This window comes from Acinetobacter sp. 766875, from assembly GCF_000582055.1.
GTDB classification, from domain to species: domain Bacteria; phylum Pseudomonadota; class Gammaproteobacteria; order Pseudomonadales; family Moraxellaceae; genus Acinetobacter; species Acinetobacter nosocomialis.
Window position 1 is genome coordinate 1 of sequence record NZ_JEXX01000022.1, and the last position, 57,671, is coordinate 57,671.

The 57,671-nt window shown below is 38.1% G+C and carries 47 protein-coding genes and 1 pseudogene (1 of these 48 running past the window's edge); 33 read left to right on the top strand and 15 right to left on the bottom strand.

Translation table 11 applies throughout. From position 1 onward, the window contains the following. Positions 1-174: 174 nt before the first annotated feature. From J576_RS15640 to J576_RS15650, 3 genes are all read left to right on the top strand, one after another. Complete coding sequence (locus tag J576_RS15640; protein ID WP_002049969.1) at positions 175-1,596, top strand: GntP family permease; 1,422 nt, start codon at positions 175-177, stop codon at positions 1,594-1,596. A 33-nt stretch (positions 1,597-1,629) separates the two neighbouring features. Continuing rightward, entirely contained in the window at positions 1,630-2,415 is a 786-nt protein-coding gene (locus tag J576_RS15645) for a 3-hydroxybutyrate dehydrogenase (protein WP_002049919.1), read from the top strand. Positions 2,416-2,738: 323 nt separating this feature from the next. Further along, the gene (locus J576_RS15650; RefSeq protein ID WP_025467828.1) at positions 2,739-3,725 is read left to right on the top strand and encodes an AraC family transcriptional regulator; all 987 of its coding nucleotides are present in this window, start codon (positions 2,739-2,741) and stop codon (positions 3,723-3,725) included. A 68-nt stretch (positions 3,726-3,793) separates the two neighbouring features. Here the strand turns inward: J576_RS15650 and J576_RS15655 are convergent, their stop codons facing one another. Continuing rightward, positions 3,794-5,137: an MFS transporter gene (locus J576_RS15655; RefSeq protein WP_002050221.1), complete on the bottom strand. Its 1,344-nt coding sequence runs from the start codon at positions 5,135-5,137 to the stop codon at positions 3,794-3,796. Positions 5,138-5,467: 330 nt separating this feature from the next. Between J576_RS15655 and J576_RS15660 the strand changes: the two genes are divergently transcribed. The 5 genes from J576_RS15660 to J576_RS15680 are packed head-to-tail and all read left to right on the top strand — an operon-like array spanning position 5,468 to position 10,358. Then, the gene (locus tag J576_RS15660) at positions 5,468-6,718 is read left to right on the top strand and encodes a dienelactone hydrolase family protein (RefSeq protein WP_002049832.1); all 1,251 of its coding nucleotides are present in this window, start codon (positions 5,468-5,470) and stop codon (positions 6,716-6,718) included. Positions 6,719-6,730: 12 nt separating this feature from the next. Beyond that, positions 6,731-7,516 (top strand): SDR family oxidoreductase, encoded by a 786-nt coding sequence (locus J576_RS15665; protein WP_002049953.1) that lies wholly within the window; start codon positions 6,731-6,733, stop codon positions 7,514-7,516. A 43-nt stretch (positions 7,517-7,559) separates the two neighbouring features. Further along, on the top strand, positions 7,560-8,798 hold the full coding sequence (locus J576_RS15670; RefSeq protein ID WP_002050099.1) for a styrene monooxygenase/indole monooxygenase family protein: 1,239 nt from the start codon (positions 7,560-7,562) through the stop codon (positions 8,796-8,798). Between the two features lie 28 nt (positions 8,799-8,826). Beyond that, the gene (locus tag J576_RS15675; RefSeq protein WP_002049857.1) at positions 8,827-9,357 is read left to right on the top strand and encodes a flavin reductase family protein; all 531 of its coding nucleotides are present in this window, start codon (positions 8,827-8,829) and stop codon (positions 9,355-9,357) included. 53 nt (positions 9,358-9,410) lie between these two features. Continuing rightward, positions 9,411-10,358: a SphA family protein gene (locus tag J576_RS15680; protein WP_002049837.1), complete on the top strand. Its 948-nt coding sequence runs from the start codon at positions 9,411-9,413 to the stop codon at positions 10,356-10,358. Between the two features lie 57 nt (positions 10,359-10,415). On the opposite strand, the gene J576_RS15685 is transcribed toward J576_RS15680, so the two are convergent. The 4 genes from J576_RS15685 to antA form a co-directional block, all read right to left on the bottom strand. Continuing rightward, on the bottom strand, positions 10,416-11,474 hold the full coding sequence (locus J576_RS15685) for an AraC family transcriptional regulator (protein ID WP_002049973.1): 1,059 nt from the start codon (positions 11,472-11,474) through the stop codon (positions 10,416-10,418). Positions 11,475-11,924: 450 nt separating this feature from the next. After that, positions 11,925-12,959 carry an anthranilate 1,2-dioxygenase electron transfer component AntC gene (gene antC / locus J576_RS15690; RefSeq protein WP_081404075.1) on the bottom strand — a complete coding sequence of 345 codons (1,035 nt, stop codon included), beginning with the start codon at positions 12,957-12,959 and terminating at the stop codon, positions 11,925-11,927. A 5-nt stretch (positions 12,960-12,964) separates the two neighbouring features. Then, positions 12,965-13,456, bottom strand: coding sequence for an anthranilate 1,2-dioxygenase small subunit (gene antB / locus J576_RS15695; RefSeq protein WP_000076813.1), 492 nt, complete (start codon positions 13,454-13,456; stop codon positions 12,965-12,967). 2 nt (positions 13,457-13,458) lie between these two features. Continuing rightward, positions 13,459-14,874, bottom strand: a complete 1,416-nt coding sequence (gene antA, locus J576_RS15700) for an anthranilate 1,2-dioxygenase large subunit (protein ID WP_002049891.1) — start codon at positions 14,872-14,874, stop codon at positions 13,459-13,461. A 222-nt stretch (positions 14,875-15,096) separates the two neighbouring features. Between antA and J576_RS15705 the strand changes: the two genes are divergently transcribed. The 4 genes from J576_RS15705 (at position 15,097) to J576_RS15720 (ending at position 17,729) form a co-directional block, all read left to right on the top strand. Next, entirely contained in the window at positions 15,097-15,447 is a 351-nt protein-coding gene (locus J576_RS15705; RefSeq protein WP_002050018.1) for a winged helix-turn-helix domain-containing protein, read from the top strand. 182 nt (positions 15,448-15,629) lie between these two features. After that, a complete protein-coding gene (gene modA, locus J576_RS15710; protein WP_002050165.1) occupies positions 15,630-16,415 on the top strand; it encodes a molybdate ABC transporter substrate-binding protein in 786 nt (261 codons plus the stop codon). Beyond that, complete coding sequence (gene modB, locus J576_RS15715) at positions 16,412-17,104, top strand: molybdate ABC transporter permease subunit (protein ID WP_000971578.1); 693 nt, start codon at positions 16,412-16,414, stop codon at positions 17,102-17,104. The genes modA and modB overlap by 4 nt, the downstream gene beginning before the upstream one ends. Before the next feature lie 4 nt (positions 17,105-17,108). Continuing rightward, the gene (locus J576_RS15720; protein ID WP_002049964.1) at positions 17,109-17,729 is read left to right on the top strand and encodes an ATP-binding cassette domain-containing protein; all 621 of its coding nucleotides are present in this window, start codon (positions 17,109-17,111) and stop codon (positions 17,727-17,729) included. Positions 17,730-17,772: 43 nt separating this feature from the next. Here J576_RS15720 and J576_RS15725 read toward each other — a convergent pair whose 3' ends face one another. Both J576_RS15725 and J576_RS15730 read right to left on the bottom strand, forming a co-directional pair. Beyond that, positions 17,773-19,377, bottom strand: coding sequence for a PepSY-associated TM helix domain-containing protein (locus J576_RS15725; protein WP_002050063.1), 1,605 nt, complete (start codon positions 19,375-19,377; stop codon positions 17,773-17,775). A gap of 2 nt (positions 19,378-19,379) precedes the next feature. After that, the gene (locus J576_RS15730) at positions 19,380-19,670 is read right to left on the bottom strand and encodes a hypothetical protein (RefSeq protein ID WP_002049913.1); all 291 of its coding nucleotides are present in this window, start codon (positions 19,668-19,670) and stop codon (positions 19,380-19,382) included. A gap of 413 nt (positions 19,671-20,083) precedes the next feature. Between J576_RS15730 and J576_RS15735 the strand changes: the two genes are divergently transcribed. After that, positions 20,084-20,815 (top strand): 4'-phosphopantetheinyl transferase family protein, encoded by a 732-nt coding sequence (locus tag J576_RS15735; protein WP_025467829.1) that lies wholly within the window; start codon positions 20,084-20,086, stop codon positions 20,813-20,815. A 41-nt stretch (positions 20,816-20,856) separates the two neighbouring features. Here the strand turns inward: J576_RS15735 and entS are convergent, their stop codons facing one another. From entS to fes, 4 genes are read right to left on the bottom strand one after another with little or no spacing between them, the layout of a single operon-like run. After that, a complete protein-coding gene (entS, locus tag J576_RS15740) occupies positions 20,857-22,107 on the bottom strand; it encodes an enterobactin transporter EntS (RefSeq protein WP_002050059.1) in 1,251 nt (416 codons plus the stop codon). Beyond that, positions 22,104-29,255, bottom strand: coding sequence for a non-ribosomal peptide synthetase (locus tag J576_RS15745; protein WP_002049885.1), 7,152 nt, complete (start codon positions 29,253-29,255; stop codon positions 22,104-22,106). Before J576_RS15745 ends, entS begins: the two co-directional genes overlap by 4 nt. Positions 29,256-29,267: 12 nt before the next feature. After that, on the bottom strand, positions 29,268-29,483 hold the full coding sequence (locus J576_RS15750) for an MbtH family protein (RefSeq protein WP_002050039.1): 216 nt from the start codon (positions 29,481-29,483) through the stop codon (positions 29,268-29,270). 29 nt (positions 29,484-29,512) lie between these two features. Further along, positions 29,513-30,712, bottom strand: coding sequence for an enterochelin esterase (gene fes / locus J576_RS15755; protein WP_002050139.1), 1,200 nt, complete (start codon positions 30,710-30,712; stop codon positions 29,513-29,515). Between the two features lie 265 nt (positions 30,713-30,977). Here fes and J576_RS15760 point away from each other — a divergent pair, with 265 nt between their 5' ends. The 5 genes and pseudogenes from J576_RS15760 to J576_RS20475 all read left to right on the top strand — a co-directional run bounded on the left by J576_RS15760 (position 30,978) and on the right by J576_RS20475 (position 35,582). Then, on the top strand, positions 30,978-31,748 hold the full coding sequence (locus J576_RS15760) for an SDR family oxidoreductase (RefSeq protein WP_002049772.1): 771 nt from the start codon (positions 30,978-30,980) through the stop codon (positions 31,746-31,748). Positions 31,749-31,792: 44 nt separating this feature from the next. Beyond that, the gene (locus J576_RS15765) at positions 31,793-33,016 is read left to right on the top strand and encodes an isochorismate synthase (protein ID WP_002050011.1); all 1,224 of its coding nucleotides are present in this window, start codon (positions 31,793-31,795) and stop codon (positions 33,014-33,016) included. An 11-nt stretch (positions 33,017-33,027) separates the two neighbouring features. Continuing rightward, positions 33,028-34,692: a (2,3-dihydroxybenzoyl)adenylate synthase gene (locus tag J576_RS15770; RefSeq protein ID WP_002049939.1), complete on the top strand. Its 1,665-nt coding sequence runs from the start codon at positions 33,028-33,030 to the stop codon at positions 34,690-34,692. A 20-nt stretch (positions 34,693-34,712) separates the two neighbouring features. Next, positions 34,713-35,363 (top strand): annotated as a pseudogene (locus tag J576_RS15775) (isochorismatase family protein); the annotation flags it as partial. An 18-nt stretch (positions 35,364-35,381) separates the two neighbouring features. Further along, positions 35,382-35,582, top strand: coding sequence for a phosphopantetheine-binding protein (locus tag J576_RS20475; RefSeq protein WP_371508613.1), 201 nt, complete (start codon positions 35,382-35,384; stop codon positions 35,580-35,582). A 48-nt stretch (positions 35,583-35,630) separates the two neighbouring features. On the opposite strand, the gene J576_RS15780 is transcribed toward J576_RS20475, so the two are convergent. Beyond that, entirely contained in the window at positions 35,631-38,765 is a 3,135-nt protein-coding gene (locus J576_RS15780; protein ID WP_002050147.1) for a multidrug efflux RND transporter permease subunit, read from the bottom strand. A 217-nt stretch (positions 38,766-38,982) separates the two neighbouring features. Between J576_RS15780 and J576_RS15785 the strand changes: the two genes are divergently transcribed. Continuing rightward, complete coding sequence (locus tag J576_RS15785) at positions 38,983-40,944, top strand: TonB-dependent receptor plug domain-containing protein (protein ID WP_002050202.1); 1,962 nt, start codon at positions 38,983-38,985, stop codon at positions 40,942-40,944. A gap of 140 nt (positions 40,945-41,084) precedes the next feature. Then, the gene (locus tag J576_RS15790; RefSeq protein ID WP_002049876.1) at positions 41,085-41,486 is read left to right on the top strand and encodes a Fur family transcriptional regulator; all 402 of its coding nucleotides are present in this window, start codon (positions 41,085-41,087) and stop codon (positions 41,484-41,486) included. A 72-nt stretch (positions 41,487-41,558) separates the two neighbouring features. Here J576_RS15790 and J576_RS15795 read toward each other — a convergent pair whose 3' ends face one another. Then, positions 41,559-43,340 carry a bifunctional metallophosphatase/5'-nucleotidase gene (locus J576_RS15795; RefSeq protein WP_002049997.1) on the bottom strand — a complete coding sequence of 594 codons (1,782 nt, stop codon included), beginning with the start codon at positions 43,338-43,340 and terminating at the stop codon, positions 41,559-41,561. Between the two features lie 307 nt (positions 43,341-43,647). Between J576_RS15795 and ppk1 the strand changes: the two genes are divergently transcribed. The 10 genes from ppk1 (at position 43,648) to J576_RS15845 (ending at position 52,272) form a co-directional block, all read left to right on the top strand. Further along, entirely contained in the window at positions 43,648-45,723 is a 2,076-nt protein-coding gene (gene ppk1 / locus J576_RS15800) for a polyphosphate kinase 1 (protein WP_002049941.1), read from the top strand. A 223-nt stretch (positions 45,724-45,946) separates the two neighbouring features. Continuing rightward, the gene (gene pqqA / locus J576_RS15805; RefSeq protein ID WP_001982218.1) at positions 45,947-46,021 is read left to right on the top strand and encodes a pyrroloquinoline quinone precursor peptide PqqA; all 75 of its coding nucleotides are present in this window, start codon (positions 45,947-45,949) and stop codon (positions 46,019-46,021) included. Positions 46,022-46,096: 75 nt separating this feature from the next. Next, on the top strand, positions 46,097-47,008 hold the full coding sequence (gene pqqB / locus J576_RS15810; protein ID WP_002050235.1) for a pyrroloquinoline quinone biosynthesis protein PqqB: 912 nt from the start codon (positions 46,097-46,099) through the stop codon (positions 47,006-47,008). Between the two features lie 8 nt (positions 47,009-47,016). After that, positions 47,017-47,775, top strand: coding sequence for a pyrroloquinoline-quinone synthase PqqC (gene pqqC, locus J576_RS15815; protein ID WP_000195110.1), 759 nt, complete (start codon positions 47,017-47,019; stop codon positions 47,773-47,775). Further along, the gene (pqqD, locus tag J576_RS15820) at positions 47,772-48,056 is read left to right on the top strand and encodes a pyrroloquinoline quinone biosynthesis peptide chaperone PqqD (protein WP_002049970.1); all 285 of its coding nucleotides are present in this window, start codon (positions 47,772-47,774) and stop codon (positions 48,054-48,056) included. The genes pqqC and pqqD overlap by 4 nt, the downstream gene beginning before the upstream one ends. After that, the gene (gene pqqE / locus J576_RS15825; RefSeq protein WP_002050112.1) at positions 48,053-49,207 is read left to right on the top strand and encodes a pyrroloquinoline quinone biosynthesis protein PqqE; all 1,155 of its coding nucleotides are present in this window, start codon (positions 48,053-48,055) and stop codon (positions 49,205-49,207) included. Before pqqD ends, pqqE begins: the two co-directional genes overlap by 4 nt. A gap of 16 nt (positions 49,208-49,223) precedes the next feature. Continuing rightward, entirely contained in the window at positions 49,224-50,276 is a 1,053-nt protein-coding gene (locus J576_RS15830; RefSeq protein ID WP_002050252.1) for a dipeptidase, read from the top strand. Positions 50,277-50,855: 579 nt separating this feature from the next. After that, positions 50,856-51,032, top strand: coding sequence for a hypothetical protein (locus tag J576_RS19905; RefSeq protein WP_033855690.1), 177 nt, complete (start codon positions 50,856-50,858; stop codon positions 51,030-51,032). A gap of 252 nt (positions 51,033-51,284) precedes the next feature. Then, complete coding sequence (locus J576_RS15840; RefSeq protein ID WP_000044007.1) at positions 51,285-51,521, top strand: hypothetical protein; 237 nt, start codon at positions 51,285-51,287, stop codon at positions 51,519-51,521. Between the two features lie 163 nt (positions 51,522-51,684). Further along, on the top strand, positions 51,685-52,272 hold the full coding sequence (locus tag J576_RS15845) for a uracil-DNA glycosylase family protein (protein ID WP_002050129.1): 588 nt from the start codon (positions 51,685-51,687) through the stop codon (positions 52,270-52,272). A gap of 9 nt (positions 52,273-52,281) precedes the next feature. Here J576_RS15845 and J576_RS15850 read toward each other — a convergent pair whose 3' ends face one another. After that, positions 52,282-53,841, bottom strand: coding sequence for a phospholipase D family protein (locus J576_RS15850; protein ID WP_002084057.1), 1,560 nt, complete (start codon positions 53,839-53,841; stop codon positions 52,282-52,284). Between the two features lie 436 nt (positions 53,842-54,277). Between J576_RS15850 and J576_RS15855 the strand changes: the two genes are divergently transcribed. Both J576_RS15855 and J576_RS15860 read left to right on the top strand, forming a co-directional pair. Then, positions 54,278-54,745, top strand: coding sequence for a hypothetical protein (locus J576_RS15855; RefSeq protein WP_002049859.1), 468 nt, complete (start codon positions 54,278-54,280; stop codon positions 54,743-54,745). 726 nt (positions 54,746-55,471) lie between these two features. Beyond that, entirely contained in the window at positions 55,472-55,831 is a 360-nt protein-coding gene (locus J576_RS15860; protein ID WP_002049945.1) for a hypothetical protein, read from the top strand. Between the two features lie 25 nt (positions 55,832-55,856). Here the strand turns inward: J576_RS15860 and J576_RS15865 are convergent, their stop codons facing one another. Beyond that, positions 55,857-57,020: a catalase family protein gene (locus tag J576_RS15865; RefSeq protein ID WP_002049989.1), complete on the bottom strand. Its 1,164-nt coding sequence runs from the start codon at positions 57,018-57,020 to the stop codon at positions 55,857-55,859. 183 nt (positions 57,021-57,203) lie between these two features. On the opposite strand from J576_RS15865, the gene J576_RS15870 reads away from it, so the two are divergent. Continuing rightward, on the top strand, positions 57,204-57,671 hold the start of the coding sequence (locus J576_RS15870; protein WP_002050167.1) for a non-contractile tail sheath protein. 1,404 nt of this gene lie beyond the right edge of the window; the window shows 468 of its 1,872 coding nt (coding positions 1-468); it begins with the start codon at positions 57,204-57,206; its stop codon lies beyond the right edge, outside the window.

Genomic DNA, 57,671 nt, shown 5'->3' on the forward strand with positions numbered 1-57,671 from the left:
ATTTAAATAAATTACATTGTTTTTAAATATTTTAGTGATATTTTATTTTTAAGCTCATTTATCTATTACCAATCGTAGATATTGTGATTTTTATCATTTTAGGTTTGGGATAACCTAAATATCTTTTGGTAATTTTATTAAACCTAATATCTATTCTTTAGGGAGAAAGAATATATGTGGGAATTATTTGTAATTCTACTTTCGCTTGGGCTGTTAATGTATACAGCTTACAAGGGCTTTTCTGTCATTCTCATGGCACCAATTTGTGCCTTACTTGCAGTTTTACTCATTAACCCAGCCAATGTTTTACCGTTTTATTCGGGTGTCTTTATGCCCAAAATGGTGAACTTTATTAAAGATTACTTTCTTGTGTTTTTGCTCGGGGCAATTTTTGGTAAAGTCGTTGAAATGTCAGGGATTGCTGAGTCTATCGCTCGAACCATTGTGAGATGGATTGGCGCAAAAAAAGCAATTTTAACGGTTGTATTACTAGGTGCAATTTTAACCTATAGCGGCGTGAGTTTATTTGTGGCTGTATTCGCAATTTATCCATTTGCCAATCAGTTATTTAGACAAGCAAATATTCCAAAACGTTTAATTCCAGGAACCATCGCGCTGGGTGCATTTACATTCACTATGGATGCATTGCCAGGTACCCCACAAATCCAGAACGTAATTCCAACCACTTTTTTTGGTACCAATATTTATGCCGCACCATTTCTAGGAATTATTGGTGCTATTTTTGTTCTATGCATGGGTTTAAGTTACTTAGAATGGCGTCGCCGCGCTGCTGCAAAAGCGGGGGAAGGATTCTCTGGTTTTGGTATAGACAATACACCGTCTCAAGAAGTTGAAGCTGATATGAACTTGCAAAATAATGGAAGTTCGGCTCGTCAGTTTCTAGCATTTGTACCGCTCATTCTTGTTGCAGTAATGAACAAATATTTATCTAAAGCAATCAAAGAATGGTATCCAAATGGCTTTGATTTTGCCTCAGTTGGTCTAGCTGATTACACCGTAGATGTTGCGAAAACTGGTGCGATATGGGCGGTTGGACTTGCGCTCATTGTCGGGATTATTACTGCAATTTTGTTTGATTACCAACGTGTAGTAACGAACTTTAAAGAAGGTATTAATGCGAGTATCGGCGGCTCACTTTTAGCCGTGATGAATACGGCTTCTGAGTACGGTTTCGGTGCCATTATTGCGTCATTACCGGGCTTTGCCATGATTAGTCATGCAATGAGCAGTACTTTTACAAATCCTTTAGTAAATGGGGCGGTGACGACAACTGTTTTAGCAGGTATTACCGGTTCAGCTTCTGGTGGTATGAGTATCGCTTTAAGTGCGATGGCTGAACACTATAATGCGGCGATTTTAGCTGCGGGTATTCCACCAGAAGTTATGCACCGTGTAGTTGCGATGGCGTCAGGTGGTATGGATACCTTACCGCACAATGGTGCTGTCATTACTTTACTCGCTGTTACAGGTTTAACCCATAAACAATCGTATAAAGATATATTTGCAGTTACGGTAATTAAAACATTAGCAGTATTTGTGGTGATTACGGTCTTTACCGTAACGGGTATTGTTTAAATCAGCACGTTATAAGTATTAAGGAGTAAATAGATGACTAAACTTTTAGACGGTAAAGTTGCTTTTATTACAGGTTCTGCAAGTGGTATCGGTCTAGAGATTGCTAAGAAATTTGCTCAAGAAGGTGCCAAAGTTGTTATTTCTGATATGAATGCCGAAAAATGCCAAGAAACGGCGAACTCACTTAAAGAGCAAGGCTTTGAAGCACTATCTGCACCATGTGATGTAACTGATGAAGACGCTTATAAACAAGCAATTGAGCTTACTCAAAAGACCTTTGGTACGGTTGATATCTTAATTAATAATGCTGGTTTCCAACATGTTGCGCCTATTGAAGAGTTTCCAACGGCCGTTTTTCAAAAGTTAGTTCAAGTCATGTTAACGGGGGCATTTATTGGTATTAAACATGTTTTCCCAATCATGAAAGCTCAAAAATATGGTCGTATTATTAATATGGCTTCAATTAATGGCTTGATTGGTTTCGCTGGAAAGGCAGGCTATAACAGTGCTAAACACGGCGTAATTGGTCTAACAAAAGTTGCCGCATTAGAATGTGCACGTGACGGTATTACAGTAAATGCTTTATGTCCGGGGTATGTAGATACACCATTGGTTCGTGGGCAAATTGCAGATTTGGCTAAAACTCGTAATGTAAGTTTAGACAGTGCACTTGAAGATGTAATTTTGGCAATGGTTCCTCAAAAGCGTTTGCTATCTGTTGAAGAAATCGCTGACTATGCAATTTTCCTCGCAAGTGAAAAAGCAGGTGGGGTAACAGGTCAAGCTGTCGTGATGGATGGCGGTTATACGGCCCAATAATTTAATTGTTTTATAAAAACCGCTTATTTTATATAAGCGGTTTTTTATTCATTAAAAATTTACGATCATCTACTGTTCAAAATAATGCTTTATCTCTACTATAACTCGTTATAAAAAAACCAATAAAATAAGTTCGTTAAGGTATAAATTTATACTTTAAAGGTATTTAACTTATTTCCATTTTTAAAATTTAATAGAGTATGAGAAAGTAATATTTACGCATGTCCTGAATAAATACTTTCAGGAAAACTCGTCAATTAAAGGGTATTAATTGGCATACAAGTTGCTTTTTTAGCAATAAGTTTTAGCTAGGTGAAAAGGATATGATATCACTCAGCCAACAGATGGAACTCAATCATTATTCACGCAAAGCTGAGTTTGCGCAGAATCTGATGTCCACAATTTGTGGTGAACACCGTCTAGACACGATTTACAAAGACAATCTCGATTTCCATTATGACGGAATGCGTTTGCCTAATAAAAAAATGGCAATCGGCACAATTAGTTATGGTGCAAATGTCGCTATTAACATCTCAAATTTAAAAGCGTATAGTATTAGTCTACCTATACAGGGGCGACAAGCTCTCAATATTCGTGGTGCACATTATCAATCTGATGAAAACAGAGGCCTTATTGTTTCAAATAACGACCAGCAAGATCTGACTATCGATAAAGACTGTAGAAAATTTCAGGTGGTTATTCCTGAGCGGAGTATGCAAATTGTCCTTGCAGATCTACTCAATAAACCTATAGAAACGCCTGTCATTTTTAACCCTGAAATGCACTTAGACTCTGAGCAACTGATTGGAGCGTGGTGGAAGAATATTCAGAATTTTTTACAGCTAAAATCGCAATATAGCAATTTTTATGGTTTACAGATGTTATCTGAAGACTATGAAAATTTTGTAATTAAAGCCTTACTATTATCTCAAGAAAACAACTACTCTGAAGCTTTAAAGTCACTTTCACATCAAGATGAGCCAGCTTATATCCGTAAGGTTCGTAATTTTATTATTGAACATGCGCACGAAGAAATCTGTGCAGAAGATTTGCAACGTCTGGCTGGGGTTTCAAAATCAAAATTGTATGACGAATTTCAACAATACTACGGCACAAGCCCTATGTCGTATTTAAAAAAATATCGTCTCCAACAAATTTATAAAATCTTGAGCACCACAGGAGCAGATAGGAAGGTTTCTATTTCAAAGCTTGCGTATGATTGGGGCTTTAACCATTTAAGTCGTTTTTCTCAAGAATATCGCGAAGAATTTGGCGAAAATCCAAGTGAGACTAAAGGCAAAATTTTCTGATATTTAATTTTCCCAATAAAAAACTGATTTAGGCAACTAAATCAGTTTTTTTATTTATCGCTTAATATTTATAGACTTTCTTCGAGCTTTAACACTTGTTTATTTTTAGATTTCTCATAAACCACTTTCAGGCTAAGCGCAATAAATGAGATGAAGGTTGGTAATGCAAGAATAAAGAAAATACCGCTTAAGCTTAGGTTAAAAGTGAAAATGAGCGAGCCAAAGAAAGCACCTAAAATTGCGCCGATACGACCAATACCATGCATCCATGAAACGCCAACCGCACGACAGACCGCTGGATAGAATATAGCTGCAAGTGGCAGTAATGAAGACTGCGCACCAGCGAGTAGTGCACCAATTAAGAAGATAGTAAGACCTAATAAGAAAATATTTGAGCTCACCAGACCAGCAACAATGAATAGGGCGAAAGCAATTAGGTATGAATATTTAATCACTGTAGTTGGATTCAGTTTATCCATGTACCATCCCATAATGGTTGCACCAATCACACCACCAAAAGGGAAAATCGCGGCAATTAAACTAAACTGTTGGGTACTAAAACCAGCTGTTTTTAAAATCGTTGGCATCCAGCTTGTTAAAAGATAGAACACCAACAGACTGGTAAAGCAGCAGAGCCAAAGCATGCTTGAACCCCACAGGTATTTTCCTAAAACCACTTTAACCGGATTTTCATCTGAAGGATTTTCTGCTTGAGCTAAAATAAGTTTTACCGGTTCTTGGAAGGAATGGCCTTGAATATTTTCTAAAATACGCTGCGCTTTATCTTGTTGATGACGTGTAATTAAGTATTGAGTTGATTCAGGTAATTTAAGTAATAAAGCAACCACTAAAATGAGGGGAATACTTCCGCCAATAATAATCACTTTGGCCCAGCCATAGCTTTCTAACAGATAAGCTGATAACACACCGCCACAAGAAATACCCAGCATAAATCCACAGCCAGCAAGCCCTGTGAGAAATGCTTTACGTTTTACAGGCATATATTCAGAAACAATGGTACTAATGTTTGGCATAGCTGCGCCTAAACCTACGCCAGTAATAAAGCGATAAATCATTAAGTCTTGAGTTGAATTAGCAAAGCCACACAAAATCGTAAATATTGAGAACAAAAGGCTTGTAAAAACAATAACACCTTTACGGCCAAATTTATCGGCTAAGGGGCCCGAAATGATTGCACCAATTGACATACCGACTAAAGCAGCACTTAAAACGGGAGCAAGTTGAGGCTTGGTAATTCCCCAATCATCCAATAATGCCGGTGCAACAAAACCAATAATTCCTGTATCTAGACCATCACAGAAAAAGACAAAAAAGCCTAGGATAAAAACTATCCACTGTAGTGGAGACAGTTTTTCGCGATTGATAATCGTGTTTGCATCTATCGTTTTCATATGTATTCCTTCTTAAAATTATTTAATTCCCTGAGTAATTCAATGTATTCGTTACAAAACCTGAGTCTTTAATTGAATTATTTTTAACCAATATTCACTATCCAATAAGTCCGAATATTCATCCATTTTTTCCAAATGAGATAAAAAACATTCATTTCATTTTTTAATTTAATCGTTTGAAATATAGGTGTTTCTTATTTTTAATTTTTCTATCCAGTTTGATTGATTTTGATAATTGCGCAGAGATTGGATAGTGCTTGCAGCTTTTGGACAGTCTAAAAAAATTTTCAGATAGAAGATAAAGCCATAACAATGTCAGGAGTTGACACTATGGCTGGGCAAACCATTCAAATTCAAACTGCATCTGGAAAGCAGTTCGGTGCATATCTAGCGACACCAGAAACAGGAAAAGGACCCGGTGTGGTGCTTTGTCAGGAAATCTTTGGGGTGAATGCAGCAATGCGGGAAAAGGCAGATTTTCTTGCAGAAGAAGGCTATACCGTTTTGGTTCCTGATTTATTTTGGCGTGTAGCACCTAATATTGAACTGGGTTACACACCAGAAGATTTTCAAAAAGCTTTTGAACTTTATCAGCAATATGACGAAAACCTCGGTGTTGAAGATATTCAAGACAGCTTAGCTTTTTTAAAGACACGACCAGAATGTGATACCTCTACAGGTCTCGGCGTGGTTGGCTATTGTTTAGGTGGAAAGCTAGCTTATTTGGCAGGCTGCAGACTTTCGGAAGTGGCATGTGCCATAGGTTATTACGGTGTAGGCATTGAAAAAGCGTTAGATGAGTTAGCTAACGTAAAAGGGCGCTTGGTTTTACATATTGCTGAACTGGACCAATTTACACCGCCAGATGCGAGACAAGCGATTGTCGATGCAGCCAACCAATATTTAAATGTACAAGCCTATGTTTATGAAGGTGTTGATCATGCCTTTGCACGACCAAAAAGCAACCATTACCACAAACCTTCAGCACGCTTTGCTCACGAGCGTACAGTAACAGCTCTACATGAAACGATTGGGCCGAAATATGACTTAGTTGCCTTATGGGAAGAGCATATTCGTCATGAGTTCAATACGCGTGACGTCCCAGCAACCATGGCAACAATGGTTGCAGAACCTTATGTCAACCATATCCCAACCTTGACTGGCGGTGTAGGCCAAAGCCAGCTTGCTCGTTTTTATCAATATCACTTTGTTCATCAAAACCCAAAAGATATGAAGATTACTTCAATCTCTCGTACGGTTGGCTCAACGCAAGTGGTAGACGAATTCATTATGAGCTTTACCCACGACGCTGAAATTGACTGGTTATTACCGGGTGTAAAACCAACTGGTAAATATGTCGAAATACCAATGTTAGGTGTAATTCAGTTCAGAGGTTCAAAGCTGTGTCATGAGCATATTTACTGGGACCAAGCATCTGTACTTGTTCAAATTGGTTTATTAGACCCAACAGGCTTACCCGTTGCAGGTGTCGAGACAGCACGAAAACTTCTTGATGAAGATCTTCCTTCCAATACTTTGATGCCATCTTGGTCAAGTAGTGAAGGCAAGCCAGTTAGTTAAGGAGTATCTGCAATGAATATAAATTTAATAGGAAAAGTCGCTGTGGTGAGTGGCGGTGCAACACTCATTGGTAAAGCTGTTGTGCAAGCCTTAGTCAGTGCAGGTGCTCATGTCGCTATTTTAGATATTGATGCAAAAGGTAAGGCGATTGCCGAAAGCTTTAACCATGATGTGATGTTTATTCAAACCGATTTAACCAGCGATGCGGCTATTCAACAAGCTGTGGCGGATATTCACCAACATTTAGGTGAAGTGAGTTACTTGGTCAATCTGGCATGTACCTACTTAGATGACGGTTTTAAATCTTCACGTCAGGATTGGATACAAGCACTCGATCTTAATTTGGTCTCTACAATTGAGCTGAGCCGTGCTTTATACAATGACCTAAAAAAGCAGCAAGGTTCAATTGTTAACTTTACTTCCATTTCAGCCAAAGTGGCACAAACAGGGCGCTGGTTATATCCGGTTTCTAAGGCCGCGATACGTCAACTCACACAAAGCATGGCAATGGATTTTGCTGCCGATGGTATTCGCGTAAATTCGGTTTCTCCGGGTTGGACATGGTCTCGTGTCATTGCAGAAGTCAGCGGTAATAACCGTGAAAAAGCCGATAGCGTGGCAGCCGATTATCACTTACTAGGCCGATTGGGTCATCCAGAAGAAGTCGCCAATGTTGTTTTGTTTTTATTGTCACCCGCTGCGAGCTTTGTGACCGGAGCAGATTACGCAGTCGACGGTGGCTATTCAGTAATGGGCCCTGAAGGATCACAGCCCGCTATTCCGCGTTTAGCCGAATAGCACAGCGTTTTAAAAGCACATTTAGAAAATTATGGAGAAGATTATGCGCCGTATTGCAATTGTTGGAGCAGGACAGTCTGGTTTACAGCTTGGTTTGGGGTTATTAGATACAGGTTACGATGTAACCATGATCACCAACCGAACTGCCGATGAAATCCGTCAAGGTAAAGTCATGTCAAGCCAATGTATGTTTCATACCGCTTTACAAACTGAACGTGACTTGGGACTAAATTTTTGGGAAGAACAATGTCCAGCCGTAGAAGGCATTGGGCTAGCTTTAGTGAACCCTGAAAATGGTGGTAAAGCATTTGAATGGAGTGCTCGTCTTGAGCGCTACGCTCAATCGGTCGATCAACGCGTCAAAATGCCATATTGGATGGAAGAATTTGAACGCCGTGGCGGTCAATTGGTGATACAAGATGTTGGAATAGAAGAGTTAGAACAACTCGCAAACGACTACGAGCTTGTATTACTCGCGGCTGGTAAAGGTGAAGTTGTTAAACAGTTTGAACGTGATGATGCACGAAGTGTTTTCGATAAACCGCAGCGTGCTTTGGCTTTGACCTACGTCAAAAATATGAAGCCAATTTCACCTTATTCACGTGTGACTTTTAACATTATTCCTGAAGTCGGGGAATACTTTTCATTTCCGGCACTTACCGTGAATGGACCTTGCGACATTATGGTGTTCGAAGGTATTCCAAATGGACCGATGGACTGCTGGCAAGATGTCAAAACACCTGAACAGCACCTGCAATGCAGTCTGGACTTACTCAAGAAATTTGTACCTTGGGAATATGAACGCTGCGCAAATGTTGAGATAACCGATGCTGGCGGTTATTTAGCGGGGCGTTTCCCACCGACCGTACGCAAACCCGTTTTAACCTTACCGTCTGGTAAGAAAATTTTTGGTATGGCAGATGCCTTAGTGGTCAATGATCCAATTACCGGCCAAGGCTCAAATAATGCGGCTAAGTGTAGCAAGATCTATTTCGATGCCATTTTAGCCAATGATAATCAAAGCTTTAGCGAACAATGGATGGTTCAAACTTTTGAACGCTATTGGGCTTATGCAGAAAAAGTCGTGGCTTGGACCAATAGCTTGTTATTACCACCAGAGCCTCATGTCGTTGAACTCCTAGCAGCTGCAAGCCAAAACCAGAGCATTGCTTCAATTATGGCCAATAACTTTGATGACCCGCGCGCCTTTGCTCCGTGGTGGTTTGATGCAAATCAAGCTCAAGCATTCTTGGCTTCAAAAACCGCAGCAAAAGTCGCTTAAGGTCAAAATATCAAAGGGAGATTTAAAAATGGACACAATTGAAACTTTAGCTTTACAAGCGATTAATGCCGAAAACCCAAGAGAAATTCGTAATTTGCTTGGTCAGTTTGCAACTGGCGTTACCGTGATTACAACTCGTGGCAAAGATGGCCGGAAAATAGGAATGACCGCCAATTCATTTTCATCTCTGTCTTTAGATCCGCCATTAATTTTGTGGAGCCTTTCAAAAACGGCGCCAAGTTTGCCTGATTTTGTAGAAGCTGAATATTTTGCCATTCACATGTTGGCACAAGAGCATCATCAGCTTTCGGGGCATTTTGCTCGAGGTGCCGAAGACAAATTTGCAGGCATTGCTCATCAACAATGCAATGCTGGCGTTCCAATTTTGACTGATGCACTCGCAACCTTGGTTTGTCGCAATGTAAATCAGTATGAAGGCGGAGATCACCTGATTTTTATTGGTCAAATTGAACAATACCAACAACGCCAAGGTGAACCATTGGTATTTCACGCAGGAAAGTATCGGATTGCTGCTGAGCATCCAGAATTAGTCCATTAATTCACCACAATCACGATCAATCCGGTCGTGATTTTTTTATAGGAAACAAAAAGATGAAAAGCACTTTAATTAAACATGGCTTTTTAGCAGGGACATTGTTGGGTGTGCCTTTGGCTGCACATGCCTATGATTTACCGACCGTAAACTTAGGTATGACCAGCTTTCTCGATGGTGGATTACCAGCAGGGTCCGGTTGGTATGCTCAAACCTATTTTCAAAATTACGATAGTAATAAACTGGTCGATGTTAATGGACAAAAACTCGGTTTACCTAAAACAGATCTAAATTATCAAGTACTGGTTGAGCAGATTAGTTATTTATCGAATGTACGAGTAAAAGATAAAGCCAGTCTAGGCATGAATTTTCTGATTCCTTTTGTCAGTAAAATGGACATGGATGATGGCTTGAATAATGCGGCAATTAAAGCCCAAAGTGGCTTTGGGGACATTATGATTGGGCCTTTCATTCAGTTCGATCCAGTCATGGGCGCACAAGGACCGAAGTTTGTACATCGTTTTGAGTTTCAGGTGAATTTACCTACTGGCGAATACGACCAGCAAAAAGATATTAACCCAAGTAATAACGCTGTTTCATTTGACCCTTATTGGGCTGCCACATATTGGTTTAATCCAAAATGGACAGCTTCAACACGTATCCATTATCTCTATAACTTTAAGAATAATGACCCAAGCTATGCGTTTGCTGGAGCAAATGATATACAGGCAGGGCAAGCAATTCATGCAAACTTTGCAACGGACTATGCTATTACCGAACAGTTCCGTTTAGGGCTCAATGGCTATTGGCTAAAACAAGTTACAGATACCGAAGTCGATGGTGAAAAAGTCAAAGGTCGACGTGAACAAGTTTGGGCAATTGGTCCCGGTGCGATGTATAGTTTTTCTAAAAATGATCACTTGGTTGCAAATGCATATTTTGAGCAAGATGCTGAAAACCGACCAGAAGGTACGCGACTACAAGTTCGTTATGTCCATCATTTTTAAGTCATAAAAAAAGCCTTTTATATCAACAAATAATAAAAGGCTTTTATCTATTTTAGTTTAAGAAAAAATTGAAGTAATTAAGCCTGAACCTTCACTGTGACCAGAACGGCGAGTAGACGAAGGTAACTCACCATAACGGCGTTTATATTCTTGAGAAAAACGACCTAAGTGAGTAAATCCCCATTTAAATGCAACGTCAGTAACCGATAGATTTTCATTATGCATGAGTTCTAAATGAGCTTGTTCAAAGCGTAATTCTTTTAAATAAGACATTGGGGTGGTCCCTAAATAGTTTTTAAAACCAGTAAATAGAGTTCTTACGCTCACGCCTGCATGTTCAGCTAAAATCTCGACATTGAGCGGCTCATGCAAATGTTCTTTAATGTAGGCTTCTGTACGCTTCACGAAATAAGGAGAAACGGTTTTTTCTTTATAATGATCAAGCTTATATAATGCATTGTTGGGCTGACCATAAATGAGCGCATTAAATAAATTTGACTCAAACTGTTTAAAGGCTAAAGGATGATGAAGCGGATGCTGTTCGCATGCTAAAGCATCCATTAATGTTCTAACGAGCTGTAAAAAATAGGCTCCACCTTGGGTAGAAAAATCTAATTTTGGTTCAAAAATGAGTAAGTTATTTTCTGAATCGGCAATGTGTTGACGGCAATGGTAAGTAAAATCATCCTTTGACACTTTTAGAATGAGCTGCGGCGAGTTCGCGTGCCAGCGCATACGTAAAGATTGCTTAGGTGAAATAAGAGAAGCAACTTGAGAATAAGAAATAAACTTTTGCGAACCAAACTCGATTTCTGCATAACCTTGAGTTGGAATTTGAATTAAGTAAAAGTTATCCAGATGATCTGGTTCAATAATGACGTCTGCGCCATATTCTAAGCGACTAATAGATAGCGCACCTGTTTTAACATGGTGCATAGTTGCACTGAAATCTCGCTTCTGATGAGAGATTTTAAGATCATGCGGTTTAAAAATTTGACCTACATTTCGGCAGGTTTCGCTTAAATCGTGGTGATCGAACACCAAATTATGATCAGTAAAGATAGACTCATTTTGAAAATGACGTCCATTGAGTTCATGGGAGTTGGCTTGGTTCATATATATCCCTTTTGGCTCACTCCTGTATTTACCTGTGTTACAAAAGCTTAAAAATTCGCTGTACATCAAGTAAATACGGCACTTAAAAAAATTAAGTTACGCGTAAAATACAATGAGATATAAGCAAAATACAGACCAATTTAACCGCTAATTAATATGATTTTCTCAAATTTTTAAGTTGGATTTTATCCATCAATTTAATACATTCGAGAAATAGAATAGGGGGATATAAAAGGTACTTTAACTTAATCTCATCATGATCTTATTCCTTAAGATCTATCAAAATTTATAGCAAATCCGTGCGAACTGGTCAATTTATTTTGTCGGAATCTATTGATTTATATTATTGATATATAAAAACTTTTAATTTAAGTGCAAAAATTCAATATACCCCTTATAAGAGTATATTGAATCATTTCAGGTTTAGTGATTTTTAAGCTATTTATACTTTTAACGTGATGTATTGCTCTGTAAAAATTTCTCGCTGTAAATACGGTAGTTTTGCAAAGATTGCTCATCTAACCAATTTTTAACGGCTTCAATCATTGGTGGTGGGCCACATAAATACATATCAAAAGCCTGCTCGGCCAGTTGATCTTTATTTAAGTGCTCATGGATATAGCCTGCTTTACCTTGCCAAGTTTCCGTTGCCTTAGTCACAATCGGGTGATAACTAAAGTTGGGTAGCTGTTCAGCATAGGCATGTAAACGCTGTTGTTCACACAAGTCGGTTTCACTATTTACGCCGTAGTACAACTGAACGGCAGGTGAGTTAGGCTGCTCAACCAAGTTATCAAGCATTCCTAAAAATGCGGATAATCCCGTTCCACCTGCTACAAAAACCAGTGGTCGCTGTACTTCACGTAAATAAAAACTACCAAGCGGTGCTTCAATAAGTAAGCTTTGTCCGACCTGACAACGGTCACGCAAGTAATTACTCATCACACCGTCTGGCAAGAGACGAATGAGAAATTGCAATTGATTGGTTGCATTTGGTCTATTTGCAAATGAATATGAGCGCCAGTCTTCTGTATTCGGTATTTGCAAACGAGCATATTGACCCGGTAAAAACTGAAGTTGTGCAGCATGACTACTTGCATCAAGATGCAAAATTGCTGTGGTTTCAGAAACTAGCTCAACCGCAGTCACTTTGGTTTCAATTTTTAAAGTATCACCAGCGTTACAAATAGCAGAATCATGATCGAAATAAAAAGCTGCATCTGATTTTACACGGGTCTGGCAAGCTAACATTTTTCGTTCGGCCAAATCACGTTCACTTAATGCATCTTCATCGACATATTCTTGTTCATAAATACCAGTTTCACACTGTCCCTGACAGGTACCACAAACACCTTCACGGCAGTCTAACGGCAGGGTAATTCCCTGACGAACTGCCGCATCAAGCAACAATTCGTCGTTATTTACTGAAATGAAAAAGGTTTTGCCATCGGCAAAGTTAAGTGCAACTGAATGTACCATTTTCATTCCCCTTAAACGTGATAGAAGTCTAAAACGGAATCAATTTTGTCATTCAGCAAAATGCTGTGCTGACGACGAATGCGGAAACCATCTGCGGTTTGACGTAAAAGATAAGTGGCATGTCCGTAAAAACAGCCTTCTAAACCTTGACGGTTATAAAGCGTTTGCCATGCAACTTTTGCTTCGATAAGACCATCTTCCAGTGTTTTAACTCGAATATTGTTTATGCTGTGCAAAGTACGTGGTAACGGTGTTGCAGATGCCGCTTTTCCTGTGCGAATACGGAATACACGGTCTTCAAGTCCAGTACGGTCTGCATAATAGATATAAGACAAACCCTGATTTGGATCTTGAACATAGTTATGGTCATCAATCCACTGTGGAATATGATATTCACTATCTTCATCGTAAAGCTCTAGGTAGGCATCCCAGTCATAAGCATCACAAAGCTCTGCCTTTTTGTACAAAAACTGAGATACAGCAAAATGTAGTTCTTGTGACATGGTTACACCTCATCCATTACAGCATTATTTTCAAAAGTAATATCCTGCATTTTCAGCGCTTTTTTATTTAAGCCGTCGAGCATGAGACGTTGCCAGTGTCCATGTTGATTTACATAGAGTCCTTCATGGGTAAATTCACGGCCAGTAATAACTGGTTGAATGCCTAAATCTTGTGAGTTTTTGGTCGTACCATATTCCCAAGACTGACAACCACGTGAAATATCGCTCCAACGTTCAAGTCGTGCCTGAAAACCTTTTTGTTGCTCACGGAATTCAACTAAATCATCTGGTGTACCAAGGCCCGATACATTAAAGAAATCTTCAAACTGGCGAATACGGTTACGGCGCGCATCTGCAGATTCACCTTTAACCCCAATACATTGACTAATGACTTCGGTTTTATTCCATGCTACAGGACGAACAATACGAAGCTGAGAACTAATTTGGTCCATAAAAAATAGGCTAGGGTACAAGTTCAAGTTTCTTAAACGATGCATTGCCCATTCAGCATATTTTTCGCCATATTTTTCGACCATATATGGCATAACCGTGCTGTAGCCCGGACGAACTGTCGGGTTTGGCATGTCACTAAATAAAACACTATGACCATTTTTAAAACTAAACCAGCCATCGTCAGTTTCTGAGTCACCCGCACCCAACTTGCTATAGTCGAGCGTGTCGAGTTCCGCACCTTTTGATGCATTGACTTGCTGACGGTGTTGAACTGTAGAGACATAGTTATAGTGAACAGTGCTGACATGGTAGCCATCTAAGCCATTTTCATTTTGTAGCTTCCAGTTACCTGCAAAGGTATAAGATGACTTACCTTGTAATACTTCGAGTTCACCTGTTGGGGACTGGTTAACCATTAAATCAAGGAACAGTTTTGCATCGCCCAAAAAGTCTTCTAGCGAATCTGTTGCTTGAGTATCAAGGCTTACAAATACAAATCCACGATAGCTGGCAATACGGCCTTGTTTTAAACCACGGCTTGATTTATCAAAATCTTCACAGTACTCACTAGGCGCTTTTACCTTAACCAAGCGACCATCTGACTTATAACACCAAGCATGGAATGGGCAGGTAAATGTAGATTGATTGCCTTTAGCAACGCGTGTTAAGGTCGCACCGCGGTGTTCACAAGCATTGACCATGGCATGTAGTTCGCCTTTACCATCACGGCTTACAATAATCGGTTGGCGGCCAATTTGAACGGTTAGGAAATCATGATTGTTTGGAATTTCACTTTCATGACATGCGTAAATCCAAACTTTTTCAAAAATAAGTTCCATTTCCAAGTCAAATAGTTCTGGCTCGGTAAACATGTCACGTGCAATACGAAACACACCATCGTTAGGACGGAAGTCGATACATCCATCTATAAAATCATTCCATTGTTTTAAATTAGATGAGGTCATTTACTCAATCCTCTAATCAATCAGCTTTTAACTGATTGAACCGCGATTAAGCATTGCTCTCTATCCGTTTTTTCCAGATCTTTATCCACTTTGTGCAGTTTTGATTTTTTAATCGGATTCTTTTGAAGAAAAAGTAGAGATTTAAATTTGTATGTGTTTTAACCTATTAAAGTTCCCTATAATGTTAAGCAGCATAAAAATGAAACTTTGTGAACTAAGTCTATGAAAGAACAAAACTTAAAATTACAAATTAGAATTCTTTTAGAGCAAAATATTGCATTTGGTCCGGGTAAGGCAGACTTACTTGAAGCAATTGAGAGAACGGGTTCAATCTCACAGGCAGCAAAATCTATGAATATGAGCTACCGCCGTGCATGGCAGTTGGTCGACACCATGAATCAATGCTTTGAAACAGCTTTAGTGGAAACACAAACGGGTGGAACCCATGGTGGTGGGGCAGCCGTCACAGCTTTGGGCCACAAAGTCTTAGAGCATTACCGCCAAATGGAAATCAATGCTCGACAAGCCTTAGAACATGATTATCAAATTATGAGTAGCTATTTAAAGAAATAAGATTAGGAATGCTTTATAAATCAAAGAATTTAAGCGCGAATCAGTTTTATCTACTAATAGTTTTCAATTGCTCAGAAAAAATATCCATCTTTATAAATAATTTCTACTTTTCATCGTCTATGCTTATCGCTATATTCTTGGGTATATATCGCTGCAAAAAACGACAAAAAAGGTAAAACATAATGGTAAGTAATACAAAGATAAAAAAATTAGCTTTAGCTTGTTCAGTCCTCAGCATAGGAGGGATCTTTAATGTTCCAGCCAAGGCTGAATCGGTTACCGTTTATGCAGCAGCGAGCTTAACGAATGCGATTGCAGATTTAGAAAAAATTTACGAAAAACAGAATAAAGTAGAAGTTAAGACTTCATATGCAGGCTCATCGACCTTAGCTAAGCAAATTGACGCAGGTGCGCCAGCAGATATTTTTATTTCAGCAGATACACAGTGGATGGATTATCTACAAAACAAAAAACAAGTTGCTGCAAATGACCGTATAAATTTATTAGATAACCGTTTGGTGCTAATTACCCCAAAAGGGCAGTCATTAAACATCAAATTAGATAAAACCACTGATCCCAATAAAGTCTTTACTGGAAAGATTTGTACAGGAGATACCAAAAGTGTACCTGTAGGCAAATATGCTAAACAAGCTTTTACTAATCTAGGTTGGTGGAGCCGTATTGAGCCGAAGTTAGTTGAAACAGAAGATGTTCGAGCGGCATTAAATTTTGTTGCGCGTGGTGAATGTCAGGTTGGGATTGTCTATGCAACCGATGCAGCGATTAGCAAAGATGTGACTGTAGCTGGCGTATTTCCAGAAAATACACATTCGCCAATTACTTACCCTATAGGGATAGTTAAAAAGACTCCAAATTCAACAAAGTTCTATCAATTTTTACAAAGCAACCAAGCCAAAGCTGTCTTTAAAAAATATGGCTTTAGTGTGCTAGCTCCAGTTAAACCATGATGTTCTCTTTAACCCCAGAAGAACTCAGCGTGCTGCAACTTTCTTGTAAGGTTGCAGCAAGTTGTCTTGTTGTCAGTATTATTCCTGCAATTTGTGTGGGATGGTTTCTAGCACGTAAAGACTTTTGGGGTAAGTCATTCATTGAAACATTGGTGTTTTTACCTTTGGTATTACCGCCAGTGGTGCCTGGTTATTTGCTTTTACAAGTTTTTGGGAGCCGCGGGATTATTGGGCAATATTTAGCTCCACTCGGAATTGATTTTGCATTTAACTGGAAAGGCGCCGTTCTTGCTTCCGCAGTAATGGGTTTTCCGCTGTTGGTACAATCGATTCGACTAGCAATTGAGCTGGTCGATCAGCGTTTAGAAATGGCAGCAAAGACATTAGGTGCCTCATCTTTAGGGGCATTTTTCCATGTCACATTGCCACTTGCCAGCAGTGGTATTTTAATTGGTGCCATTTTGTGCTTTTGCCGGAGTCTAGGTGAGTTTGGAGCCACTATTACTTTTGTTGGTAATATTTCAAATGAAACACGTACTTTGCCTTTGGCCATGTATAGCTTAATGCAACAACCCGATACCGAGGCCGCTATTCAACGACTTATTGTTTTATCGTTAAGCGTGGCTTTTTTAGCGCTATGGTTTGCACAGTGGTTTCATCGTTATCAAAAGAAGCGCTTAGGGCGGTAAGATTATGTTGATTGATTGCCGTTTCCAGCTACACATGGGTCAATTTCATATTGAGCCTAGTTTCCAGTCCAATGCTTCTGTTATTGGGCTATTTGGTGCATCCGGTTCAGGTAAAACGTCCATTTTACATGCTATTGCAGGGCTGAACACTCCGCGTAGTGGAGTCATTAAAATACAGGACCAAACATGGTTTGATTCAGATCAAAAAATTAACTTGAGCACGCAAAAGCGGCATGTTGGATTGGTTTTTCAAGATGCTCAGCTTTTTCCGCATAAAACGGTAAAGCAAAATTTATTATTTGGTCTTAAGCATCTTTCCCAACAAGAACGTCACTTTGAAGCAGATTACATTATTGAGTTATTAAAGTTAGACCACTTATTACAACGTATGCCTATCAAACTCTCAGGAGGGGAAAAACAGCGCGTGGCACTGGGTCGAGCATTATTATATTCACCTAAGCTGTTACTACTTGATGAACCTTTATCCGCACTAGATGCGAATCATAAAGCTGAAATTATTCCTTTTTTTCAGAAAGTAAAAGAGGAAATAAAAATTCCGATGATTTATGTAAGTCATGATATTCAAGAAATTAAACAACTGACCGAAACAATGTGGGTTTTATAATTTTTCATATTTCACACATTATTTCAGTCATTGATTTATAGTGTTAACTAGCCCATAAACTACCTGTTGGAGCAGATTTTCGGCGATCTTGGGCTTGTTGATAAAAACGCCAGAAAGCGAAAGCAAAAATGACAGCTAATAAATCAACTACTAAGATTTCTCCGCCATGTACCCATAAGCCACTTTGGGGAATGAAGTAAGCTAAAAGAGATGTAAGTGGAATCGCAAATAACACAAAAACCAAGGTTAAGAGCAGTTGTGGTAAAGCTTTTGCGTAGCCAATCACAAAGGTATAAATCAAAGTCAGTAGGAAAATCGCATAATAACCATACATGAAGACGTGATTTATACTTTCAATGTTGAGTGTAGCGAAAAGCCAACGACTAGCTAACATTGTGCCTACGACAGCTAGAACACACCCTAAACATGCACCTATAGTTAAGTTCGCGAGGAACACCACATCTTTACGTTGAACAGGAACAGAGTCTTCAGCACGCTTTTGTTTACGTGCACGAGTTTCAACCCAAAGAATGTTCCCTGTGTAAAATAGGAAAGCGCCACCGACACCTAACACAAAATAAATCCAACGTACGCCCGTACCCCCAAAACTTCCAAAATGTAGGCTAAACATGGCGTTGATTAACTTATTACCTCCATCAGTCTGAGTATTAATACCTTTATGATTAAAGTGCTCAACTGCATAGGGGTTCATGCGCATAAAGTCTTGATTTGCGCCACGTAACATCTGATCGGGGCTATACAAGGCTATACGTGCATTGGCTTTTTCAGGTTTATCGAGGTTACTGAACTGGATATAGTCAACTGAATATTCAGGTGTTACTTTTTTTGTTTGAGCTAATATTTGCTGCACATCTATTTGTGTTTGTTTAGGTTGAATAAGCGCAGGGGGAGAACGCTGAAAAACTGGCTGTCCTTTGAGTGCCAGCTGACCAATCGCATCGTAAAAAAAGTCATGAAAAGCAAAGACAATAACGCTAATGCTAATAATGATGTGAAAAGGTAAGCTCGTAATTCCAATCACGTTATGCGCATCTAACCAAAAACGCTTTTTATTTTTACCAGGACGGATGACAAAGTAATCCTTTACCAAAGTTGGTAAAAGAATAATCACTCCTGAAAGTAAAGCAAGAAAATATAAAATCGAAACCACGCCCATCACGTAAAGTCCTAATCCGTGATGACCTGCCATGCCGGGTATGCCTGCTGTTTCATGCAACTGTTCGATTAGCCAACCTGCTTTAGATAAGTTTTCCTGAGCAACGATTAACTGACCTTTATCGTCTAAGCTTGCCATCCACGTAGACTGAGCAGCATTAAAGCCATCTCCACGTTCATGCTCACTCCAAGTAATAGGTGCATAGTGAAATTCATTAGACGATAAATTTAGTGTGAAGTTCTTTTGTGCAGCAGGATAGGTAGCCTGAACTTTTTGAATAAGCTCATTATATTGGTTGGGTGAAACTTTAGGTAAAACTTGCTGCGTTGGCGTAGCCCACTTACTAATGTGGTGCTGAAACATGCTAAGCCCACCAGCAAAGAAACAGATAAAAAGCAAAATCCCTGCACATACACCCACCCAAGTATGCATGCTTTTTGCTAATTTCATAATGTCTGAACGTACTTTCATGTTTAACCCCGCAATACGAAAATACAGCTATACGCTAGGGCATTCGCAATTGATAAATAGATCAGTGCTTTTTGTCCGGTCGTAAAAAAATAACTGGCAAACATAATAGGCATCCAAACCCAAGGCACACTCCACATACCCAATTGCACTAATAAATCCATGGCAACATAAGGACGACCTAATAGAACTACTAAATTGCCAATCGCGATAGAAAGGCTTAGCCCTAAAACCCCGCCAGCAAAAGTTTTACTCCACCAGTCTGGCTGGATAGGAGACTGAATTTTAGCTTTCATGAAACCAATTTCCGTTTAAAAAGCGCTATAAAGGGAAGAAACGACCATGCAAAAATGATGAGCATGAACCAGCAGAAAGCAGCAACAACTTTTGGTAAGCTCGCAAAGAGTGCAATCAATCCAACACTCAACAGTACTAGACCCAAATACTTAAATAGAGCTGGAAGATGGTGAGACAACAGATTTTGATTGCTATGACTACAATAGATACTGACCGCTCCTAACAGGGTCAAAAAAAGTCCTATAAGTTTCATAATCGATGTTTATAAGTAAATTAAAGTCAAAATTTACCCAACAGTATAAGTAAATAATAATTATTATCAAATGATAAGTATAATTATTTATTAAATTGCGGCTCGTAAGTTAAGATAAGAGAGAACGTATTAAAAGTATTTATTTTGAAGCCAAATACAGTGAGTCATTATCTATATATTCCTGAACAACTCAGCAAATCAATTTATGAAATTTCGAGCTCTATTTTTTTCACATCGGGGCTATTCTGTTATGGGTTAGACTTATCAAAAACACAGCATTTGCATATAGATCAACAGTTAGAGCATCCCCTAAAAATTGCTCAAGCGCGTGTCGAACGTAAAAATGAGTACTTATGTGGCAGGGTCTTAGCTCAGGCTGTTTTAAATCATCATTTCGGTTTAGATCAGCCAATAACCTCTATGTATGAACATTTACCCATTTGGCCCTCTCGTGTTTTGGGTAGTATTAGTCATTCACAAAATAAGTTAATTGTTGGGCTATCAAATAACGCGCTTTATTTGGGAATTGATATCGAGCACTGGGTAACTTCAGAATTTGCAAAAGAAAGTGCACACCTTATTTTAACGCCATCTGAGTTTGATTTATGGAAAAATAAAGCGGCTGAGTTTTTTGATTTTGCCCGCTATGTGAGCTTAATTTTTTCTATAAAAGAAAGTCTATATAAAGCGATTTATCCCACTGCAAAGCAGTATATCGATTTCTTAGAAGCATCTATCGGTGATATTAATTTTGACAATCAAACATTAACGTTAGCTTTTACATTAGAAACTCAACAGCGCTATCAACTCTTAGAACAATATCAAGGTGGTTGGGCTGTAGAACAAGACTATATTATGACTTGGGTTTTTCAAGCACATCATTCTGCTTAAAACAAAAGAAGGCAACGAATTGCCTTCTTTTTATTTAGGGTTTAATTTTCTTGTAATTTAGGATCTTGGAATCCTGTTTCACGCATATCTTGAGAGTTGAATAGGAACATAAATCCTACTGCAAAGCTTAGTATGCCAAAGAAGAGAATACTTCCTGATATTGGTAAAAACCGAGTTAAAAGGCCTAAAGTTGTAGTGGCAATCGAATCGCCTAATGCATCTTGTGCGAGCCAGATTGAATTAATACGTCCTAAATATTCATCAGGTGTATGTCCTTGCACAATACTGTATTGAAGCAAGTTGGCAATCGACATCAAATATCCAAACACACATAAAATTGGTAAAGTCACTATGAGCCACGGTGAAAGTCCAATCATAATCATGCAACTAAAAACACCTAAGCACGTATATAGCATGACTAAGCCGGGTTTGAGTAACTTTGTTGTCCATCCACTCAGTAATGCACCTAAAGTCGAGCCTAAAGGCACGGCCGAATACATAAGTCCGAGTTCAAATGCGCCGCCGTGAAAAATTTCATCTGCCATTTGCGGAAAAATAATACGAATAGCACTGCTAAAACTCAGCAATGTTCCAATTAAAATCGTGCTACCAACCACTTTATTTTTAAAAACAAACTTAAACCCTTGAGCTAATTGGCGAAGAGGACTCTCACCATTTGATGCATGTTGTGGTTTAAGTGCAGGCAGTCCCATTAATAAAAATACGGTAAGTAAAGTACCCACCGTTGAGACCCAATACACGGTCGCAACACCGCTAGCAGCAATTAAAATACCGCCGATTGCTGGTGAAATAACGGTTGCAAGACGTACGGATACCATACTGATCGCACGGGCTTGTACAATATTCTCGCGCCCTACAATCACAGGCATGATCGCCATCATTGCCGTTACGCCTAGTGCACCAAAGAAACCATCCCATGCCGATAAAAAATAAATGGCATAGAGCGAAGGGTGCTCAAACATGGCGTTAATGGCGAGGCCTGCAAAGCCTAAACCACACACACCACGTGCTAATAAAATCAGCCATTTTCGATCTTTGCGATCTGACAGCAAACCACCAAGTAACAAGCCAATAAACATGGCTATGCCTTCAAAAGCCATTGCGACGGCAACGTTAAGCGAGTTCCCCGTAATGTCATAGACTTGTTTTGGAATAGCCACGACCAACATGCCAATGGTTAACAATGACAATGTGCGGGCAATAAATACATGTCGGAAATGAGCATTACGTTTTAAAAGACTAAAATCGGTCAATATAGATTTGAAGCTCATGGCGTGTGCTCCTCTAAACCGCGCGCCTGACAAATCATGCGGTTTAAAATCGGGCCAAGTGTTTCCAGCTGCTGTGGAGACAATATATCGGTATGGTCCGCTTCACTTAGTCGAATAATATTAAGTTTTCTAACTAAAGGTGACCATTGTTGTTCTGGTTGGATATACGGCAGCAAGTCTTTTTCAGCGACAACTAAGTGTAGTTCACCATCAAAGTTCGGCATCTTATAAGGTTTTAATAAACGGACGGCATCGCGATAGTTCGCAAAAATATCCTCTTGTAAACGGCGGGTTTCTTCACTTAATGCCGTATCTGCATCTGCTAAAATATCATTGAAGAATTGAAGCTGTTCTTGTTCGGCTTCTGCATTCATTTCCTCTACCGACAAATCTAACCACTGATGAATTTCAGAAGGGTAAGTGTCTAATAAGCCGAGATAATCAACTTTTTCACCTTGTTCAGTGAGCTTCGCTGCAACTGCATAAGCCACAGTGCCGCCAAGTGAATAACCTAGTAATGTATAAGGTCCAGTTGGTTGTTGCTTGCGAATAATCTCAAGTTGTTTTTCAACCAGTTCGTCCATGTCATTGCTATTTGCCAATAGGCCATCTGGTCGAGGAGACTGCAAACCGATAATAGGCAAATCAGAATGCAGATAACGATTCAGAACCGTATATTGCCATGCTGAACCAGAACCTGGGTAGAAACAGAACAATGGATGCCCAGAACCAGAACGGATGGGTAAAATTGGTTGCATGCCAGTTTGTTCAACTTCTGCCAAACGTTCTTGTGTAAGAAGTAAAGCCGCTAAACGTTGAATCGTGACATGACTCATCAATTGGCCAATTGGAATGGTCCGCTTAAATACTTTTCGGATTTCAATTGCAAGCTTCATCACCAAAATGGAATGTCCACCAATCGCAAAGAAATCTTCGTTAACACCAATATTTTGATCTGTATTTAAAACTTGCTGGAAAATACGTGTCAGTTCATGTTCAAAAGCAGTGGTGGCGTACTGTTTTTCTGTATTTGAAGGAGTAAGGTGTGGTTGCGGCAGTGCTTTACGGTCCAGCTTACCATTATGACTTAATGGAAATTGCTCGACCAACATATAGTGTGTCGGCACCATATATGTAGGAAGCTGTTTCGCCAATTGTTTCTTTAACTGGTCGACGTCTACAGGTGCTGTTGTTTGCAAGTAAGCCACCAATTGAACATCAGCTTTATTTTGCTCAGAAGAGATAGGATGTACAACCACATCAAGACCACTGAGTAAGCGTAATTGCTGTTCAATTTCACCCAATTCAATACGTTGCCCACGTATCTTTAACTGGTCATCAGCACGGCCCACATATTGAATACTGCCGTCTGCATGCCATCGGGCAATATCACCAGTGCGGTACATGCGTTGACCTGCTGCGAATGGGTTTGCCACAAAACGTGTTGCTGTTAAGTCCGCTCGATGTAAATAACCCATAGCCAATTGATGACCTGCTAAATAAAGCTCACCATCTACTCCAACAGGAACAGGGCGTAAGTATTGATCCAAGATATAAAGCTGGGTATTCCAGACTGGATAGCCAATTGCAACGCTACTTTCTTCTGGGTGTAATCCCAGTGTTGCGTCCATATAACTCACATCTACCGCAGCTTCTGTTGGGCCATATAAGTTATGCAGCTCACAGCTAAAGTGCTCGGTAAATGATTTTGCTAAAGCCGTTGGTAATGCCTCACCACTACAGAATACTCGGCGGATTGGCAAACTTTGGAGCTGAGCAGATGACAAAATTTCGGTAGCAGCATTTTCAAAAACAGCCAACATTGAAGGTACAAAATGTAATGTCGTTACCTGATATTTTTGAATGAGGCTTAATAATGCCAATGGATCACGGTGTGCATCTACAGGTGCCATAACCAATCGTGCACCAACTAAATATGACCAGAAAAATTCCCATACAGAGACATCAAAAGTGCATGGCGTTTTTTGCAAAATCGTATCGTTGGCTGACAGTGGATATTCTGATTGCATCCATAAAATACGGTTCACAATGGCGTGGTGAGAAACCATGACACCTTTGGGTTGGCCTGTTGTACCCGATGTATAGATTAAATATGCCGGATGTTGTGGGGTAATAACTGTCGTTTTATAACTACTTAAATCAACCTTTGTTTCATCAAACAATTCATTAAAAGCACAGGTAGCTATTGATGGATGGGCAATAGCAGCTAGATCTTTTTGTTCGCCAATCACAAGTTTAGATTTGGCATCCTGCAACATAAATTTGATGCGCTCAGACGGATGTTGTAAATCAATAGGTAAATAAGCTGCACCTGCTTCAATCACCGCTAAAATAGCAATACTGAGTTTGATTGATCTTGGCAGGGCAACGGCAACTATGTCTCCAGCCTGCACGCCCATTTTTTGTAATTGCTGAGCTAAAGCACAAACTTGAAAACGTACGTCACTAAAACTAAGCTGATGATATTCATCACATAACGCTGTTTTTTCGGGAGTATTTCGAGCTTGTTCTCTGAGTAATTGCTGTAAGGTTGTTGGAGGAACTTCATGTTGAGTTTGATTAACTTTCTGGATTAAACCACGCTCCCCAGCAAGTTGTAAGCAATAGTGACCTAGACAAGTCTCCGGTTCATTTAATGCGATTTCAATTAATTGAATCATTCGCTCAAGGAAATGCTCAGGCTGATCAATTACACCACGCTGTTCGAGCAACAGCTCAATTTGATGATCAGGGATGACCAGTAACGCAAGTGGATAGTGACTATAACCGCGATTTGTGAGCTTTGAAATTGCAGCATTACCAAGTTTTTGCTGTAAATATTGGCTATCTGGGTAGTTTTCTACAACTAATAAACTATCAAAAAGATTGCCTTGAGCTATTAATTGTTGAATACCGTGTAGGCCTAAACCATCATGTTCTAAATGTTCAACATGCAATTGCTGTAAATGAGGTAATTGTTCCCAAAGTGATTGCTGCATGTTGAGCTTCACACGCACTGGAATCGTATTTAAAAACAATCCGATTTGCTGTTCTAAACCATTAATAGGTGCTGAACGCCCAGAAACAGGTGTACCAAATACAATATCTTCACGATGAGCATAAATATTTAAGGTTATTGCCCAAATCATTTGCATGAAAACATTGAGCGTGATGCCTTGCTGGCGTAATTTGTGCTGAAGTTTTGCACCCAACTCAGCACTTAAACGATATGAAGTTTCCTGTACAGCTTTCTCTGGTTGATTAAATAAAATAAGTGGCTGCAAATCAGCTAAATCACGTTGCCATATCACTTTTGATATTTCATGGTCACGTGCAGATAAGGCTTTAATGACCTTTTCATAACTATGTTCAAGTGCAGGCAATGGCTGGTTAACTTGCTGATAGGCCTTAATAAAATCTTGTAAAAATAGTGGAGTTGACCAGCCATCTGTTAACAGATGATGCACCATAATCAATAGTTCTGACTGTTCAGGAGCGTGTTGAATTAAGGTTGCCCGAATCAGGCCATAAGGTTGGTCAAGGTGAATCGGCTGCTGTAAGACTTCTTGAATGCTTTGCTCAAGCAGATCGGGAGTGACTGAACAAAACTGAACTGGCCAAGCTTGAGTAGGGTGTAATGAATAAATAAAAACAGGTTCTTCAGCTAATTCGCTATCAAAATGTCCACCTAGTTGAGGATGACGTTTTAATACAGTAATCAACGCTTGCTGCAAACGTACCGGATCAATGTCTCCATTTAAGCTAAGACGAGTAAAAGCATTATAATTCGATTGTTTTTCAACTTGAGACAAGAACAGCATGCCTTTTTGCAAAGGAAGCAATGGTAAAATAGTGCTGTTTTTACCATATTTTTCTTGAACCTTTTGTTCTAGGTCAGCTGAAAATAACGGTTTTGAAATGGCTGCTTGTTGCTCATCTAGTCGGCTGAGTTGCTGTGCTATAGCAGCGACTGTTTTAAATTGGAATACATCACTTGGTCTTAAGCCGTACCCACGTTGGCGCAATTGAGTACAAAGCATAATCGCAGAAATACTATCACCACCTGTCATAAAGAAGTCGTCATCAATTCCAATAGCATCAAGCTTAAGAACAGATGCAATAATTTGACATAGAAGTTGCTGTTCAGGTGTTTCGGGCATTCGGCTATGGGTACGAATTTGAGGACGTGGTAGCGCCTTTTTATCGACTTTGCCGCTTACATTTCGTGGAAATTCGGACATAACCGTTAGGGCAGAAGGCACCATGTACTCAGGTAAGTTTTGACGTAACTGACTTAGATATTGCTGACTTAATTGCTCACTGGTTTTTTCATCAAGTTCAATGTTTTTGACTACACAATAACCGAGTAAACGATGACTATTATTAATTGGTTCTGCAATCACGACAGCACTTTCAACATTGGCTAAAATCGAAAGCGCATTTTCAACTTCACCAATCTCCACACGATAACCACGAATTTTAATCTGATCATCACAGCGTCCCATAAATTCAAGTTTACCCACGTTATTCCAGCGAACTAAATCACCTGTACGGTACATACGCTGTCCATGTTCAAATGGATTTGCTACAAAGCGGGCAGCACTTAAGTCCGCGCGACCTAAATAACCGTTGGCAATCCCAAAACCAGAAATATAAAGCTCACCAATAACGCCAGTCGGGCATCGTTGTAAATGACGATCGAGTACATAGGCTTGTGTATTACCAATAGGGTTACCAATAACAGGGCGAGCTGTCTGTTTTAATTCTGCTCGGAAAGTATCAACCGTATATTCCGTTGGGCCATATAAGTTATGAGCAAAAAGTTCAGGCTGAGCATTAAGTTGTTGCCATAAAGCTAACGGTGCAGCTTCACCACCAATTAAAATAAGCGTTGGCTGATGCTGGTTTTCAGCAAATAAGCCATTCGTCATCATTTGCGCACAAAAAGATGGCGGTAAATCAAGTGTATCGATTTGTCGTTGCTGAATCTCTTGCACTAAACCAAATGCATCACGCCGCATATTTTCATCAAAAATATGTAGCTCTTGGCCCCATAACATCCAGAAAACTTGCAACCAAGATGAGTCAAACGAGAAAGAGTGTGTATGCGCTGCACGTAGTGGACGGTTAGGGAAACGCTGATTTACAGCTTCTAATACAGGCCAGTAAATGGTTGGTTTATGCGATAAAATTAAGTTAAGTAAAGAACCATGTGTGTTCATTACACCTTTAGGACGACCAGTACTTCCCGAGGTAAAAATTACATAAGCGACGTCTTGGAAATTAAATTTACGATTTTCGGCAGGAATATCACTCGCATCTTGCTTTCGGATTTGTATTTGAACATCTTCATGATCAAGATATAACTGCGGAATATTTTGCGGTAGCTTTTGTGCAAGTTCTTGAGTAGTTAATACAAATAATGGGTTAGCATCTTCACACATCATTTGCATACGATCGATTGGATAATCTAAATCTACAGGCAAGAAACTCGCACCAGAGTTTAGTACAGATAACATCACCACAACTGAGTCAATCGAACGAGGAATAGCCCCAGCAATAACCTTTTGCTTTTTAGCACCATTTTCTTGTAAAAAACGAGTCAATTGATTCACGCGTACTGCAAGCTCAGCAAAACTAAGATGCTCAAGATTTGGACGTTCGCCACTCACAATTGCCGTACGTTCGGGATACTTTTTAACTTGTTCATAAAAAATATCTAGAACATTATTATATTGTTCAGGATGACTAATACGCGGACCAATACCACTTTGAGTCAGGGCAGCAAGTTCCTGCTGTGGGGTAATATTAAAACTATTCCATTCTTGTTCTGGTTGAATCAGCGCTTGTTCAAGCAATAGAGTTAAACGTTGCCCATGCATAAAGAGCTCATCTTGTGTATAGCGCTCTGCATCTGCACGCAGTTCTATAATGAGTTCTTGATCTTGAACAATAAAAGAAAACTCAAAATCATCAATTGGACCTGTAGAAATGTGGTGTGTTTTAACTTTTTCACCATCCAACACCAGATCTTGGTCAAAAGCTTTATAGTTTAAAATAGGGCCATACATTCGTTCATGAATGTCGATACTATTTAAATCTCTTAAAATTTGTTCAGCATCATATTTTTGATGTGGACGTATCTGTTGCAATTGTGCCTGCACATGCAGCGCTAAGCTCGCCCAACTGTCTTTTTCACTCACACTGAACTTTACCGGTAAGACATTTACCGCTGGTAAAGTGGAGCGAATTGCTTTTGAACCTAAACGGCGCATAAATGGAATACCAACAACCAATTCTGCTTTATCGGTCATTTTATAAATATATTGTAATGACAATGACATCATCATGTCATTCAAACCAACTTTGAGATTTGAAGCAATCTGTTGTATCAGGGCTAAAATTCCTGAAGAAAAACGAAGATGATGTTTAACAAATTGTGCAGTAGTTTTTGATGCTAAATGATGCGTACTTAAAGTGACAGGACTTGGTAAATCTTGGCAATATGTCTTCCAGAAATTTTGATCTTGCTTAAATTGATGACTATTTTCATAAGCTTGACGTTCTTGAATAACCTGTTGAACATCAATAAAAGGCGAAGGGTTAAGAGCTTTTCCTGCTTGCAATTGCTGGTACAAATCAACAATACGTTTTGTCAGGTTAATCATACTAAAACCATCCAGCATGATGTGGTGATAACGCTGATACCAATACACTTTATTATGAGTAATAAATAACACCTGACGATATAAGTGATTATCGGTTTCTTTGAGTGATTTTGCGCATAACCGATCGGTTGGCATCCAATCCCATAAGCGTTGCTGAGCTTTTTTAGGTGTTAAATGACAAAAATCAAACTCCTCTATTTGTATTTGGACCTGATGATTAAGCTCAATAAAAGGTTTTGACGGGTCAGATGAATATGAAGCAATAACCGTATCAGCCTCATTTAAACCGATTTGAATGGCTTGTTTAAATAATGAAAGATCAACTGATTTAGGCAGTTCAAGACAGTGTGCAATAGTATATAGATCGTTAATAGAACTTAAATGATCGGCTAGAAATATCCCCAATTGTGTAGAAGCCAGCTCAAAACGTGTTGGACCAGAAATATCTTGGGTAAACTCATTATGTAATGCTTGATTCATAGCTGCTCTCCATTACGCTTGATGAAAAGGATTAATGGTTAACCAATGCTTTTCTACATAAGCAATGCATGAAGACCGTGTGTCAGGACCATACTGCACATCCCATCCAGACGGAATGGGATGCTGCGCAGGCCATAAACTAAATTCACCTTGCTGATTTTTTAGAACTTGAAAAGACAAACTTTCGTTATCAAATGGATTGATATAATTTTCCTGTAAGTTACTCATAGTATTGTTATCCTTGATGAAACAAATGGTTATAGTGAAAGAAAAACTTGCAATGCTTTAAGTAAGTCTGGGCGCCAGTTCACAGGATCATGGCCTCCTGCAAAACAGTGGAAACTCACATCATTAAATGCTTGCAATTGTTGGTAAAGTTGAAGTGCATCTTCTTGCATATCGGTTTCATAGATGCCTGCACTGATATAAATCTGTGCTTTTTGAGATAAAGCATTTGGAGATTTTTTAACGAATTCTAAAAGGTTACCTATGTGTTCTTTGGCTAAAGCACTTTTTGAAAAATCCGACCACCAATAAGATCCGGATTGCAAAATTAGCCGCTGAAAAATATCTGGATAAAGCAGAGCGCTATAAAGTGCACATAACCCGCCTAGGCTTTGCCCACTCAATGTAATGTTTTGATGTGAAATAAAGGTGTATTTTTGAATAAGTTGTTCAATTAACTCATTTAAAAGTGCCTGACAAAACAGATCATGACATCCGTAATCTCGCTGACGTTGTTGGCTATTTAAACTATGAACAAAAACATAAACTGCTGGTCGAATCTTATATGAAATAGTTAGATGTTGAATTTCAGGAAGAAGAGAAAGCTCTCGACTCCAGATTTGGCCATCAAGCAAAATAATTAATGGCAGATTTTCTTCTGCTAATTCACCACTAATAAAAATATCAACCAAGTAATCTTGTTGGCATAAGCGACTTGACCATTTAAATGTCTTTGTAATTCGGCAATCGCCTATTAAAGATTTTGTGTTTTTGAGTTGAATCTGATTGATATAACGCGCTAAATGTCCTGTATAAACTGCTTGGTGGCTTAAAGGATCAATTTGAGCGTTTTCCTTTAGTTGTGTTTGCCACCACTGACGTCGAGTAGTAGTACAGGTTGTGTTTGGAGCTTCATCTTTCGTGACAACTAGAACGTAACTCCCAGACCAGTCTAGAGGAAGTTCTATTTCAAAAAAGTACACATCCGTTCCAGCTATATGGCTAAAACGATTCCACTTTTCATAGATAGAAGGGCTCTGTGAATAGATATCGATGTAAACACCAATACTTTCTTTAGACTCAGCACTACGCCAAACAAAGGTACATAGCGCTTTATTTTTTTGTAGGTTAACGAGTGGGCTACCTACTTTTTTAATGGTATTCCACCAGACTTCACTCCCAACATTGAGTTGTTGAAATAGGGGATGTAAAGGATGAGAAAATGGCTTCATTTTGAGTCCATCTCGACAAGAAAGCGCGGTCAAATTATCAAAATGATTCTCATTAGTAAATGAAAACAATTATCATTATAATCAATAAAGAAATGCTTATTTTTATAATATTAATTAAAAACAATAACTTAATTTAAAATTATGGTTAATAAATAGCTGGATTTAGATTGTAATCATATGTTTGATATTTATTACACTTGATAATAATGATAATTATTTGCAATTATGTTGCGCAATTTAATATCGCTTCAAACAGGAGTTAAATATGAGCTCTACCATCGTGGTCACAGGTGCTGCAAGAGGTATTGGAGCTGCTATTGCAAAAAAATTATTGCAGCAAGGGCATCAAGTGATTGGTATTGATCAACAGGAAAACCCAGAACAATGGGAAATCATTCAAAAGCTAGAAAACCGTGAAATATCACGTTGGCAAGGAATTTCACAAGACATTACACAGCAACAAACTACTCAAAATTTGATTGCAGAGCTTTTGGAAAAGCACAACATTACAGGCTTAGTAAATGCAGCGGGCATATTAATTATGCGTTCTATGCTTGAAGCAAAACCGGAAGATTGGCAAACACTTTTTGCGGTGAATGTCATGGCACCCATCGCAATTAGTCAACTACTTGCCAAGCACTTTTGTGAAAAAAAACAGGGAAGTATTGTCACTATTAGCTCAAATAGTGCACGTATGCCACGTATGCAGCTCGGCATGTATGCAACGAGTAAAGCGGCACTGAGCCATTACTGCCGTAATCTTGCACTTGAAATCGCACCTCATCAAGTCAGACTCAATATCGTTTCGCCAGGTTCTACTTTAACGCAAATGCAACAACAGCTTTGGACAGACAATTCGCCTCCACCTGCTGTTATTGATGGCGACTTAAACCAGTACCGCACTGGCATTCCACTTAGAAAACTTGCCCAGCCTGAAGATATCGCTAATACCGTTAGCTTTTTACTTTCAGACCAAGCAGCACAAATTACTATGCAAGAAATTGTGGTCGATGGGGGAGCCACATTAGGCGTTTAAATATTAATTCATCACAACAAAATAATTTTATAAGGAGTTGCGAGATGTCGGTACAGCATCCGTATTTTATCCAACGAGAAAATTTTACTGAAAGCAGAATTACACTCACAAAAGAAGTTTTAAATTGCACTGATAACGCTGGTTTTATATTTACGACTCCTGAATACATCATATCGAGTCATCAAAAACTTAAAGATATTGAGGTTACAAAAGACACTCAGCTAAAAGAGTGGCTAAACGAAGCCCGTCTACAATTACAACAAGCAATTGCAGATGGTTATAGCGATGCCAAGGTTATGGGTGGGTTGCCATTTGGTTCATCGGCAGATGTCAATTTAATGCTAATGCAAGATGCCAAGGTTTACCAGAAAGCTTTATTTTCACAAACTGATATTAATCTTGATGACTTAATCTTAAAGCAGGCCGATTATTTACCTTCAGGTGAACACTATCAACAGCAGGTTGAATATTTAGTACAACAAATGCGGGCACAAAAGCTAGATAAAGCAGTACTTGCTCGTATTTTACAACTTGAATTTGAAGAGAATCTTCCAGTCTCAGATGTATTTTATAACTTGGCCAAGCATAATCCTGAAGGATATAACTATGCAGTCGCAAGACACCCTCAAAGCGAAGGTTGGTTTGTTGGTGCAAGTCCTGAACTATTAATTGCAAAGCAAAATAATAAAATCTGGAGTAAACCTGTTGCGGGCACATTAGCACGCGATGATGATCCAATTGTTGACCAAAATAATGCAAGAGCTTTACTTGCTTCACAAAAAGATCAGCATGAGCATGCTCTTGTCATCGAAATGATTGCCGATGAACTTACACCTTTCTGCAAGCAACTACATGTGCCCAAACAACCTTCACTTATTCGCACCAAACGTCTTTGGCACTTGGCCTCACACATTACGGGCGAGCTTAAGCAAGCCGATACTCATGTTTTTGACTTAATTGAACGTCTACATCCAACACCTGCAATTTGTGGTGAGCCAAGCTCCGTAGCAAAAAATTTGATTCAGCAACTTGAACCATTTAATCGTGAACTATTCGCTGGAACCATGGGTTGGGCCGACGCCGAAGGTAATGGTGAATGGTCTGTGACCGTGCGCTGTGCTCGTATTTATCAAAATATTGCCCGTTTATTTGCCGGTGCAGGAATTGTGGAAGCCTCACGTCCACAAGCTGAACATGCTGAAACTGCTGCAAAGTTCCGTACTGTACTTGATGGCTTGCACATTTCACCAGACCAATTACCACGATAAGGAATATACAGATGACAACAATAAAGTATTTAGAGGGCGCTGTGCCATATCCAGAAGAATTTGCCATGGCTTACCGTAAAAAAGGCTATTGGATTGGGCAAAATCTGAGTGACTTTTTACGGGAAAGTGCTCAAAAGTATGCGAAAAATATTGCAATTTATGATGGTGATAAAGCTGTTAGCTATGAAAAATTTGACAACTTAGTTGACTGTTGTGCAAGCCATTTATATCACTATGGCTTACGTGCGGGTGATAAAGCCGTCGTACAAATGCCAAACCACTATCAGTTCTATGTTCTATTTTTCGCACTGATTCGATTAGGTGCTTTACCTATCATGTCATTGCCTGCCCATCGATATGCTGAACTCAGTAGCTTTTTTAAACAAACGCAAGCAAAAGCTTATTTCTGTGCAGATTTTGGTGCACAAAAATTTGACTACCGAGAGCTTGCAGGAAAGCTTCAGCAAACAGCAGCTTGCTTAGAGTATGTATTTGTACTTGGAGATGCTGGCAATTTTGTTGCTATCGAAAATCTATTAAAAGAAACAGAAATTCTAGCGGAAGCAATCTCGCCAACTACAGCAGATCAAGTGGCTTTTTTACAGCTTTCGGGGGGCAGCACAGGTGTTCCAAAACTGATTCCACGTACTCATGATGATTATCTCTACAGTGTGCGTGAGAGTGCCAAAATCTGCCAACTTAATCAGTCATCACGCTTACTCATGGTTTTACCTGCGGCACATAACTTTTCAATGAGCTCGGCTGGTTCTTTAGGCATTTTTTATGCTGGTGGCGCGGTGGTTTTAGGTACAGATCCAAGCCCTGAAACTGCATTTCCACTTATTAAAAAACATGGTGTGACAGATGCTTGTTTAGTTCCTGCCTTGGTTCGACCGTGGATGGATAAAGCAGCCAAAGATCAAGATTCAATATTATCAACTCTACGTTGCTTGCAAGTCGGTGGAGCACGCTTACCCGATGCCGTTGCCTTACGTTTAATTGATGAGTTTAAGGTTAACTTGCAACAAGTCTTTGGAATGGCTGAAGGGCTTGTGAACTACACCCGTTTTGGCATGTCAAAAGAACAAATTATTCATACCCAAGGTTTAAAAATCTCGCCAGATGATGAAATTTTAGTACTAGATGATTATGACCAACCCGTAGAAGCTGGACAAGTAGGGCATTTGCTCACTCGTGGCCCCTATACCATTCGCGGCTATTACCAAGCACCGGAGCATAATGCTCGTTCTTTTACACCAGACGGTTTTTATCGCACAGGCGATTTAGTCCGTATCCGTGAAGATGGCTGCATTGTTGTGGAAGGGCGTTCAAAAGAACAAATTAATCGTGCTGGTGAAAAAATTGCAACTGAAGAAGTGGAACAAGCGTTATTAACTCATCCACAAATCCGCTTGGCAGCGCTGGTTGCTATGCCCGATGAAGTTATGGGTGAAAAAAGTTGTGCTTTCGTGGCATGGCAATCACAACCCGATGATCCAAGTCCAATTCGCCTTGCGATGTCAGTTCGACAACATCTGAAAGACTATGGGCTTGCTACCTACAAAATTCCTGATCGTGTCGAATTTATCGAGCAGTTTCCATATACAGCTTTTGGAAAAATCGACAAAAAAAGATTACGTCAACAACTTGAAACTAAAACCAATGTTCTTGCCTAAAGATAAAAAAGGAAAATTTAATGAGTATTCCCAAAATTGCTAGCTACAGTATGCCTCAAGCCCATGAGTTTACGCCCAATAAAACCCATTGGCAGTTACATACCAATCGCGCTGTGTTATTGGTCCATGACATGCAGCAGTATTTTTTAGATTTTTATGACCAAACTCAAGCACCTATTCCCGAGCTCATTAGAAATACCAAAGAACTGATTGAAACCGCACGTAAATTTAATATTCCAGTGGTTTATACTGCACAGCCCGGTAATCAGACGCCTGAACACCGCCAACTATTGACCGATTTTTGGGGAACCGGTTTAAAAGATGATCCGTATATTACTCAGATTTTGCCGGAAATATCACCTCAGAAAAATGATACCGTTTTAACAAAATGGCGTTATAGCGCATTTAAGTTTTCCCCACTTGAACAACTCATGCGTGAGTCGGGCCGTGATCAGCTCATTATTTGTGGTGTTTATGCCCATATTGGCTGTCTCATGAGTGCCGCAGAAGCATTTATGCTAAACATACAACCATTTTTATGTGGAGATGCACTCGCTGACTTTAGTCGCGAAGAGCACGATATGGCATTAAAATATGCGAGTACACGTTGTGCTCAGGTGATGACAACTCAACAAGTGACTCGTGCTTGGGAACTCGAACAAGCAGCCTCACCCTTAACCCCAGAAGGAATTGTTCTCGCGGTAAGTGAACAATTACAAATTCCAGCTTCAGACATTCAGTTAAATGATGATTTACTCATGCTTGGGCTTGATTCAGTTCGCTTAATGACTTTAGTGGGTAAATGGCAGGCTTATGGTGCTCAGGTAAGCTTTGAAGATTTGGCAGAACAACCTACATTAGAAGTATGGATTGAGAAACTAGTAGCTTAAATTTAATCAATCAAAAAAAAAGCAGATCATTGATCTGCTTTTTTTATTTTATAAAGATGAATGATCTTTTCTATATCTAAATACACGACCAAGCGACCATTTTAAAACCGGTAAACTATGTACAAAAACAAAGAAAAAGACCGTAAATACAGGGACTAGTACGGTTCCTATAACTACACTGCCAAATACACTCATACCAATTTCATGGCGACTCACGGCACCAGCACCTGTGGCAACGACAAGGGGAATAACACCTGCACCAAAAGCTAAAGACGTCATTAAAATTGGACGTAAGCGTAAAGCTAAAGCCTCACACGCAGCAGTAACATAGCCTTTACCTTGTTTTATGGCTTTAGTTGCGAACTCCACAATTAAAATCGCGTTTTTACAAGACAAACCAATACCCGTTAGTAACGCGATTTGGAAATACACATCGTTTGGTAAGTTAAAAATTTGAGCAAATACAATAGTTCCAGTAATTCCTAGTGGAAGTCCTAGTAAAATAATAAGAGGTACTTTCCAGCTTTCATATAAAGCGGCTAAACATAAGAAAATAAATAAAATAGAGATAATGTATAAAAATAAGGCTTGCTGGCTCGATTGCTGCTCTTGTAAAGAAAGGCCACTCCATGCGACATCTACACCAGATTGTTTGCTCACCATATCACTTAACTGTTGCATTGCCTGACCTGAACTAAAGCCAGAACTGACATTTGCTTCAAGTTGTATGGCAGCAAGCCCCATAAATCGCGTTAAGGTTTCCGGGCCACCAATCCATTCGCTTCGACCAAAATGCGCAAGAGAAAGCATTCCACCTGTATTATTACGGACGTGCCAATAAGCTAAATCTTCAGGTTTAGAACGAAACTCAGCATCACCTTGCATAATAATTCGTTTAATTTTGCCTCTTTCAACAAAATCACCCACATAGTTTCCACCCCAAGCAGTTGATAGGGTTGAGCGAATCGCTTGTTGATCAATCCCTAATATTTTGGCTTTATTCTGATCGAGCTGAATGAAAACCTCAGCTTTATTCTCACTTACAAGCGGGCTTAAATTTTCAAAAGCAGGATAATTGTGAGATTCTTTTTCTAAAGCTTTATATTGTTTAATGAGTTCATTGCGTCCTTGACCATTTACATCTCTGAGCCAAAGTTCTAGGGCATCAGATTGGCCCAAACCAGAAACACTTGCAGGCATACCCACCATAACTTTAGCGGGTAAGTTTTTTTGCAAGTAATTTTGCGCACGTTCGCGAATAGCACTTGCAGTATTAGCTTCACCTTTACGTTCATTCCAATGCTTTAAGGAAACAAACGCCATGCCTAAATTTGGACCGCTTCCTGAAAAGTTTTGTCCATTAACTACTAGTACGGTATTAATATTTTTAGCTTCATGTTCAAAGAAATAGTTATTGACCAGTTTACCTACTTCTTGTGTTTGGCTCATAGAAGCACTGTTATGCAAACTATAAGGCACAGCCAACAAACCTTGATCTTCATTTGGAATAAAGCTCGTCGGCAAACTACGGTAAATCACAATTAAAACAGCAACTAAAGCTAACACTACAAGACATGAAAGTGCTTTAAATTTGATTAAACTTGTTGCTAAAAAACTAAAACCAACTTTAACTTTTTCAAGCAAAGTCTCAAGTTTTTGTCCCCATTTAGGTTTTTGAGTTTGTTTTTTTAATAAGACAGCACACAAAGCTGGCGTAATAAACATGGCTACCAATAAAGATAACAACATCGCAGCCGCTAGGGTGATTGAAAACTGGCGGTAAATCATGCCCGTTGAACCACTAAAAAAAGCCATCGGGATAAATACGGCGGTTAGTACTAAGGTAATACCCATCAATGCACCGCTAATTTCTTGCATCGATGCTAAGCATGCATCTCGAACACTTAATTGTTGCTCATGCATAAGCCGTTCAACATTTTCAACCACTACAATCGTGTCATCAACCAATAAACCAATTGCTAAAACCAGTGCAAACAGGGTAAGGGTATTAATGCTCATTCCGGACAAATACAACACAACAAAGGTACCGCAAATCACAATAGGAACAGTAATGGTGGGAATGAGTGTAGCGCGCCAATTTTGCAAAAAGAGATACATGACAATGACGACTAAAACTACTGCTTCAAGCAAAGTAATAATGACTTGTTTAATCGACTCTTCAATAAATGGTGTATTGTCACGTGGATAAACAATTTTATATCCAGCAGGTAGATGCTGCTTGAGCTGTTCAATTTTTGCTTTAATGAGAGCAGAGGTTTCAATCGCATTCGCATCAGGACTGAGTGAAATGCCTAAACCAGCAGAAGGGTAACCATTTAGCGTATTAATACTTTCATAGTTTTCGGCACCTAACTCGACTCTTGCTACATCTTTTAAATAAACCAGGCTCCCATCTACATTCGCTTTAACCACAACCGATTTAAAATCGTTGACTGTTTTTAGCCGAGAACCTGCAGTGACTTTGGCATAAATATTCTGGTCAGAAGCCGAAGGCATGGCACCAATCGAACCCGCAGCAATTTGGGTATTGTAGTCTTCAAGTGCCTGTTCAATATCACTCGGCATAAGTTGATAATTTCTAAGCTGATTTGGATTTAACCAAATACGCATGGCATAACTTGAACCAAATACATCAACTTCACCAATCCCTTGCAGTTGCGAGAGAGGCTGTTCAAAGTGATTCACCATATAGTCCGATAATTCGATATTGCTGGCTTTTCCTGTTTCATCGTATAAACCCACAATTAACAGCATATCACCTGTGGTTTTCCAAATATTTACCCCTTGTCGTTGGACCTGTTCAGGTAGACGGTTTAATGCACTGTTAATGCGATTTTGTACTTGTAATTGTGCCTTATCGATATCTGTACCAATTTTAAAATGAATATCAATACTGGCCGTTCCTGACGATTCATTATTTGATGTGAAATAAAGTAAGTTATCTAGCCCTTTAATTTGTTGTTCTAAAATCTGAGTTACGCTTTCTTCAACAGTTTCAGCAGACGCACCTCGGTAATTAGCAATCACTGTGACACTTGGAGGAGCTAGGTTTGGATAACGCTCAACCGGCATTGCACGAATAGAAAAAAAACCAAAAATAAGAATAGTGATGGCAATGACAGATACAAAAATAGGGTGATAAATAAAAAATCGAGAGAGCATTGTTATGTCTACTTTAATCTTGTTTTCAATAGGTTTTTAGGCACACCAAATTGCAATATTAACTTTTTTAAACCGAACAAACAATAATGATTATCATTATATAAATAATAATTACTTTTATCTTGAACAATAAAAGTCATGGGGCTATCATGCTCGGCACATCATAAAAGATAACAATTATCATATGGTAATCGTTATAAAATATAAGGACCGAGAAATGACGTTAACAAAAAAGGCGCTGGTGGTCGCCCTCTCAACACTGCTTCCATTTGCAGTCCAAGCAAATACCGATATTGACCAACAGGACACAAATGAACCTGTTCAAAAACTTAAAACTATTGTGGTTTCTGCTGCTTTAAAAGAACAAGATGTAGATAAAGCACCTGCATCGATTAGTGTAATCACAAGTGAAGATATTGAACGTAGCGCGGCACTCAGCCTTGCCGATGTTTTACAAAAACAAGCTGGGGTTTATAACTATAACAGTGGCCAAGATAAAATCGTTATACGGGGAATGCTAAATACCTCAGGGAACTACACCTTAATTCTTTTAAACGGTAAACGCATGTCATCTAATGGCGCCATGTGGCGAGGCAATGACTTTGACTGGAGTGCGATTCCTTTAAATAGTATTGAGCGTGTTGAGGTGATTCGTGGGCCAATGTCATCTCTCTATGGTGCAGATGCGATGGGCGGTGTCATTAACATCATTACAAAAAAAGCAGAAGATGGACAATTACACGGTTCTATTTTTGGTCAATACAACCGAGCAGACCGTGGTGATGGTAAAAACCAGTACCGTTACGGGTTTAACCTATACGGTGGTTTAACCGATAATTTAAGTTTCACTCTGGCAGGTGATGCTTATAACCGCGATGCATGGTATAGAAAGGGCCAGCCAGATCCAGATGGTGCATATTTTGTAGAAAAAGATACCAAAAATGTAAATGGTACTTTAAGCTGGAATATTAATGACCAGCAAACCTTAGATCTAGATTTGGGCTATAACAACGATAAACGCCCGCTAACTCAAGATGCAGCTACCTCCATTCAAGAATCAGAAATGAAACGTACCAATGTGGGGATTGCTCACCGTGGTAAATGGGCTTGGGGTAAAACAGAAGCTTATATCGGTAAAGAAACAGCTAAAATTTATGACTATGATAGTGAATACGATGCACCTCAAAGCCGTAATTATAAACAAGAAAATTTAATTGGTCGTGCTTTTGCCAACTTTGACTGGCTCATGAATAATACGACCAGTGGTTTTGATTATAAAGATCAGAAAATTACAGATGTCGTAAGTTATATCGGCACTGGAAAGAATCAGCAAAAGAGCTACGGTATATTTGTTCAAAACGATACCCATATTAATGATGCACTTACCTTAACATTAGGTGGTCGTTATGACGACTTTGATGACTTTGATGGTAAAACGACTGGTAAAGCCTATTTAGCATATCAACTCGCTGAAGGAGTCATAGTTAAAGGGGGTGTGGGACAGGCATATAAAGTACCAGCACCTGCTCAGCTAGATATTAACTACTCGATGATTTCATGTGGTGGTAGCTGTCATATTCGAGGTAATCCAAATTTAGCACCCGAAGAAAGTACAAACTATGAAGCATCCTTAATTGTGACCCGTCCAAACTGGAATGCTGGCGTTACGGTTTTCCAAAACGATGTAAAGAACTTGATTGAAGCAATTACCTTAAGTGATGGTGATCCGCGTTTAGTAGGTGATTTTAGAAAAATCTGGACCAATGTGAGCCGCGCAGAACTGAAAGGTGTGGAACTCAACGGTGGATATGATTTCACTGACAATTTAGGTGTTAAGGCAAACGCAACATACTTAGATGCAAAAAACAAAACTACAGGTAAAGACTTAACCGAACGACCAGAATGGCTTGCCAATGGCTCTATTTCTTGGGCACCAGTTCAAGACTTCCGTGTAAATGCAGGCGTGAGTTATGTCGGCAAACAAATGTACTCAGCGACTAAAGAATTACCAGCTTATACGACCTATGACGTCACGTTTACATCTCCTATTACGCCACGTTTAACACTGGACTACGGTGTAAAAAACCTGACCGATGTTGACTTGGAAGATAAAAACAAAACTTTTAATACCAAACTTTATGGCCGCAATTACTTTGTGAAAGCGACTTATAGTTTCTAAGTTAAATCTAGACTCAAAGCTTATTCATAGGGGAATAGGCTTTGAGCTTTTTAGTGAGTAAATATCCATAATTTTCAGGTAAATATAGACAAAATAATTTTTAAAACTTTCTATATTTCTAAACTTTAAGGTTAATTAACATGACGACAATATCAAAATCATTATTAAATGGACTACCGATAAAAAAATCGAGAATACATGTTTTTGAAATTTTAAATGAGAACCCACATGGCTTAAGTGCAGATAGTATTTATGCACAACTTAAAAATGAATATAAAATAACGCTAGGGACCATTTACCGAATTTTATCTGAATTTGAAAATCGTAAACTCGTCAAAAGAGTGTTTTTGGGAAAAAGTAAAAGTATTTATAAACTCAGAAAAGACAAAATGAGTTGTAATCTGATTTCTCTAAAAACTGCTGAAACTTCAAGCTTTGAACATGAAAAAGTGAAGGAACTATTGCACGAAGTTATGGATATTATTTTTGCAAATACTGGAGCAGACATCAGCAGTGTAGAACTTAACCTCTATACTGAATAAAAATTTCGTTTAAATTTTCATATAAAAATAAAGGACAGCTTCGTACTGTCCTTTATACGTCATTAAATGAAATTATTTGATGACTTTAATTCGATTTGTAGACGGAATAATGAGTGGAGAATTTTTAGCAACATAGCTTTCAAAGGCATCAATATCTTGACCGCCACCAACGCGGTTCTGGCCATCTTTTAATACAGTGAAGTTGTCACCACCATCTGCTAAGAAACTATTTACCGTTACACGGTACACCTTCGTATCAACTAATGGAGAGCCTGCCACCATAATATTGCTTGCTCGTGGTGAAACGGTTGTGTTTGCTGAATATTGATAACTTAACTCTTTAGACGGCTGTAAAATTTTAGGAGAGCTAGCATTTCCACCAGACCATTGTTGCTCAAGCACATCTCGAATTTGTTTACCGGTTAAACTCAGTGTCACAATAGAGTTACCAAAAGGCTGAACCGCAAAAATATCACCAAAAGTAATTTGGTTATTGTTATTAATTAAGAGGTCGGCACGTACACCACCTGGGTTCATGAGTGTAAAGTCTGAACCTTGGTCGCTTGCTTTAAGAGCAGAGGCTTGTTGTGCATCAGCAATCATATCGCCTAACGGACTTTCACCACTTTCGACTTGAGTACGGCTCACAACAGCAGTAGAAGTTCCAACTACGCGTCCAGAAATGGTTGTTACCGCCTGACGGTATTTATCTAAAATCGCTTCAATACTTGGTGTCTTACTAAATTTTTGATAAAGATCTGTAAGGCTTACGGTCGTTGTGCCTGAAGTATAGGCCTCACTTTGAATCGGAATTTGTTTAGCATCTTTTTTAATGATATCGCCAGTTTTACCGTCTAGCTCAATCTTAATATCGGTAATAAGTGTGCCGTATTGGCCAGCTGAAGTAAGTAAGAATGGCTTAGCTGGATTTTTAGTTGCATAGTCACAAATATAAGATTGATGCGTATGCCCTGAAACAACAATATCAACTGCCGGATTTAAGCGATCTAAAATACCTAAAATAGGTCCACTTAAGCCATCACAAGTTTTTTCATTAAGTTTAGTACTTGGTGCAGCACCTTCGTGAACAACCACAACAATTGCCTGAATTCCTTGTTTTTGTAGTTCAGGAATTAGCGCATTAACTGTATCCGCTTCATCACGAAATTCAACATCTTTAATGCCGGCTGCAGAAACGATACTTGGAGTCGCTTTAAGCGTTAAACCAATAAATGCTACTGGAATTCCACCATACATTTTGACTTTATAAGCTGGAAAAATAGTTTTACTTGCATCGTTTTTCATTGCGACGTTAGCTGCAAGGAAATTAAATTTCGCTCCACTAAAGTTTTTATTAATTTGGCAGGGTGCTGTACTTGTATATTGTTGACATCCACCATTTTGCAAACGGCGTAACTCATCTGTACCTCGGTCAAACTCATGGTTACCGACTGCATTAAAGTCAATTTGAATATCATTCATGACGTCAATGGTTGGCTCATCTAAAAATAATGAAGAAGTGAGTGGCGAAGCACTAATTAAATCACCCGCTGAAACAACAGCATTATTTGGATTTTGAGCTCTAAGTTTTTTAATTGCGTCTGCAAGGTAACTCACACCACCAACTGGAATACGAACTGTTTGAGAGGCGTCATTAGGGTTAGCGGCATCAACGTAGCGCTTAGGTGGCTCTAGATTTCCGTGAAAGTCATTAAAAGCTAAAATATCGACAATCTGGTTACTTCGGGGCGCAGATGTATTTGAATCACTGTCATTGTTATCATTACAACCGGCTAATAAAGCCATCGCCAGACATAAAGATGTTGTCTTAAATAATATATTTAAAGTTGTCATTTTTTATCAATTGGTGAATTAAGATGCATAAAAAATACGCATACTGTGTGAATATTTGATGAAAACTAAATCTTAATCAAAATCAGGTGATCTTTAAAAAATTAATGCTAAGATAATATTAGAGGTAAACTAATAAAAGGAAATATTTAAGACACATAAATAGATGTTAATTTTTAAGTTTTTCATAAAAAATTCATGAATTTGCAATAAAACAGTTACAAAATGTTCAGTGAATAAAATCGGTTATATATTTTTAAATTAATCTTTTTTATTCATGTTCACTTTTTATCCATTATAAGAGTCAAGAATGACATCATTACCTACATTATCTAGCTCAAACCAGCATAATTTAGAGACATATATCAATAGAGAACTCTCTTTATTAGAGTTTCATAAGCGTGTGCTCGCTCAGGCCAAAGATATTGAACACCCATTACTTGAACGTTTAAATTTTTTAATTATTTTTTCACGTAATCTGGATGAATTTTTTGAAATTCGTGTGGCAAGTTTGATCCAGAAAATTAGCCTAATGACACAAGCGACTGGACCAGAAGGTCTGCCATTACCAGAAGTATTAAAGCAAATTTCGAAAAATGCTCATGAAGCCGTTGAAGAGCAATATAAGATTTTAAATTATACGTTGTTGCCACAGTTGCAAGGCTATGGCGTCCACTTTATTCAGCACGGTGATATATTAGAAAAACATAAAGAATGGATTAAAGAATACTTTTTTAAAGAAGTACAACCTGTAGTTACACCAATTAGTCTTGATCCTGCACATCCATTTCCACGGTTAGTTAATAAAAGTCTTAACTTCATTGTGACTTTGGAAGGCAAAGATGCTTTCGGACGTCAGATTGATTTAGCTATTGTGCCGGCCCCGCGTTCTTTACCAAGACTTGTTAAAATTCCGGAGCATATTTCTGGTGGTGCAGAACATTACATTCTGCTCTCTGCCATTATTCACCAGCATATTTCGGATTTATTTCCGGGCATGAAAGCCACAGGTTGCCATCAATTTCGTGTGACCCGAAATGCTGATTTAACCGTTTCTGAAGATGTAGAAGACTTGGCGGCAGCTTTAAAAGGTGAATTATCTTCACGCCGTTTTGGTCAAGCAGTTCGTTTGGAAGTAGCAAAAAAATGTCCTGAAGAAATTGCTAACTATTTATTAGAGCAATTTGATTTAGATGCAGAGCATCTTTATTACGTCGATGGTCCTGTCAACTTAGCCCGCTTTATTTCAAACTTTGATTTGCCAGAGTTGCGCTATAAACCATATCAACAGATTTTACCAAAACTTCTCTATAGTAAAAAGCCAATTTTTGATGTGTTAAAAGCAGGGGATGTTTTACTTCATCATCCATTTGACTCTTTTGCACCCGTCATTAAGTTTCTTCGGGAAGCTGCACAAGACCCAAATGTCTTGGCAATTAAACAAACCTTATACCGTAGTGGTGCCAACTCGGAAATCGTTCAACTTCTTGCAGAAGCGGCGCGTAACGGAAAAGAGGTTACTGCTGTTATTGAGTTAAGAGCACGTTTTGACGAAGAGTCCAATATTGAAGTAGCTAACGTATTGCAAGAAGCAGGCGCAGTTGTCGTTTATGGCATTGTTGGCTATAAAACTCACGCTAAAATGATTTTAGTTGTTCGCCGTGAACAAGACAAAATTAAAAGATATGTTCACTTAGGTACAGGCAACTATCATGCGGTGAATGCCAAAATTTATACAGATTTTGGCCTGCTTACGAGTGATGCTGAAATCTGTGAAGACGTACATAAAATTTTCCAAGAACTGACTGGTATGGGCAAAATGGCAAAGCTTAAGAAACTTTTTCATGCACCTTTTACCTTGCATTCACAATTACTAGAGCTTATTGAACAAGAAATTAAAAATAGCCTTGCTGGCAAAAAAGCACACATCATCATTAAAGTGAATGCGCTTACTGAACCACAGCTCATCAGCGCGCTTTATAAAGCTTCTCAAGCGGGTGTACAAATTGATTTAATTATTCGCTCAATTTGCTGTTTAAGACCACAAGTTGCAGGGCTGTCCGATAATATTCGGGTACGTTCAATTGTTGGACGCTATTTAGAACATACTCGAGTTTACTATTTTTATAATGATGGTGATACAAAAGTGTTTTGCGCTAGTGCAGACTGGATGGAACGTAATTTGTTCTCTCGTATCGAAACCTGCTTCCCAATCGAAAGTAAAAAATTAAAGAAACAAGTTATTGAAGATGGTCTAAACAATTACCTAAAAGATAATCGTCAAGCGTGGGAACTACAAGCTGATGGAACTTGGGTGCAATGCCAGCCTAAACCAGAGCAAGATCTTTATATTGCACAGCAATACTTAATGAACTTAGCCGTGTAAAAGTTCGGTCATAGCAGAATATTTGTCTGTTATGACCTTTTAATCGCCTTTGATTGATAAGGAGTTATTAAAATTTGGACAAAAAACACAATTATCGAACAATATCTTGTATCAACCTTATCTACAAACGTGGCATTTTTAATTAGAATAAATTTTTAATTGCTTTATAAGATTTAATCAAGTGATTCATTTCGCAAGATTAATCCTGACTGGAGAAAAATTTATGCAATGGACAAAACCAGCTTTCACTGATTTACGTATTGGTTTTGAAGTAACAATGTACTTTGAAGCACGTTAATTATTTCTATTCAAATCTGACATAAGCCCTAGTTTTGTTCTAGGGCTTATGTCTTTCTAATAAGATATTAATTTTATGTATATTTATATTTTAGGTTCAGCGGCTGGAGGCGGCTTCCCTCAGTGGAACTGTAATTGTCCTAATTGTCATGGTATTCGTACAGGTAAAATTAATGCCAAAGTACGAACTCAATCTTCAATTGCGGTTTCAGAAAACGGCGTAGACTGGATTTTATTAAACGCATCACCAGATATCCGTCAGCAATTATTTGACTTTAAAGCAGCTCAACCTGCACGTAAATTACGTGACACGGGCATTACCAACGTTATTTTGATGGATAGCCAACTTGACCATACCACTGGACTGTTAACTTTACGTGAAGGCTGCCCAATGAATGTGTGGTGTACAGAAATGGTCTATCAAGACCTGACCACAGGTTTTCCAGTCTTTAATATGTTGAAGCACTGGAATGGCGGTCTTCAATACAATGAAATTAATCCTAAACAAGCTTTTAAAATTGATGGTTTTGAAAATTTAGAATTTTTACCTTTAATTATTCAAAGCGCGGCACCGCCATATTCACCACATCGCCATGACCCGCATGAGGGCGACAATATTGCCTTAATCATCAAAGATCGTAAAACACAAAAACAGTTGTTTTATGCACCAGGGCTTGGAAAGATTGATGATCAAATCATGCAGATTATGCAAAATTCTGACTGCGTCATGATTGATGGCACACTCTGGACCGATGATGAAATGCAGCAAACGGGTGTAGGTAAAAAAACTGGCCGTGAAATGGGGCATTTATATATTAGTGGGGAAGGCGGTTCACTGTCTTATTTGAATCAACTCAATACACCCAAAAAAGTGCTGATTCATATTAACAATACCAATCCGATTTTAAATGAAGACTCTGCTCAATTTGCTGAACTAAAAGCACATGGTGTAGAAGTTGCCTATGATGGCATGCAGATCGAACTCTAAGGTGAAACATGACTCAAACACCTGAAGCTTTAACAACCGAACAATTTAAACAAGCCATTATTGATAAAGGTCAGTATTATCATATCTATCATCCATTTCATGTAATGATGTATGAAGGTAAAGCGACCCAGCAACAAATTCAGGCTTGGGTTGCAAACCGCTACTACTATCAGATCAATATTCCACTCAAAGATGCCGCGATCATGGCAAATTGCCCAGACCAACGTGTACGTCAGGAATGGATTCAACGCATGATTGACCAAGATGGCGAATATCCTGACGGCGGTGGACGAGAAGCATGGTTACGGTTAGCAGAAGCTGTAGGCTTGAGTCGTGAGCAAGTGATTTCCGAAGAATTGGTTTTACCGGGTGTTCGCTTTGCTGTAGATGCCTATGTAAATTTTGCACGCCGTGCATCATGGCGTGAGGCAGCAAGCAGCTCTTTAACTGAACTTTTTGCCCCACAGATTCATCAATCTCGCCTTGAATCATGGCCACAACATTACCCTTGGATTGATGACAAGGGCTACGAGTATTTTCGTTCTCGTTTAAGTCAAGCACGCCGTGATGTTGAACATGGTTTAACAATTACGCTTGATTCATTTACCACTCATGAGCAACAACAAAGAATGCTGGAAATATTGCAGTTTAAACTGGATATTTTATGGAGCATTTTAGATGCCTTAACACTGGCATACGTACACAATGAAGCACCATATCATAGCGTGACTCAAGAACGGGTATGGCACAAAGGACTATTTAAATGAATAAAGAACAATTTGATGTAAATCTTGTGCCTACATGGCGACAAGGTTATCGCTTTCAATTTGAGCCTGCTCAAAATAGTTTTGTCATTTTATATCCTGAAGGCATGATTAAATTAAATGAAAGTGCAGGGGCCATTGGACAGTATATTGATGGGAAAAATAATGTCTCTGCCATTATTGCCCAGCTCAAGCAACAATTTGGCGATATAGCCGAAATTGACAACGATGTTATTGATTACATGTTAGTTGCCCAGCAACAGCACTGGATTGATTTTATATGACCAATGGTGTTGGTTTACCTCTATGGCTACTAGCGGAGCTAACATATCGTTGCCCGCTACAATGTCCATATTGCTCGAACCCTTTAGACTACGCACAGCACAAAAATGAACTGACTACTCAAGAGTGGTTTGACGTTTTCGATCAAGCTCGGCAAATGGGTGCTGTACAGCTAGGGTTTTCAGGTGGTGAACCTTTAGTACGTCAAGATCTGGAACAGCTTGTGGCACATGCACACCAACTCGGATTTTATACCAATCTCATTACCTCAGGCATGGGACTTACCGAACAGCGTATCTCTCATTTAAAACAAGCTGGCCTAGACCATATTCAAATTAGCTTTCAAGCAAGTGACCCAGTTGTTAATGATGCTTTGGCAGGTTCGAAACATGCTTTTGAACAAAAGTATGAAATGTGCCGACTTGTTAAGAAATATGATTATCCGATGGTCCTTAATTTTGTGATTCATCGGCATAACATTGACCAGATTGATAAAATTATCGAGCTTTGCCTTGAACTTAATGCCGATACAGTCGAGCTAGCAATTTGTCAGTTTTATGGTTGGGCATTTTTAAACCGTCAAGGTTTATTACCGACACAAGAACAACTCATACGTGCTGAACGTATTACCAATGAATATCGCGACAAGTTAAAAGCGCAGAACCATCCTTGCAAACTTATTTTTGTGGTACCTGATTATTACGAAGAACGACCAAAAGCCTGCATGAATGGCTGGGGTAAAATCTTCTTTACAGTTGCTCCAGATGGTATGGCCTTGCCATGTCACGCAGCAAGACAATTGCCTATTTCTTTCCCAAATGTTCGTGAGCAAAGTCTATCAAAAATCTGGTATGAATCTACCGGTTTTAATCACTTCCGTGGCGATGCATGGATGCCAGAAGGTTGCCGTAGTTGCCCAGATAAAGACCGCGACTTTGGTGGCTGTCGTTGCCAAGCCTATATGTTAACAGGCGATGCAAGCAATGCAGACCCTGTTTGTGGTAAATCGCCATATCATCAGTTGATTGAACAGGCACGTGCCGAGAGTGAATTCGATGCAACTCTAGAAAAACTGGTATTCCGTAACACTAAAAATTCAAAGCAATTTACGGTTCAACAAAACATTCCTGTTCAAAATATTGTAGATGATTAGCTGTGAGAAAACCGATATGAATCATGGCACATTTCCTGTTTTTGATGGTCATAACGATGTATTAACCCGTTTGTGGTTAAGTGATCATAGCAATCCTACTCAGGCTTTTATTCAGGAACGTTTAGCAGGGCATCTCGATTTAAAACGCTGTCAAGAAGCGGGTTTTGTCGGTGGGATGTTTGCTATTTTCTTGCCGCCTTTTCATTATGTTAAGCATCATCATCCCAACAAACTATTTGACCAAAACGCGTCTGACTTTACCCAACAGCAAATTGAGCAAATTTGTCTGGCACAACTCGATTTAGCAAAACAACTTGCCGAGTATTCTAACGATATTCAAATTTGCACAACTGTTCAGCATATTCAGCACTGTTTAGCAAAACAAAAGTTAGCCATTGTATTGCATATGGAAGGCGCCGAAGCACTACAATTCAATCCAGATTTACTCGATATATTTTATGATGCAGGGCTTCGTAGCATCGGGCCGCTTTGGAATAGACCCAGTCGTTTTGGACATGGTTTAAATGCTAAGTTTCCCCATTCACCCGATACGGGAGCCGGCCTTACACACGAGGGGAAAGTATTTATAAAACGCTGTGCTGATAAAAAAATGGTGATTGATGTTTCCCATATGAATGAACGAGCTTTTTGGGATACCGCTAACATTCTTCAACAGCCCATAGTCGCGACCCATTCGAATGTACATGCCTTATGTCCTCAAGCCAGAAATCTAACAGATGACCAACTTAGGGCGATCAGGGACTCTAAAGGCATAGTCGGGGTAAATTTTGACGTTGCATTTTTACGTAAAGACGGGCAGCGCGATGCCAACACATCTATTGATGTACTTTTAGAGCATCTTGAATATTTAATAGATCAAATGGGAGAAGATTATGTCGGTTTTGGTTCCGACTTTGATGGAGCACTTATTAGCGATGAAATTGAAGATGTAAGGGGACTACACTTACTTATTGAAGCAATGCAAAAGCGACATTATTCCAATGAAAGTATAGAAAAAATTTGTTTTTCTAACTGGTTAACTGTACTCAATCGCATTCTAAATAAATAATTTAGTGCTAAACATATTGAAAATAGCGAATTATTTTGCATTTTTTATTGGCCGAAATGACTAAAAAAAGTACAAATGGTTTAATTGTCAACCATTCGGTAAATTAATTAGAATCAATATTACTGAATGTAAGAACATTTGGTATTTCAGGTCTTTAGTGGTTTTCACATGCGCCCATTTCTTTTTGAGAAGTAGAAATGGGCGTTTTTTATTGCTTATTTTAAAAATGAGAATTTCATCACAAGAATGACCAATTAATTGCAAATGGTCCCTTTCCCGTCTTGACTAAAAGTTCAGCATTAAATACATTGGAACTGTATTTAAAGATAAATAAGATTGCTTAAAGCAATTAATAATACTGCTTAATCCTGAAATACAGTAAAAAGCCTATTCCATTTTTAGAATAGGCTTTTTGCTTTGTATCAAAATTTATTTTTGAAATTACTATACTCTTCAATTAACATAAAAATTAAATACCTTACAAAAGCGACTCAAATCAAAGCCCTTAAATAACAAATAATGTGCTATTAATTTAAGTTGATTTCTCAAAAGTTTCTCCGTCAACTGAAGAGGTGCAAAATGTTAAAATCAATTTTAGTACTAGGAACAGGTATTGCCATTGGCATATGCGTATACAAGAAGAAGCAAAAAAATAGTAAGAGCTTTAGTACCGATAGCGATACTGACTCATTGATTAGTAAAGATAATAATAAAAACAAAGATGATAGTTCTCTAGATAATGCTGTACAAGTTTAAACGTAAATAAAGGGGTTCATACGTGGACCCTTTAAATATTATTTTCTATAAATTAAATTTATTTAAAATAATAAACTTTTTTATAAGTTCATCTAATATTAACTTTTATTTTAAATAATTATTTCACTATTCATTTAATTATTAAATAAATATGTTTAAAACAAAAAGAACACTTCAAATGCTAAATTTTACATGTTGTAGCAAAACTCCCTTTATTATCTTTAACGTTAAGAATAAAAAATGGAGACTAAAATGTCTAAACGTCATATTTTAAAAGAAGTTAATGCAAAAAGTATGTGTGGTATGGAAATTGTGGTAGAGCAAATTTTTGAAAATGCCCTGGAAAAAAATTTAGCTTCAACCGAAGTAGAGCAAAACTGGTTACCACTTTCGAAGATTGTCATTTCAGACAAAGTTATCAATTTAGATCAAGACAATACCTTTGCCCATCCAAGAACAGGTAAAGTCTTTAAAATTTTAAACTCTTAAGCAGTTTGGTTACTAACATGCATATAAACGAAATGATTGAGGCGAAACAACAAAAGGTTTCGCCTCAATGCATTTAATTAAGTGAATTTGCATTTCTTGACTCGTGATTAACCTGAAAATGCGTTAAGTTACTTATAATTTTTGAAGTAAATACTGATTTTTTATGATAATTGAGATAGAAACCCATCCACTACAACCATTTTTACCTGAAAATGCCCGTTTATTAATGCTAGGGAGTTTCCCACCTCCTCGTAATAAATGGAAGATGGACTTTTATTATCCAAACTTTCAAAATGACATGTGGAGAATTTTTGGCTTAATCTTTTTCCAAGACAAGACCTATTTTTTAAGCGAAAATCAGAAAACATTTAATGAAGAACGTATCCGAAACTTCTTAACTGAAACAGGTATTGCCATTTTCGATACGGCTTATCAAATTAAACGCCTCAAAGGTAATGCTTCCGACAAATTTCTGGAAATTGTCACACCCACAGACTTGGCGGCTTTGCTTCAAAAAATCCCTTTATGCCAAACTATTATGACTACAGGTGACAAAGCAACTGATACCTTAATTTCAGTTTTACCTGAGAACACTGAAAAACCTTTAATTGGAACATCGACAACAACTTATTTTGCCGACCGCGATATTCATTTATATCGGTTACCGTCATCTTCTAGAGCATATCCACTAGCGCTTGAGAAGAAAGCAGAAGCCTATCAAAAATTCTTTAATGAAATAGGTTTCTTGTAATATTCAAACTTACATCATCCACTCAATAGGCAAGTAAGAAACGGCTTTAATCATTGTTCGTTGAAAACGGCTGGTTCCCGGGTCTTTATCGTATTCAATGACTTGACCATTCGACTGGTAATCTAGCCAAGTAATTTCACCTTGGCTATTTAGTTTTAACTGATAGGCCACTTGGGGTAAATGTTGATCTAACATAACGGAAATCTGAGTTTGTAATTGGCTAGATTCAATCACTAAACCTACTTCGGTATTTAAATAAGTAGAGCGGGGGTCAAAGTTAAAAGAACCAATAAATACTTTGCCATCTACATCAAAAAATTTCGCATGCAAACTTGATTTATTTTTACCCTTTGCCGGTATAACGCTACCCGTTACAATTTCGTACCAAGTTCTACGTCGCCGTTCTAAAACAGGTTTAAACTCATAAAGTTCAATACCATTTTTAAGCATTTCTACACGGTATTGACTATAAAAAGCATGTACGATCGCAACATCATTCGCAGCAAAAGAGTTAGTTAAAGCACGAACTTTAATTCCTTCAACTCGCAGTTGTTTCAAATAATACGTACCTTGTTGAGTGGGTACAAAATAAGCAGAAGCTAATTCTAAGTGCTGCTTGGGTTTACCCATAATAGACATGACTTGCCCATACAGCATTTCATGTTCAGCTGCGGTACCTAAAATTTTCTTGGGAGAGTCTGCTACAAAGTGTGCTTTAGACCATTGAATAGGGTTGTGCTCTAAAAGCTCTTTTAGATAAGACTGAGCATCATAAAGTTTATCTTCAGTCAGGCTATGGTTCTCATGGTGTAATTGTTCGTAATGCTCTCTTAGAGCTTTTAAATGATGCTCAGCACAAGTACCAATCACTTTAGTCGCGTCTACACTTAAGGTACTTTCCCAAAAGTCAGCAAATACAGCTTGGGCATGCCGTACAGCATCTCCATAAAACAAAATATCTAAATCTGTAAATTGAAACTTACTGCTTGCTTCAAAATATTCACTACTGATATTTCTACCACCGGTTACTGCAATTGAAGCATCTGCAATTATGAGCTTGTTATGCATACGGTGATTCACTTTTTTGAAGCGAAAAATATAGTCGAATATTCTTAAATATCTAAATTTATAAGGATTAAATAGCCTAATTTCAAAATTGGAATGCTGTAAAAGGCTTCTTAATATGCCATCAAGTTTTATACCGTTTTGATCATCAATCAACAACCTGACTTTTATGCCTCGATCTGCCGCCTTCAGTAATTCATGCAAGATCAGATTACCCACAAAATCATTAGTCCAAATGTAATATTGTAGATCTATAGTTTCTTTGGCATTTCTAATTAAATAAATACGTGAAGCGATACTCATAAATGCATCATCGAGGGCTACAAAAGCGGTAAGACCCTGACGTGTTTTTTCTTCTGCTGCCTCATCATTCAACCAATTATTTGTCTTTATCACTATATCTTTCTCATTAGGATCGTATGTATCTGTATAAGAAGGTAAATCAGTAAAACCCCAAGCACTTAAGGCCATAGTACTATACTGCTCATATAGCTGATTGATCATGTAAGCATTTAATTTGCATCCAAGTTAGATCTATCAGAGCATTCTTATATTCAATTTATATGTCAAAAACCTCAATAACTGTATGATTTTGTTGTACTCTAAAAAACTATAAAATTAAAATATAATGAAAACAATGTATTAGTAGAGATTAAAATTTTACTAGCGGCTTGTTAAATAATCATTTTGATTGTGTGAGCTGTATTTTACTGCAAGAAATTATTTCGATAATTTATGAATTTCACTTATAAAACTGTGACATATTACTCCTTATTTTTATAAGTTGTGTTTTAACATGCGCCCTAATTTCACAAGTTCACATTACTTACAATGAGGACACTAACTACTACATTAAAACACATGATTTCTATCATACTTCCTTAAAAAGCTGCATAAGCAACCTACCAAACAATGGAAGGTAGAAGGAAGGAGATAGGAAATGCCACAATATTTAATGATTGCTGAAAAGGTATATAAAAAAATTGAAGAAAATAATCTTTTTTCTGATACTCCGACTGAACATTTGAATAACTTGATAGGCGTAATCCGTAAAGAGATTAAAGGTACAAAATTTAAGCTTAAATATAACTTTATTGACTTTGAAGAATGTTTAACAAAGCCACTGGATGAATGCGCCGTTAAGATTGATATTAGCCTAATGCCAAGCCATAAAAATAAAGACGAATATATTTTATGGTTAGCGGGATTTATAGAAAGAATGACGACAGGTGGGGAGACTCATCTTCCTCCTATTTCAAAATTTATTCCACCAGACTTTAAATTTAACTGTGAATTTGATAGTGGTCATACTCAGCCAGTAGAAGTACAGAGACATGATGAGGGGGAACTTATCATTAATTACTTTAAATCAGAGGCCTTCATGAAAATTATAAAAGAAGAAAAATAATTTAAAGAATAGAAGTGTTTCCACCACACTTCTATATCGCTGTCAAAATTCAGCGACCGCCTTCTGGGGCGGTTTTTTTATGGAATTAGCAAAATTCCTTGTTATATTGATGTCTTCACATAAGTTTTCACTATGAACATAACTCAATTGTTCGCTATAAAAATAGATACAGAAATCAATGTTAGCTTTTTATTATCTTCATGGTTTAAGGAGATATAGAAATTTTAAAAGAGAGTTAAATTGCTTCCTTGTAGACAATTTAGTCTAGATGTATTCTGAATCTATAAAGAACTTTCATGTTTGTTAGTTTTTTAAAGGAGGTGTCTATGCTCCATAATTTTAGACAATTTTTCTGCATGCACATCTGGGAATATGATTTTGATATTTCTCATGATGAGGTAAGAGAATGTAGAAAATGTGGGAAAATTCATAAAGTGAAGAGTTCCCATAAAATGACTTAAGATTAAAGAAAGTGATTTTAAGCATATTAAAAAATAAGCCCAATAATTTAAAAGTATTGGGCTTATTTATGAATAATAAAAACCTATTAATTTACTCAGAATATAATTCAAATTAGATCACATTTTTAAATTATAAAAGGTTTCAATTTACATAAATTTATATTAAATTTAAAAAAAAAATAACACTTCAATAAAAACTAAAAACTTAAATTTATAACTTTAATCTTATACTCATATTTTATAAGAAATTAATAAGGAGATAGAAATGCCAAAATACTTACTATTAGCAGAAAAAATTTCAAAAAATATAAAAAAAGAACACACCAATAATCATCTAAAAAATCTAAATAATTTAATTATGGAAATCAAAAAAGCAATTAATGGTACAGAATTAAAGTTTTTATATAATTTTTTTGATTTCGGAGGCACATTTCTTAATCTTCAGGATGAGTTACCTTTCAAGTTAGATATTAGCTTGATTCCCATCTATAAAAGTGAAGAAGACTTTATTTTTTGGTTAGCAGATTTCATTGATCGAATCACTATCGACACAAGTAAAGGAGATTATTCAATAAAAAAGAAGTTAGCCATCCTACACTCTATTGTTGAGAAAATTGATCTATAGGCTTTAGCTTAGTATAGCCATTCTTTTAAGGCTCTTGTCGAGGGGCCGAGTTCATATCGTGTCTCACTTTACTTATATTTTCATAAATAATTTTACGTAATCTGTTTATTGCACCTAAAGGTTTGTGCTCAGGTAAAGCATGCCACGGCGTAAAGGAGAGATTTTCACAAAATTGATTCTGTTCCGGTGTATCAAAGCTTTGCTTTGGAATACGAATAGTTGCAACCTGATAAAAAGGTGCTTCTGCTTCTTTCCATTCTGTCATTGCATCTTCAACTTGCATTTGAGTTGAAGTTCTTGGCTGTATAAGAAACTCCATACAAGCGTCTTGTTTTTGCAGCGTATCTTTTAGTGCAGCTCTTAAAAAATTATGGCTTGGATGGTCAGGTAGAGATGTAGATACCGTAGAACAATTTCTTACGGAATACTTAACAGCTTGACGGTCATTATCTAATCCTAATTGATAGGGCACCATAGACCAGTAACGTGCATATAATGGATTAGAAATTTTAGAATTACGCGCTCCTAAAGCATTGATTGTTCCTTTAAGCCCTAAAGCAAACGGAATATGAAGCTTTCTGAGAGTACTTTTGCTGTTAACGTCCTGCATAAAAGAAAGATATCTTTGCCCATCATTTACGAAAAAGACAGGATGATTGATCATAATAAAATCTTGAGTTGTCGCTTCTTTTTCACTTTCTAAAATTTTTTGCCCCGGTACACCTAAAACTTTTATCGCTATGCCGCGAGCATCTTTTTCAATGTCTGCTTGAGATGCATCGTTAGATGCATTCGAAAATCGAATCCAGGCTTGATAGCTCTTATCAGGAACAAATATACCTTTTGCAAGTTGATTTGGAATATTTTTAAGTACATGGAACTCGGCACGAACACAGCCATGTGCTTTAGGATGTGCATCTCTTAAGGCTTTACCAGGTGCATACTCTTTACGTATTGATTCTTCAATAACGGTAGAGATTTCTTGAGCCAGTTTTTTTTCATTTGGTTGGAGCTTTTCATTTAAATATTCATCAGGGATTGGATAATTAGTTGTATAGGTAGGAGTAGAAATAGCAGAAGCTTTAGTATTTTTATAAAATATTGGATCACTACAGCCACTTAATAATGAAAGAACTGGAGTAAAAATAACGAGTAGTCTAAAGTGGCTTAAATGAGAAAAGTTTGGCATTCATTGCTCCTTATTGCAAAGTCCACTTTAGAATTAAAATAATATGTTAGCTTTACATTATTTTAATGATTCCAACCATTATCTACTGTTAATAGATTAGACTAAATTGTTACTTATCTGAACAATATAAATAAAATTATTATTTAATATAAAGCTTCTTAAAACCATTAAGAGCAATATGACATGATAAATAATTCAGAAAATGTACAAAATAATTCGACTGTTTCACCTCAACCCATTACTCAAAATATACTTATTGATCGGTTCAACCCAACTTATTGGAGAATAGATGGTCCACAAACCATGTCTTTTGCGATTACCAATTATGGCAACGGTTTTGAGGCGTCTTTCCGCTCACGCATGACTACAGACTTGGCTGGTATTAGTTGGGACTCTTACGACTCTAAAGACCATAAATTTTTAGCTTATGAAACTAAATATAGCTATTCAGGTGTGGTATGGGACTTTGATATTGAACTATCACCATCTATGCCAGTTCTAAATAATGAGTCGCTAACTCCAACTTTAACGGTTTATTATAACGACAATGGAGTAGATAAAATTGCGTATATCGTCTTGTTCAACTATGCAAATACTCCATCTTCAAGATCTGCCCATATTCATATCAACTGGGATACAGTCAAAGCAGGT

Excerpts from the sequence above, each read along its gene's own strand:
- J576_RS15785 (WP_002050202.1), top strand. The coding sequence starts at position 38,983 with ATGACGTTAACAAAAAAGGCGCTGGTGGTCGCCCTCTCAACACTGCTT.
- J576_RS15640 (WP_002049969.1), top strand. The coding sequence starts at position 175 with ATGTGGGAATTATTTGTAATTCTACTTTCGCTTGGGCTGTTAATGTAT.
- J576_RS15680 (WP_002049837.1), top strand. The coding sequence starts at position 9,411 with ATGAAAAGCACTTTAATTAAACATGGCTTTTTAGCAGGGACATTGTTG.
- J576_RS15670 (WP_002050099.1), top strand. The coding sequence starts at position 7,560 with ATGCGCCGTATTGCAATTGTTGGAGCAGGACAGTCTGGTTTACAGCTT.
- modA (WP_002050165.1), top strand. The coding sequence starts at position 15,630 with ATGGTAAGTAATACAAAGATAAAAAAATTAGCTTTAGCTTGTTCAGTC.
- antC (WP_081404075.1), bottom strand. The coding sequence starts at position 12,959 with ATGAAAATGGTACATTCAGTTGCACTTAACTTTGCCGATGGCAAAACC.
- J576_RS15850 (WP_002084057.1), bottom strand. The coding sequence starts at position 53,841 with ATGATCAATCAGCTATATGAGCAGTATAGTACTATGGCCTTAAGTGCT.
- J576_RS15865 (WP_002049989.1), bottom strand. The coding sequence starts at position 57,020 with ATGCCAAACTTTTCTCATTTAAGCCACTTTAGACTACTCGTTATTTTT.
- J576_RS15855 (WP_002049859.1), top strand. The coding sequence starts at position 54,278 with ATGCCACAATATTTAATGATTGCTGAAAAGGTATATAAAAAAATTGAA.
- J576_RS15770 (WP_002049939.1), top strand. The coding sequence starts at position 33,028 with ATGACAACAATAAAGTATTTAGAGGGCGCTGTGCCATATCCAGAAGAA.
- J576_RS15660 (WP_002049832.1), top strand. The coding sequence starts at position 5,468 with ATGGCTGGGCAAACCATTCAAATTCAAACTGCATCTGGAAAGCAGTTC.
- antA (WP_002049891.1), bottom strand. The coding sequence starts at position 14,874 with ATGACCTCATCTAATTTAAAACAATGGAATGATTTTATAGATGGATGT.
- J576_RS15760 (WP_002049772.1), top strand. The coding sequence starts at position 30,978 with ATGAGCTCTACCATCGTGGTCACAGGTGCTGCAAGAGGTATTGGAGCT.
- entS (WP_002050059.1), bottom strand. The coding sequence starts at position 22,107 with ATGAGCTTCAAATCTATATTGACCGATTTTAGTCTTTTAAAACGTAAT.
- J576_RS15840 (WP_000044007.1), top strand. The coding sequence starts at position 51,285 with ATGTCTAAACGTCATATTTTAAAAGAAGTTAATGCAAAAAGTATGTGT.
- J576_RS15725 (WP_002050063.1), bottom strand. The coding sequence starts at position 19,377 with ATGAAAGTACGTTCAGACATTATGAAATTAGCAAAAAGCATGCATACT.
- fes (WP_002050139.1), bottom strand. The coding sequence starts at position 30,712 with ATGAAGCCATTTTCTCATCCTTTACATCCCCTATTTCAACAACTCAAT.
- J576_RS15665 (WP_002049953.1), top strand. The coding sequence starts at position 6,731 with ATGAATATAAATTTAATAGGAAAAGTCGCTGTGGTGAGTGGCGGTGCA.
- J576_RS15790 (WP_002049876.1), top strand. The coding sequence starts at position 41,085 with ATGACGACAATATCAAAATCATTATTAAATGGACTACCGATAAAAAAA.
- J576_RS15720 (WP_002049964.1), top strand. The coding sequence starts at position 17,109 with ATGTTGATTGATTGCCGTTTCCAGCTACACATGGGTCAATTTCATATT.
- J576_RS15650 (WP_025467828.1), top strand. The coding sequence starts at position 2,739 with ATGATATCACTCAGCCAACAGATGGAACTCAATCATTATTCACGCAAA.
- pqqB (WP_002050235.1), top strand. The coding sequence starts at position 46,097 with ATGTATATTTATATTTTAGGTTCAGCGGCTGGAGGCGGCTTCCCTCAG.
- modB (WP_000971578.1), top strand. The coding sequence starts at position 16,412 with ATGATGTTCTCTTTAACCCCAGAAGAACTCAGCGTGCTGCAACTTTCT.
- ppk1 (WP_002049941.1), top strand. The coding sequence starts at position 43,648 with ATGACATCATTACCTACATTATCTAGCTCAAACCAGCATAATTTAGAG.
- J576_RS15780 (WP_002050147.1), bottom strand. The coding sequence starts at position 38,765 with ATGCTCTCTCGATTTTTTATTTATCACCCTATTTTTGTATCTGTCATT.
- J576_RS15730 (WP_002049913.1), bottom strand. The coding sequence starts at position 19,670 with ATGAAAGCTAAAATTCAGTCTCCTATCCAGCCAGACTGGTGGAGTAAA.
- J576_RS15645 (WP_002049919.1), top strand. The coding sequence starts at position 1,630 with ATGACTAAACTTTTAGACGGTAAAGTTGCTTTTATTACAGGTTCTGCA.
- J576_RS15675 (WP_002049857.1), top strand. The coding sequence starts at position 8,827 with ATGGACACAATTGAAACTTTAGCTTTACAAGCGATTAATGCCGAAAAC.
- pqqE (WP_002050112.1), top strand. The coding sequence starts at position 48,053 with ATGACCAATGGTGTTGGTTTACCTCTATGGCTACTAGCGGAGCTAACA.
- J576_RS15655 (WP_002050221.1), bottom strand. The coding sequence starts at position 5,137 with ATGAAAACGATAGATGCAAACACGATTATCAATCGCGAAAAACTGTCT.
- J576_RS15685 (WP_002049973.1), bottom strand. The coding sequence starts at position 11,474 with ATGAACCAAGCCAACTCCCATGAACTCAATGGACGTCATTTTCAAAAT.
- J576_RS15860 (WP_002049945.1), top strand. The coding sequence starts at position 55,472 with ATGCCAAAATACTTACTATTAGCAGAAAAAATTTCAAAAAATATAAAA.
- J576_RS15750 (WP_002050039.1), bottom strand. The coding sequence starts at position 29,483 with ATGAGTAACTTACAGGAAAATTATATCAATCCATTTGATAACGAAAGT.
- pqqD (WP_002049970.1), top strand. The coding sequence starts at position 47,772 with ATGAATAAAGAACAATTTGATGTAAATCTTGTGCCTACATGGCGACAA.
- J576_RS15845 (WP_002050129.1), top strand. The coding sequence starts at position 51,685 with ATGATAATTGAGATAGAAACCCATCCACTACAACCATTTTTACCTGAA.
- pqqC (WP_000195110.1), top strand. The coding sequence starts at position 47,017 with ATGACTCAAACACCTGAAGCTTTAACAACCGAACAATTTAAACAAGCC.
- J576_RS15830 (WP_002050252.1), top strand. The coding sequence starts at position 49,224 with ATGAATCATGGCACATTTCCTGTTTTTGATGGTCATAACGATGTATTA.
- antB (WP_000076813.1), bottom strand. The coding sequence starts at position 13,456 with ATGTCACAAGAACTACATTTTGCTGTATCTCAGTTTTTGTACAAAAAG.
- J576_RS19905 (WP_033855690.1), top strand. The coding sequence starts at position 50,856 with ATGTTAAAATCAATTTTAGTACTAGGAACAGGTATTGCCATTGGCATA.
- J576_RS15705 (WP_002050018.1), top strand. The coding sequence starts at position 15,097 with ATGAAAGAACAAAACTTAAAATTACAAATTAGAATTCTTTTAGAGCAA.
- J576_RS15745 (WP_002049885.1), bottom strand. The coding sequence starts at position 29,255 with ATGAATCAAGCATTACATAATGAGTTTACCCAAGATATTTCTGGTCCA.
- J576_RS15795 (WP_002049997.1), bottom strand. The coding sequence starts at position 43,340 with ATGACAACTTTAAATATATTATTTAAGACAACATCTTTATGTCTGGCG.
- J576_RS15765 (WP_002050011.1), top strand. The coding sequence starts at position 31,793 with ATGTCGGTACAGCATCCGTATTTTATCCAACGAGAAAATTTTACTGAA.